The sequence below is a fragment of the Psychrobacter sp. FME13 genome, from assembly GCF_014861395.1.
Lineage (GTDB): Bacteria > Pseudomonadota > Gammaproteobacteria > Pseudomonadales > Moraxellaceae > Psychrobacter.
Window position 1 is genome coordinate 1 of sequence record NZ_RRYV01000001.1, and the last position, 57,671, is coordinate 57,671.

At 39.9% G+C, this 57,671-nt stretch carries 51 protein-coding genes; 16 read left to right on the forward strand and 35 right to left on the reverse strand.

Translation table 11 applies throughout. The annotated features are described in order from the left end of the window. Positions 1-635 precede the first annotated feature (635 nt). Positions 636-1,538 carry a CDP-diacylglycerol--serine O-phosphatidyltransferase gene (gene pssA / locus EI164_RS00005; protein WP_225739041.1) on the reverse strand — a complete coding sequence of 301 codons (903 nt, stop codon included), beginning with the start codon at positions 1,536-1,538 and terminating at the stop codon, positions 636-638. Between the two features lie 10 nt (positions 1,539-1,548). Beyond that, a complete protein-coding gene (locus tag EI164_RS00010) occupies positions 1,549-2,424 on the reverse strand; it encodes a 23S rRNA (adenine(2030)-N(6))-methyltransferase RlmJ (RefSeq protein WP_192517968.1) in 876 nt (291 codons plus the stop codon). 140 nt (positions 2,425-2,564) lie between these two features. Between EI164_RS00010 and EI164_RS00015 the strand changes: the two genes are divergently transcribed. Together EI164_RS00015 and dapE are read left to right on the forward strand one after the other, a co-directional pair. Further along, complete coding sequence (locus EI164_RS00015) at positions 2,565-3,320, forward strand: 2OG-Fe(II) oxygenase (protein ID WP_192517969.1); 756 nt, start codon at positions 2,565-2,567, stop codon at positions 3,318-3,320. 181 nt (positions 3,321-3,501) lie between these two features. After that, entirely contained in the window at positions 3,502-4,719 is a 1,218-nt protein-coding gene (gene dapE / locus EI164_RS00020) for a succinyl-diaminopimelate desuccinylase (RefSeq protein ID WP_192517970.1), read from the forward strand. An 88-nt stretch (positions 4,720-4,807) separates the two neighbouring features. Here the strand turns inward: dapE and EI164_RS00025 are convergent, their stop codons facing one another. From EI164_RS00025 to EI164_RS00050, 6 genes are all read right to left on the reverse strand, one after another. Beyond that, complete coding sequence (locus EI164_RS00025; RefSeq protein WP_192517971.1) at positions 4,808-5,311, reverse strand: GyrI-like domain-containing protein; 504 nt, start codon at positions 5,309-5,311, stop codon at positions 4,808-4,810. A gap of 76 nt (positions 5,312-5,387) precedes the next feature. Then, entirely contained in the window at positions 5,388-5,597 is a 210-nt protein-coding gene (gene iscX, locus EI164_RS00030; protein ID WP_010196865.1) for a Fe-S cluster assembly protein IscX, read from the reverse strand. Positions 5,598-5,729: 132 nt separating this feature from the next. Then, positions 5,730-6,266, reverse strand: coding sequence for an acyl-CoA thioesterase (locus EI164_RS00035; RefSeq protein WP_192517972.1), 537 nt, complete (start codon positions 6,264-6,266; stop codon positions 5,730-5,732). A gap of 144 nt (positions 6,267-6,410) precedes the next feature. Next, positions 6,411-7,811 carry an NAD(P)(+) transhydrogenase (Re/Si-specific) subunit beta gene (locus tag EI164_RS00040; protein WP_413038413.1) on the reverse strand — a complete coding sequence of 467 codons (1,401 nt, stop codon included), beginning with the start codon at positions 7,809-7,811 and terminating at the stop codon, positions 6,411-6,413. Further along, positions 7,808-8,155: a proton-translocating transhydrogenase family protein gene (locus EI164_RS00045; protein WP_225739043.1), complete on the reverse strand. Its 348-nt coding sequence runs from the start codon at positions 8,153-8,155 to the stop codon at positions 7,808-7,810. The genes EI164_RS00040 and EI164_RS00045 overlap by 4 nt, the downstream gene beginning before the upstream one ends. A 130-nt stretch (positions 8,156-8,285) precedes the next feature. Continuing rightward, a complete protein-coding gene (locus EI164_RS00050) occupies positions 8,286-9,452 on the reverse strand; it encodes a Re/Si-specific NAD(P)(+) transhydrogenase subunit alpha (RefSeq protein WP_192517974.1) in 1,167 nt (388 codons plus the stop codon). Between the two features lie 509 nt (positions 9,453-9,961). Here EI164_RS00050 and yaaA point away from each other — a divergent pair. Beyond that, a complete protein-coding gene (gene yaaA, locus EI164_RS00055; RefSeq protein WP_192517975.1) occupies positions 9,962-10,774 on the forward strand; it encodes a peroxide stress protein YaaA in 813 nt (270 codons plus the stop codon). Positions 10,775-10,908: 134 nt separating this feature from the next. Here the strand turns inward: yaaA and EI164_RS00060 are convergent, their stop codons facing one another. The 3 genes from EI164_RS00060 to EI164_RS00070 all read right to left on the reverse strand — a co-directional run bounded on the left by EI164_RS00060 (position 10,909) and on the right by EI164_RS00070 (position 13,872). Beyond that, positions 10,909-11,421, reverse strand: coding sequence for a hypothetical protein (locus tag EI164_RS00060; RefSeq protein ID WP_192517976.1), 513 nt, complete (start codon positions 11,419-11,421; stop codon positions 10,909-10,911). 385 nt (positions 11,422-11,806) lie between these two features. Then, entirely contained in the window at positions 11,807-13,462 is a 1,656-nt protein-coding gene (gene groL / locus EI164_RS00065) for a chaperonin GroEL (RefSeq protein WP_192517977.1), read from the reverse strand. A gap of 119 nt (positions 13,463-13,581) precedes the next feature. Continuing rightward, entirely contained in the window at positions 13,582-13,872 is a 291-nt protein-coding gene (locus EI164_RS00070) for a co-chaperone GroES (protein ID WP_192517978.1), read from the reverse strand. Between the two features lie 387 nt (positions 13,873-14,259). Here EI164_RS00070 and EI164_RS00075 point away from each other — a divergent pair, with 387 nt between their 5' ends. Beyond that, positions 14,260-15,048, forward strand: coding sequence for a DUF3108 domain-containing protein (locus EI164_RS00075; protein ID WP_192517979.1), 789 nt, complete (start codon positions 14,260-14,262; stop codon positions 15,046-15,048). Between the two features lie 326 nt (positions 15,049-15,374). Here EI164_RS00075 and EI164_RS00080 read toward each other — a convergent pair whose 3' ends face one another. Both EI164_RS00080 and wrbA read right to left on the reverse strand, forming a co-directional pair. Next, entirely contained in the window at positions 15,375-15,827 is a 453-nt protein-coding gene (locus tag EI164_RS00080; RefSeq protein ID WP_413038414.1) for a hypothetical protein, read from the reverse strand. A gap of 105 nt (positions 15,828-15,932) precedes the next feature. Continuing rightward, entirely contained in the window at positions 15,933-16,550 is a 618-nt protein-coding gene (wrbA, locus tag EI164_RS00085; RefSeq protein WP_192517981.1) for an NAD(P)H:quinone oxidoreductase, read from the reverse strand. A gap of 275 nt (positions 16,551-16,825) precedes the next feature. Between wrbA and EI164_RS00090 the strand changes: the two genes are divergently transcribed. Together EI164_RS00090 and EI164_RS00095 are read left to right on the forward strand one after the other, a co-directional pair. Then, on the forward strand, positions 16,826-18,367 hold the full coding sequence (locus EI164_RS00090; RefSeq protein ID WP_192517982.1) for a YihY/virulence factor BrkB family protein: 1,542 nt from the start codon (positions 16,826-16,828) through the stop codon (positions 18,365-18,367). A gap of 414 nt (positions 18,368-18,781) precedes the next feature. Next, complete coding sequence (locus EI164_RS00095) at positions 18,782-20,056, forward strand: cation:proton antiporter (RefSeq protein WP_192517983.1); 1,275 nt, start codon at positions 18,782-18,784, stop codon at positions 20,054-20,056. Between the two features lie 77 nt (positions 20,057-20,133). Here EI164_RS00095 and EI164_RS00100 read toward each other — a convergent pair whose 3' ends face one another. The 3 genes from EI164_RS00100 to EI164_RS00110 are packed head-to-tail and all read right to left on the reverse strand — an operon-like array spanning position 20,134 to position 23,020. Beyond that, positions 20,134-20,682, reverse strand: coding sequence for a DUF2127 domain-containing protein (locus EI164_RS00100; protein WP_225739042.1), 549 nt, complete (start codon positions 20,680-20,682; stop codon positions 20,134-20,136). After that, entirely contained in the window at positions 20,675-21,886 is a 1,212-nt protein-coding gene (locus EI164_RS00105; protein WP_192517985.1) for a dihydroorotase, read from the reverse strand. Before EI164_RS00105 ends, EI164_RS00100 begins: the two co-directional genes overlap by 8 nt. Before the next feature lie 60 nt (positions 21,887-21,946). Beyond that, positions 21,947-23,020, reverse strand: coding sequence for an aspartate carbamoyltransferase catalytic subunit (locus EI164_RS00110; RefSeq protein WP_192517986.1), 1,074 nt, complete (start codon positions 23,018-23,020; stop codon positions 21,947-21,949). 375 nt (positions 23,021-23,395) lie between these two features. Here EI164_RS00110 and EI164_RS00115 point away from each other — a divergent pair, with 375 nt between their 5' ends. Both EI164_RS00115 and EI164_RS00120 read left to right on the forward strand, forming a co-directional pair. Next, complete coding sequence (locus EI164_RS00115) at positions 23,396-24,379, forward strand: class 1 fructose-bisphosphatase (protein ID WP_192517987.1); 984 nt, start codon at positions 23,396-23,398, stop codon at positions 24,377-24,379. A gap of 102 nt (positions 24,380-24,481) precedes the next feature. Then, positions 24,482-25,276: a TrmH family RNA methyltransferase gene (locus EI164_RS00120; RefSeq protein ID WP_192517988.1), complete on the forward strand. Its 795-nt coding sequence runs from the start codon at positions 24,482-24,484 to the stop codon at positions 25,274-25,276. A gap of 210 nt (positions 25,277-25,486) precedes the next feature. Here EI164_RS00120 and EI164_RS00125 read toward each other — a convergent pair whose 3' ends face one another. The 8 genes from EI164_RS00125 to EI164_RS00160 all read right to left on the reverse strand — a co-directional run bounded on the left by EI164_RS00125 (position 25,487) and on the right by EI164_RS00160 (position 33,208). Beyond that, positions 25,487-26,419: an FAD-binding protein gene (locus tag EI164_RS00125; protein WP_192517989.1), complete on the reverse strand. Its 933-nt coding sequence runs from the start codon at positions 26,417-26,419 to the stop codon at positions 25,487-25,489. Positions 26,420-26,549: 130 nt separating this feature from the next. Further along, positions 26,550-27,299 (reverse strand): electron transfer flavoprotein subunit beta/FixA family protein, encoded by a 750-nt coding sequence (locus EI164_RS00130; RefSeq protein WP_192517990.1) that lies wholly within the window; start codon positions 27,297-27,299, stop codon positions 26,550-26,552. Positions 27,300-27,754: 455 nt separating this feature from the next. Next, complete coding sequence (locus EI164_RS00135) at positions 27,755-28,318, reverse strand: DUF421 domain-containing protein (protein ID WP_192517991.1); 564 nt, start codon at positions 28,316-28,318, stop codon at positions 27,755-27,757. Positions 28,319-28,570: 252 nt separating this feature from the next. Then, complete coding sequence (locus EI164_RS00140; protein ID WP_057758834.1) at positions 28,571-28,783, reverse strand: cold-shock protein; 213 nt, start codon at positions 28,781-28,783, stop codon at positions 28,571-28,573. 334 nt (positions 28,784-29,117) lie between these two features. Continuing rightward, entirely contained in the window at positions 29,118-29,543 is a 426-nt protein-coding gene (locus EI164_RS00145; RefSeq protein ID WP_192517992.1) for a hypothetical protein, read from the reverse strand. A gap of 271 nt (positions 29,544-29,814) precedes the next feature. Continuing rightward, positions 29,815-30,831 (reverse strand): ketol-acid reductoisomerase, encoded by a 1,017-nt coding sequence (gene ilvC, locus EI164_RS00150; RefSeq protein ID WP_192517993.1) that lies wholly within the window; start codon positions 30,829-30,831, stop codon positions 29,815-29,817. 167 nt (positions 30,832-30,998) lie between these two features. Then, on the reverse strand, positions 30,999-31,496 hold the full coding sequence (gene ilvN, locus EI164_RS00155; RefSeq protein ID WP_192517994.1) for an acetolactate synthase small subunit: 498 nt from the start codon (positions 31,494-31,496) through the stop codon (positions 30,999-31,001). Next, entirely contained in the window at positions 31,496-33,208 is a 1,713-nt protein-coding gene (locus EI164_RS00160; RefSeq protein ID WP_225739044.1) for an acetolactate synthase 3 large subunit, read from the reverse strand. Before EI164_RS00160 ends, ilvN begins: the two co-directional genes overlap by 1 nt. 1,024 nt (positions 33,209-34,232) lie before the next feature. Between EI164_RS00160 and EI164_RS00165 the strand changes: the two genes are divergently transcribed. Continuing rightward, a complete protein-coding gene (locus EI164_RS00165; protein ID WP_192517995.1) occupies positions 34,233-34,736 on the forward strand; it encodes a DUF4124 domain-containing protein in 504 nt (167 codons plus the stop codon). A gap of 24 nt (positions 34,737-34,760) precedes the next feature. On the opposite strand, the gene EI164_RS00170 is transcribed toward EI164_RS00165, so the two are convergent. Then, positions 34,761-36,533 (reverse strand): NAD(P)H-hydrate dehydratase, encoded by a 1,773-nt coding sequence (locus tag EI164_RS00170; protein ID WP_192517996.1) that lies wholly within the window; start codon positions 36,531-36,533, stop codon positions 34,761-34,763. 210 nt (positions 36,534-36,743) lie between these two features. On the opposite strand from EI164_RS00170, the gene queG reads away from it, so the two are divergent. Beyond that, entirely contained in the window at positions 36,744-37,973 is a 1,230-nt protein-coding gene (gene queG / locus EI164_RS00175) for a tRNA epoxyqueuosine(34) reductase QueG (RefSeq protein WP_192517997.1), read from the forward strand. A 100-nt stretch (positions 37,974-38,073) separates the two neighbouring features. On the opposite strand, the gene lysM is transcribed toward queG, so the two are convergent. The 6 genes from lysM to EI164_RS00205 all read right to left on the reverse strand — a co-directional run bounded on the left by lysM (position 38,074) and on the right by EI164_RS00205 (position 42,613). Continuing rightward, positions 38,074-38,583, reverse strand: coding sequence for a peptidoglycan-binding protein LysM (gene lysM / locus EI164_RS00180; protein WP_192517998.1), 510 nt, complete (start codon positions 38,581-38,583; stop codon positions 38,074-38,076). A 281-nt stretch (positions 38,584-38,864) separates the two neighbouring features. After that, positions 38,865-39,101, reverse strand: a complete 237-nt coding sequence (gene acpP, locus EI164_RS00185; RefSeq protein ID WP_025652201.1) for an acyl carrier protein — start codon at positions 39,099-39,101, stop codon at positions 38,865-38,867. 270 nt (positions 39,102-39,371) lie between these two features. After that, complete coding sequence (gene fabG, locus EI164_RS00190; protein ID WP_192517999.1) at positions 39,372-40,100, reverse strand: 3-oxoacyl-ACP reductase FabG; 729 nt, start codon at positions 40,098-40,100, stop codon at positions 39,372-39,374. After that, a complete protein-coding gene (fabD, locus tag EI164_RS00195) occupies positions 40,097-41,065 on the reverse strand; it encodes an ACP S-malonyltransferase (RefSeq protein ID WP_192518000.1) in 969 nt (322 codons plus the stop codon). Before fabD ends, fabG begins: the two co-directional genes overlap by 4 nt. Before the next feature lie 434 nt (positions 41,066-41,499). Continuing rightward, on the reverse strand, positions 41,500-41,682 hold the full coding sequence (gene rpmF / locus EI164_RS00200) for a 50S ribosomal protein L32 (protein WP_068408434.1): 183 nt from the start codon (positions 41,680-41,682) through the stop codon (positions 41,500-41,502). Between the two features lie 337 nt (positions 41,683-42,019). Beyond that, a complete protein-coding gene (locus EI164_RS00205; RefSeq protein ID WP_192518001.1) occupies positions 42,020-42,613 on the reverse strand; it encodes a YceD family protein in 594 nt (197 codons plus the stop codon). A 184-nt stretch (positions 42,614-42,797) separates the two neighbouring features. Between EI164_RS00205 and EI164_RS17450 the strand changes: the two genes are divergently transcribed. Further along, entirely contained in the window at positions 42,798-43,223 is a 426-nt protein-coding gene (locus tag EI164_RS17450) for an elongation factor P hydroxylase (RefSeq protein WP_413038415.1), read from the forward strand. A 328-nt stretch (positions 43,224-43,551) separates the two neighbouring features. Here the strand turns inward: EI164_RS17450 and EI164_RS00215 are convergent, their stop codons facing one another. Then, on the reverse strand, positions 43,552-44,490 hold the full coding sequence (locus EI164_RS00215) for an Arc family DNA-binding protein (RefSeq protein WP_192518002.1): 939 nt from the start codon (positions 44,488-44,490) through the stop codon (positions 43,552-43,554). Between the two features lie 501 nt (positions 44,491-44,991). Here EI164_RS00215 and EI164_RS00220 point away from each other — a divergent pair. The 5 genes from EI164_RS00220 (at position 44,992) to EI164_RS00240 (ending at position 51,215) form a co-directional block, all read left to right on the forward strand. Further along, entirely contained in the window at positions 44,992-46,176 is a 1,185-nt protein-coding gene (locus EI164_RS00220; protein ID WP_192518003.1) for a site-specific integrase, read from the forward strand. Further along, positions 46,169-48,130 (forward strand): hypothetical protein, encoded by a 1,962-nt coding sequence (locus EI164_RS00225; protein WP_192518004.1) that lies wholly within the window; start codon positions 46,169-46,171, stop codon positions 48,128-48,130. The genes EI164_RS00220 and EI164_RS00225 overlap by 8 nt, the downstream gene beginning before the upstream one ends. Further along, positions 48,127-50,172 carry a hypothetical protein gene (locus EI164_RS00230; RefSeq protein WP_192518005.1) on the forward strand — a complete coding sequence of 682 codons (2,046 nt, stop codon included), beginning with the start codon at positions 48,127-48,129 and terminating at the stop codon, positions 50,170-50,172. Before EI164_RS00225 ends, EI164_RS00230 begins: the two co-directional genes overlap by 4 nt. Positions 50,173-50,183: 11 nt before the next feature. Then, positions 50,184-50,603, forward strand: a complete 420-nt coding sequence (locus EI164_RS00235; RefSeq protein WP_192518006.1) for a hypothetical protein — start codon at positions 50,184-50,186, stop codon at positions 50,601-50,603. 102 nt (positions 50,604-50,705) lie between these two features. After that, positions 50,706-51,215: an elongation factor P hydroxylase gene (locus EI164_RS00240; protein ID WP_192518007.1), complete on the forward strand. Its 510-nt coding sequence runs from the start codon at positions 50,706-50,708 to the stop codon at positions 51,213-51,215. 369 nt (positions 51,216-51,584) lie between these two features. On the opposite strand, the gene EI164_RS00245 is transcribed toward EI164_RS00240, so the two are convergent. The 3 genes from EI164_RS00245 to EI164_RS00255 all read right to left on the reverse strand — a co-directional run bounded on the left by EI164_RS00245 (position 51,585) and on the right by EI164_RS00255 (position 57,640). Continuing rightward, complete coding sequence (locus EI164_RS00245; RefSeq protein ID WP_192518008.1) at positions 51,585-53,306, reverse strand: ATP-dependent nuclease; 1,722 nt, start codon at positions 53,304-53,306, stop codon at positions 51,585-51,587. 225 nt (positions 53,307-53,531) lie between these two features. Next, the gene (locus tag EI164_RS00250; protein ID WP_192518009.1) at positions 53,532-56,714 is read right to left on the reverse strand and encodes a type I restriction endonuclease subunit R; all 3,183 of its coding nucleotides are present in this window, start codon (positions 56,712-56,714) and stop codon (positions 53,532-53,534) included. A gap of 77 nt (positions 56,715-56,791) precedes the next feature. Beyond that, positions 56,792-57,640: a hypothetical protein gene (locus EI164_RS00255; protein ID WP_192518010.1), complete on the reverse strand. Its 849-nt coding sequence runs from the start codon at positions 57,638-57,640 to the stop codon at positions 56,792-56,794. Between the last annotated feature and the right edge of the window lie 31 nt (positions 57,641-57,671).

Below are 57,671 nucleotides of genomic sequence, written 5' to 3' on the forward strand. Positions count from 1 at the left end.
GTAATGAATTAACTTTGAGTTTTTCTGCTGTCTTAAATGATAATTTTTATAGTTAGTGTTCTACCGAAAAGATAGGCAACCAACTTTATTTTTTAACATTCTGAATCAGCAAAAATCCACACAAGTTGTTCTTTAGTTATGCTTTTAAATAATGCCTGACACTGTCGTCCAGTGCTAGTATTTTCAATCTAACTAGTCTTAGCCAATATGGCTTATCCTATTTAGCGAGCTGACTATCATATCATGATTTAATAGTCTGTCAACTTCTTTTTTAATCTCGTTTCATTGAGTTAACTGGGTTCTATTTAGGTAATTAATACCCCGCTTAACGCCAGTTCTCCCTAATGAGGTGCGTATTATAGACGCTTTATACTGTAAGTCAAGAAGTTATTTTATTTAGTTTGAAGTGTTCGTTTCACCACTTCTTTTAAATAGCCTTCCCTTTCGACTGGGTGGCTTTATACGGAGTTTGAGATATAAAACAAGGGGGAATACTAAATAACCTTAATCTATTTATTGAAGGTAGCAACAAACTCATAAAAAAAGAGCCTACCTAACGGTAAGCCCTTTGATATACGATAATTTGATATACGACAATATACGATTTTTCAATATAGGTGTTATAGAAAGCAGTATTAGCCTTTTACTTTCGTTTTAACCGTCGTTACGATTCCTGACAAGGCGTAGATAATACCAATGGCTAGTATACCGACAGGAATATCATATAACACGATACTCATGATCAGCACACCAATGATCAGCACTACGAAAGGTACTTTCTTTTTGTCAAACTCTTTAAAGCTATAATATTTGACGTTACTCACCATTAGTAAACCACAAATCACTACCCAGCTCGCGAATAATAGCATGACCGCTGTATCGTACTGACCAATCCATTCATTATGATCGACAGCAACCATGACAGCAGAAGTAACTAAGATAGCAGCAAGTGGACTGGCCAAACCAACAAAGTACTTTTTATCAACTTCGCCAATCTGTACATTAAACCGTGCAAGACGAAAAGCACCGCAAGCCGTGAATACAAAAGCACAGCCGATACCGATACGCCCTAATGGCTCTAAAGCAAAGCTATAAATCAAAATGGCTGGTGCCACGCCGAACGCTAACATATCTGCTAAAGAATCATACTGCTCACCAAAAGGGCTTTGGGCGTTAAGCATACGCGCGACACGACCATCAGCACCGTCCAGAATAGCAGATAAGAAGATAGCTAAAGATGCTTTATAAAACTCACCTTGGGTACTGGCCAAAATTGAATAAAATCCTGACAGTAGTGATAAGGTTGTAATCAAATTAGGTGCTAAATAGACACCACGACTCACTATACGCTGACCTTCAGCAACTTCTGCCTCAATCACCTCAAACGTCAAACCATCATAACTGTCATTATTCGCTAGGCGGATATTGAGATCTTGTTCATCAATAAAAGGCGGCTGAGCTGCTGCACGATCTTGTGATACCTCTTCATTTGGCGTCGAGTTATTTGATTGTTCTTTGGGTGATTGCAGGTTAGTCATTTGAATATCCTTATTCGCCTACTAACCAGCGCACATTGGTCGCACTATCAGGTGTTAATTCTGGCGCATCCGCTACTTTGAGTGCAGGTTGTAAGAAACGCTGTATCTCACGTGCATGGTTATCAAACTGCCAAGGCGGGTTGATTACCAATAGACCCGTACCGTTGAGACCAACGGCAACGTCATTCGGATAAACATTCAATTCGCAAACCAACTGACGGCGCATCTCAGTACGTTTCAGCTTTTTGTAAAACAACTCAACGGCTTCAATGTTTTTGATAGGGAACCAAAGCGCATAAGTGCCTTGTGGCCATTTATTATAAGCAGCAACCAACAAGTCAATGAGGCGGGTAAAGTCTTTATGCTCTTGCTCATACGGTGGATCCAGAAAAATCAGACCGCGTTTTTCTTTTGGTGGAATAACTGCAGTAATACCTTCAAAGGCGTCACGATGATGAATACCAATTGGCAGTTTATACAGCTGATAATTCAGCGCATCATATTCGCTAGCTTTGGCCTCAAAGGCTTCGCCACGAACGCCTGCATCTGGATTTTGTTCAACATGATGAGCAATCCACCAAGGAGATCCCGGATAAACTTTATTGTCATAAGTAAATCGAGCTTGCTTGATACCTTCCATATACTGCTTGACGGCAGCAGGCGCTTTTTCGGTATCCGCATTTAGTAAAGCTTGAATACCACCTTTGGCTTCACCTGTCTTACGCGACTCCTCACTGCTTAGTGAATACAGTCCACGACCGCCATAAGCGTCAAGCACATAAAAAGGTTTGTTTTTTTGCCCTAATTGATTAAGTAATTGCACCAATAAAATGTGTTTGACCACATCAGCAAAGTTACCAGCGTGGTAGGCGTGTTTATAGTTCATAATCTCAAAAGTTTAAATAAGAAAAATTGCATCTATGGTAGCATAGGCAGAATAAAATATAATGTGGTTTTGGTAAGTACTTTCAATAAAAAGTATTGATTGCTGGTTGATTAATCGCTAATCGACAATAATGAGACGACATGACTAAAATTATTAGTAACCTTAATGTGACAGGGTTGATGGTCAAGCATCCAATAGGTGCTGACAATCCACCTTTGCTTGCGCCCTGTGTTCATGAGACAAAAGATAAATCATCCACTCAGCACACCTTGCAAATATCTGACTTTGCTGTTCGTTGGGAGGATAAACTGACGGATGAACAGCTCGATAAGTTTGTTAATGATGGTTGGCTCATCATTGATGATGTGTTTAGTCGTACTGCGTTATTAGCCTTGCAAGCAGAAAGTGGGTTTATTGAGTATCGTGATGCTGAGCTGACCGCGGGTGTGCGTCTCAGCGATATTCGCGGTGATAGAATCCGCTGGATTACCGAAAACTTCTTTGCAGGCTATTACTATCTACAAAGCATCAACGCTTTGGCCTCGCTATTCAATCGTAGCTTGTTCGCTGGTATTCGTCATAGTGAAGCGCATTATGCCTGCTATCCGGCAGGATTTGGCTATCAATGGCACAGTGACAACCCTACTGGACGTGACGAGCGCGTTATTTCAGCCGTGTTTTATCTCAACGATCAATGGTCATCTGATAATGGTGGCGCATTAGAAGTCGTCGACAAACATGGCGTTCATCACAATGTTTTGCCAGTTGCTAACCGACTGGTAATATTTGATAGCGACTTGCAGCATCAAGTACAAATCGCCCATAGGCAACGCTATTCTATTGCAACTTGGATGCGCCGCGATAGCTTAGTGCCCTTTGTTGAAGAACATCCGTAGATTATTATCTAGCTTGTGTATAAGCAATATATTCTAGGATTTGTTGAACTTTCAAATGTGGTGGTGCTATTTTAGCGACCAGCAGTCCTAATATTTGAATATTTAACAGACCCTACTCGTCTATCGAATTGTCTATCGAAAAAAGTATTAAAAATTAACTTGATAACCAAAAGGTTCGTTTATGTCTGACATTAATCACCAAACATCTCCTTCTCAACAAACAACGCATCAACAAGAAACATTAGATTTGAGCATCGAACTGCTTGAACGTCCTTCAGTGACGCCAGATGATGATGGTTGCCAAGATATCTTGTCAGAAAGATTAAAACAAGCAGGTTTTGACTGTGAGTTTATGTACTATGGCGATAGACAAGCAAAAGGTGAGCACGCTGAAGTCAAGAACTTGTGGGCACGCCGTGGCAGCACCGATCCTGTCATTTGTTTTGCGGGTCATACTGATGTCGTGCCAACTGGCGATGAAAGTAATTGGACATATCCGCCATTTACACCAACCATCGCTGACGGCTACTTATGGGCGCGCGGTGCCGCTGATATGAAAACAGGTATTGCCGCTTTTACTATCGCATCTGAACGTTTTGTGGCCAATCACCCTGAGCACAAAGGATCAATCGCCTTTTTAATCACTTCTGATGAAGAAGGTCCTTCTATCAATGGTACGGTCAAAGTAATCGAAACCTTAGAAGCGCGCCAAGAAAAAATCACCTATTGCTTGGTTGGTGAACCATCGAGTACCGATACGCTGGGCGATATTATCAAAAACGGTCGCCGTGGCTCATTGGGTGCTGAGCTTACCGTTACGGGTAAACAAGGTCATGTGGCCTACCCGCATCTGGCTTGCAATCCAATTCATGCAGCGATGTCAGCACTGGCTGAACTGACCTCTACTGCATGGGACAGTGGTAACGATTACTTCCCTGCGACGTCGCTGCAAATCTCTAATATCAATGGCGGCACTGGCGCAACCAACGTGATTCCTGAAGCCTTAAACGTTGTCTTTAATTTTCGTTTTTCGACAGAAACCACTGAAGATGAGCTAAAGGCAAAAACGCATGCTATTTTTGATAAGCACTTTGCCAATAGCAAAGCGAGCTACGATATTCATTGGAAATTATCTGGTCAGCCATTTTTGACTCCTGAAGGTAAGCTGGTTTCTGCCTGTCAAAAGGCGATTAAACAAGTAACCGATACTGATACGACGCTATCAACTTCTGGTGGCACATCAGATGGCCGCTTTATCGCACCAACAGGTGCACAAGTCGTTGAACTGGGTGTGCGTAATGCGACGATTCATCAGGTCGATGAAAAAATAGAAGTGGATGATTTGGGCAAACTGGCGCAGATTTATGAAGGTATTTTAGAAAATTTATTGCTAGATTAACAGCTCCTTATTATCATTGAAAAAGCGCCAAATCTGAATTAGATTTGGCGCTTTTTTATTACTTTAACCAACTCAATAAATACCAGATTTACTCAATACCAATATAGACATCGACTTGACCGTATTCTAGATTACCATCGATATAATGTTCAAAATCCACCTTAAAAGTGCGGGTATGCTCACAATCTGGTGCATTGAAATACTCCCAAGCACTTTCCCATGCATTCATCACAGTATTTGGCATGTGCCCTTCTTGAGAAAATACCAAGTACTTGCCTGCAGGAATCTCAACTGTTACTAGCTTACTAGCATTGGCCACACTGTCGCTGCCTGACTGAGCGTCTTGCTCGCTAGCGGTTTTCCAACTGGCCACAACGTCAAACGCTCCTGCTAGATCATCGCTTTCGTAGTTGTGATAGACACCATAAATATCTTCACCTTCAGGGAGCTGACCGACATGGTTTTGATAAAACTTTTGCCATAACCGACCTAACTTAGCCGTTTCATGGCTTATTTCAGCATTATTAGTGGTACGAACGCTGATACCGCTACAAGCTATTGCTTCTGGTAGCTCTTTAATTTGTGATGTCATGATGCGGCCTTTTCTATCTGTTTATTTAGTCTTCTATTTCTATTAATGCTAATACTGGTACTGAAAAGCCTAACGATCAATCTGCTTCATCAATCCAGTTCATTTGAATGGCTTCTAGGATGCCTTCATTTGATTTTTGCGGATCATCATCGAAGCCTTCTAGTTCAGTAACCCAGCGATGCAAGTCCGTAAAACGAATGTATTGCGGATCTGTTTCTGGGAATTTTTCATAAAGCTCAATAGCGATATCTAAGCTATCTGTCCATTTTAATTTTTGCGGGATCATAGTGGCTCCTCATTTTTAACCATTTTAATAAGATAGTCTTGATAAGATAGTTTTAACAATTTGATGGATACTATTTTATCAAAATTCAGCAAATGATTATAGCCAAGTTATTTATATGTCAGCTTATGATATCTACACTGGTTTGGCAGACTTTAAAGCAGATTGGTGTGTGTTCCATGTGGTAATCGTATCAGTCATATGCTCCCCTACCATATCCAATATTTCTGGCGTACATTTGCCTTTTTTGTCTGCAAAAATAAACTTGGTCATACCAATACTCATCAGCTGGTTTTTTACAAAGAAACGATGCTCAAAATATACGTACTTCTGATCCCATCCTGCGACTGTACTACTAAGTGTCACTTTATCCAAAAACTTGATTGGTTTTAGATAGACCATCTCCTGCATAGACATGATCCAATTCAATTTTTTAATGCCTTTTTGGTGACAGCGCGCCATGACCCAGCGTGTGATGTTTAGCTCAATGAATGATAAATAACGATAATTAGGCAGGTGATCACGAAACCCCATATCATGCGGTAATACTCGATAGTGACGGACAGTCGGTTCGATCAAGGTTTCTATACTAATGCCCTCACCCGTTGACTGCTGCTTGAGTTGTTGCTTTAGTAAACTGACCATAATAAAAAAACGTATTAACATATTCATAAGCAGCTCTCTTACCTTTTATTTTTTATACATAATGATAAAATATGAATGCTTCATACTTTAACGCAAAAAAGCCACCTGAGTGACTTTCTTTATTTAAAAACTTATCTGTAAATAATAATAGCTAAAAACATAGCTTAGAGATTAATGACCGCCGCCATTGATAGTACGTACCATCTCTTCGACCATTTTCTTGGCATCACCAAATATCATCATGGTTTTGTCCATGTAGAACAAGCTGTTATCAAGACCTGCATAACCAGTACTCATTGAGCGCTTGATGACCATGACCGTCTGGGCTTTACTGACTTCTAGAATCGGCATACCAAAGATTGGTGAGGTAGGATCATCTTTCGCAGATGGATTCACAACATCATTTGCACCAATAACCAAGACCACGTCTGTACTCGCGAAATCTGAGTTAATCTCGTCCATTTCTAAAATATCATCGTAAGGTACATCCGCTTCAGCCAACAGGACGTTCATGTGCCCTGGCATACGACCCGCAACTGGGTGAATGGCAAAACGAACATTAACACCTTCTTCTTTTAATAACTCATACAACTCTTTTACTGCATTCTGTGCGCGGCCTTGCGCCATTCCATAACCTGGTACGATAACCACGTTACTGGCATTAGACATGAGAAACCCTGCATCTTCTGCTGATCCTGCTTTGTAGTTCTTTGGCGCACCATCATCTCCGCCTGCAGCCACGGCTGACGTACCCATACCACCAAACAAGACATTGAGTAGCGAGCGGTTCATGGCTTTACACATGATATAAGACAAAATCGCACCTGATGAACCGACTAGCGAACCTGCGATAATCAGCATCGAGTTACCAAGGGTGAAACCAATACCTGCTGCTGCCCAACCTGAGAACGAGTTCAATAGTGATACCACTACTGGCATATCACCGCCACCGATTGGCGCAATCCACATCCAACCAAAGATAACCGCAATCACTGCCATCGCATAAAATGCTGGTAATGAATCAGTGACGAAATACACGCCGCCAAAACCAATCATCGCAATGAATAATAGCGCTTGGACAGGTTTTACCCAGCCGCCGACCAGTGTTTTCGCCCAGCTTTTTGCTGCCAATTTACCAAAGGCAAAGACTGAAGCTGAAAAAGTAATCGCACCGATGAAGCAACCAATAAATAGCTCAACACGGGCAACGGCACCATGCTGCTGCTCAGTGTGCAACACTGTCGCAAGTGCAATCGCAACCGCTGCCAAACCGACAAACGAATGCATCAAGGCAACCGTTTCTGGCATTTGAGTCATTGCGACTGTTTTCGCTTTCCACATGCCAACGACAGCACCCAAAATCATCGCTCCGATAATCAACCAAAGCACAGGGCCTTCTGCTAAAAAAAATGTGGTCACGACAGCAATCGCCATCGCTGCCATACCAAAACGATTACCACGGATAGCCGTCTTTGGACTAGATAAACCACGTAGAGTTAAAACAAAAAGGATAGCGCCGACCAGATAAAACCAATCCGCATTTGCCGCAATCATTGCTGAAAAATCATTCATGCGTCGCCTCCAGTTTCAGTCGTATTCGCTTCAAGAACGGGTGCTTTTTTTGGTTTCGGTTTAAACATGGCAAGCATACGCTCAGTCACGGCAAAACCACCGAAAATATTGATACTGGCAAGAAATACTGCAAAGGCACCCAGCAGACTGGTCGGTGTGAACATCGAGCCCTCAATCGTGACCGTTTGTAGCATCGCACCGACGATAACGATACTTGACAAAGCATTGGTTACTGCCATCAATGGCGTGTGCAATGCAGGCGTAACGCCCCAAACCACGTAGTATCCAACAAAAATAGCGAGCACAAATACAGTGAAAATCGCTACAAATGGTGTGCTACTCATGGCAGCACCAGCTGGCGCTGCCGCTAAAATAGTGGCAATCATTTAATCCTCCTAAAATTTATTCATATCTGGCAAATGTGTGGTGACAAAATGTATGGCAATAAGCTATAAAAACTTAGCTCGTCAAGCCTTAGCGTTTAGCGAGGCGTACTTGACTGTCATGTGTCACTGCCAGAGCTCCTTGAATCTCGTCTTCCATGTTTAGCGTAAGCGTCAATGCGCTTGCTGAATCACTACCGTTATCGTCTGTAGTGTCAGGTGTGATTAGCGTGGTGATAAAATTGACCAGGTTATTGGCATACAAATCTGAAGACTGTGCGGCGAGCATCGAGGGAATATTAGCCGCACCAACGATACGTACGCCGTTATCTGTAGTGATGGTTTCGTTGGGTACGCTGCCTTCGACGTTACCACCAGTACCAGCCGCCATATCGATCAGTACTGAACCGGCCTTCATTTTGGCAAGGGTTGCGCCGTGTACCAGGCGAGGGGCGTTACGACCAGGAATCTGCGCGGTGGTAATGACGATGTCAGCATTGCTGAGTGCTTTGTCTACGACAGCGGATTGTTCTTTGATGTATTGTTCAGATGGCGTCCACGCATAGCCACCGGTAGACTTGGCTGTCTCAGCCTCTTCTGCGCTCATCGGTACATCAAGCCATTTACCACCAAGTGACTCCACTTGTTCGCGTGCAGTCGGACGTAGATCACTGGCTTCTACCACTGCACCCAAACGCTTTGCCGTCGCAATCGCCTGCAAACCGGCAACACCAACGCCCAAGATAACGACCTTGGCTGGTTTGACTGTACCTGCTGAGGTCATAAACATCGGGAATGGACGTGAATACTCATTGGCGGCCAGCAACACGGCTTTATAACCAGCAAGGTTGGCCTGAGATGACAGTACATCCATATTCTGTGCGCGTGACAGAGTACGAGGCAATAATTCCATCGCAAATACAGTCGCGCCTTTGGCGGCATAAGTGTCAAGCTGAGTGTTGCGATATGGATCGAGCATGCCAATGACGATCTGACCAGACGACAAGCTTTGGGTGGCTTCAGCTGGTAAGTCATTGACGGTGGTAATAATCTTAGACTGGGTAATCACCTCGGTGCGACTACTGGCAATGTCGGCACCCGCAGCCTGATACAACGCATCAGCATAATATGCTGCCTGACCTGCACCTGACTGAATGACGACTTCAAATCCGAGTTTACGCAATTTTTTGACTGCGTCTGGGGTTATGGCTACACGTCTCTCGCTCGTGATATCTGCACTGATTACACCGATTTTCATACCGTCTCCTTACTTATGTCAAATGACTATATTTACGTCCCACAACTACCGTTGATATTAATACCCTCAGCACCTAAAACAGCACAGTGGACATAAACCTCTAGTCGTGATTAATCCATTAGAGCGACCAAAGAACTATCAATTTAATAAATGATATATAGTTTTTCATCATGCCTTTTTATTATAGAGATATCGTTCGTCAAGTTTCATCGTCTAATGATGACGCACAAGTAAAAGAAAAATTCAGTGATTTGTGTCATCTCTCAATCTTTATTGTTATATTGAGAATTTTTATTTTTCAGAAATACACAATATTTTGTACCATCTAGCCTATCGATATTCTTCGTAACCCTTTAAATTTATACATATTCTAAGCCTAATATAAAAAACCTAAAACAGTGATGAGTCAGTCAATTTCCTCCTCTAACTACCGTATAATAGAAACAATAAACATTTTGATACCTCCATTGTTAATTTGGATTATTGACTCACTATAATAAGGAGTAACCATGTACTTTGTACTTTCACCTGCCAAATCTTTGAACGAAACAGATGCCATACCAATCAATATGGGCAACTACTATAGTCAGCCTGAGCTGATTGAACACTCGCAAGCATTGATGAAAATACTAAAATCAAAAGAGCCAATTGATTTGCAAGAATTGATGGGAATCTCTGATGATTTAGCACAGCTCAATGCTGAGCGTAATCATCAGTGGAACTGGAGTAAGGATCAGCCATTCACCGTTGACGCAACTGCTAATGTAGCCAAACCTGCAGGTTACCTATTCGATGGTGACGTCTATACTGGACTCGATATGTATCACATGGACAAAGACACAGCTATCTATGTGAATGAACATTTGGGGATTTTGTCAGGGCTGTATGGTGTGATCAAACCGCTGGATCTGATTCAGCCGTATCGCCTAGAGATGGGTACCAAGCTAGCAAATGAGCGCGGTGCTAATTTATATGAGTTCTGGGGCGAGGAAGTGACTGGCGTTATCAATACACGAATGAATGATAACGATGATAAAGTACTGGTGAATCTGGCCTCAAACGAGTACTTTAAAGCGGTAAAGAAAAAAGCATTGGATGCTGAAATTATCACCCCACGATTTGAAGACAAAAAAAACGGCCAATATAAAGTGATTAGCTTTTATGCCAAAAAAGCACGTGGTCTAATGGTCAAGTATGCCGCTGATAATAAATTGACTCGTGCTGAGCAATTAAAGCAGTTTAATTTGTCGGGATATTATTATTGTGAAGACGCTTCTGATGACAAGACGTGGACGTTTAGACGAGATGCGGTGAATCAGTAGATTAGTATAAAACTTTTCAGACCTCCATGAAAAACCCCAGCGCGCTCATCTCACTAGGGTTTTTCTATATGGGTTCGAACTAGAGGTTTATTTATATAGATAATTTGGGCTTATGAAATAAGCTCTTTATTTAGCTATTTTTTTGAGCAAGTAAATATTACGCCCTCAGTATCATCTTTTAAGGTCATATTTGATTGTGACAAAGATATAATTGAGGAAGATGCACTTATATTTTTTGGGAACATATCAGTCATATTGAATAACTGATCCATGTATGGATGACTTATATTAGTCAACTTAATATCTTCTAATATTTCAACTAATTTTTTATTATCTATCTCCCACGTGCCTGTACCGAAATAATCGTATTCAAGCGTAATGTTTTCTTTAGGATAGTCGATAATCATCGTACCAAATGTATTACTTCGTTTATTAGTGAAATAAGAAGTACCTCCTTCCATAGTAACAGTTGCATCTTCAACTTCCATTTTGACAGAATCGCAATTCCAAGTACCTACTAACTTAGAGCTATACATCTGATCAATACTTGAAAGGTCGTTTACCTTATTACTTTTAGCCATACTGGAACTATATGGAACAAACAGGGTACTAAGTGAAACAAAAGCTGTGAATAATAATTTCTTCATTAGTTTTCCAAAAAATTGAATAAGAATACTACTTTATGTATAGTTTTTACTAATACTTTGTTTCTATATTATGACTGTTAATTTTAGGATTTTCAAACTAATAATAAACATTTATCTCTTAATCTTAACCCCCGATAAGCTAAGCCTATCGGGGGTTTGTTTTGCGATGCCCACTATAATATTGTATTAAACACAAAAAAGCCCTGCTATCTTTCGATAGCAGAGCTTTTGGTAGTTCAAACACTTCCAAAGAATATTTACAACTTTAGTTAAAAGCGTCTTATGGGTTGACTAAAGAAGTACGACTAGGCAACCAAGTGAAGACTGTACTAATAGTACATCGAGCGAGGTTAACAACGTCGTACAAATTTAGTCGAGGCATAAGTTACATCATGCCGCCCATTCCACCCATACCGCCCATTCCACCAGCAGCACCGCCGCCCATAGCAGCCATGCCATCATCACTTTGTGGCAGATCAGTGATCATCACTTCGGTGGTTAGCATTAGACCTGCAACAGATGCAGCGTTTTCTAGTGCTGAACGTGATACTTTAGCAGGATCTAGGATACCCATTTCGAGCATATCAGCGTACTCACCAGTAGCAGCATTATAACCATAGTTGCCGCTGCCGTTTTTCACTTCGTTGACTACCACTGACGCTTCTTCGCCTGAGTTAGTCACGATTTGACGTAATGGTGCTTCCATCGCGCGACGTAAAATGTTGATACCTGCGTTTTGGTCGTCGTTGTCGCCTATCAACTCAGACAAAGCAGTCATGGCACGAACCAGAGCAACACCGCCGCCAGGTACAACGCCTTCTTCTACCGCTGCACGAGTTGCATGTAGCGCATCATCAACACGGTCTTTCTTCTCTTTCATTTCAGTTTCAGTCGCTGCGCCAACTTTGATAACAGCAACGCCGCCAGCCAATTTAGCCATGCGCTCTTGAAGCTTTTCTTTGTCATAGTCAGACGTTGATTCTTCAACTTGACGTTTGATAGAGTCAACACGGTTCTCGATATCAGCAGTGTTACCAGCGCCATCAACGATTACGGTGTTTTCTTTACCGACTGTCACTTTCTTAGCCGTACCTAGCTGCTCTAAAGTAGCAGTCTCTAGGCTTAGACCAATCTCTTCAGAGATGACCGTACCGCCAGTCAATGTTGCGATGTCTTCTAGCATTGCTTTACGACGATCGCCGAAACCTGGTGCTTTAACAGCACAAGTTTTTAAGCCGCCACGCATGTTGTTGACCACTAGCGTCGCCAATGCTTCGTTTTCTACATCTTCAGCGATGATTAGCAATGGTTTGCTCTGCTGCATTACTTGCTCGAGTAATGGCACGATTTCGCGGATGTTGCTGATTTTTTTGTCAACCAATAAGATATATGGGTTTTCAAACTCAGCAGTTAAGCTGTCTTGCTTGTTAGCGAAGTATGGGCTGATGTAACCACGGTCAAACTGCATACCTTCTACAACTTCTAGGGTATCTTCAAAGCTTGAACCTTCTTCAACAGTGATCACGCCTTGCTTACCGACTTTTTCCATCGCTTGAGCAATAAGCTCACCGATTTTGGTGTCTGAGTTAGCAGAGATAGAACCTACTTGAGCGATCGCTTTTGAGTCATCCGCTGGTGTAGATAGGTTATGAATCTCTTGAACCGCTGCACGTACCGCTTTATCGATACCACGCTTTAGATCCATTGGGTTCATGCCAGCAGCAACTGACTTCATGCCTTCTTGTAGAATTGACTGAGCCAATACAGTCGCAGTCGTCGTACCATCACCAGCGACATCATTTGTGCGGCTAGCCACTTCACGAACCAACTGTGCGCCCATGTTTTCGAATTTGTTTTCAAGTTCGATTTCTTTGGCAACTGATACACCATCTTTTGTGATCGTTGGCGCACCGAATGACTTGTCGATAACCACGTTGCGACCTTTAGGGCCTAGCGTTACTTTTACTGCGTTTGCTAAAACGTTTACGCCGTCCATCATTTGTTTACGGGCATCAATGCCGAATTTTACGTCTTTTGCCATGTTAAATTACTCCACTATTATAAGTATGAGAATATGATTGATTTGATATTTGCTAATCAAAAGTAGTTATTAGAAACTGTTATCAAAATGTGCTGAGTATAAAATGATACTCAAAAGGACTAACCTTCTAGCACACCCAATACATCAGACTCTTTCATAATCAATAGTTCTTCACCATCAGCTTTTACCGTTTGACCAGCATATTGACCGAACAAAACTTTGTCGCCAGCTTTTACATCTAACGCACGAATTTCACCGTTGTCACGAACCTGACCGTTACCCACTGCTAGCACTTCACCTTGTGATGGTTTTTCTTGTGCAGAACCAGGAAGTAAGATACCACCAGCAGTTTTTGTCTCTTCTTCTATACGGCGGACGACAATACGGTCATGTAAAGGACGAATGTTCATCGATATGACTCCAAAAGTTGGTTATTAAAATTAAGGGTTTATTTGAATTAATGGTCTCAATACCGATATCTGTAACAAGTGCCGCTAAAAGCAGCGTATTACAGATAAGCGTTGAGCTTGTATCAAAAAATGGGGGCAAGATGTATTCGCTTCAAGTGTAAATCCTAAAAATTTATAAGTATTTTCTAAGACATTTGAGTATGGCGGCATGAACTCAACGCGTTTTGATAGCAACATTAGATACAAGAGCAACACACCACTGGCAGCAACTACTCTTGAAAACGTAACAAGGTATGACCATTATAGTGTTTATAAAAATCTTAATATGATAAATAGAAATTGATATATCAACGATACTTGATCTAATATTTGACCTAAGGAACCTTTATGCGTTTTTCACTAACGAATAAAAACTCACGAATAGACAAATCTGACAATTTCAAAAACAGTAAGTCTAAAAAAAACGGCAAGTCTAAACTGTTAGCAGCGTTAACCTCAGGTGCTAGTATTGCTGCTATTAGCGCTGCCAGCATGGCGGCTCCCACTATTGCTAGCGCAAAAACCATCCAGCCTTCAAGTGCCAATTATAGCTTTACCGTAGAAGACAAATACAAAGGTACGGCGACTCGTACGCTAAGCAAATCAGGCAGCACATGGAAATACAATGTCAGTGCTCGCGTCGCTGGTGTGGCAAGTGCCTCACAAAACAGTACCTTTACCATTAACGGTAACAACGTCAGTCCAAGCAAAGCCAGTACTACTTATAAGCTATTAGGCATTGGTCGCACGCATAAGCTAGACTTTAACTCGAGCACTAAAAAGGTTGTGAGTAACTATAAAGGCAAATCAACGACTTTGAACATGTCGCAACAAGCCTTTGATGACTTGAGCCTTGAAGTACAGATTCGCCAAGATTTATTGAACGGTAAATTCTCTGGTAATTACTACATGGCGAAAAAAGACAAAATAGAAAAGACCCCATTCAAAAAATCTGGCAGCAGCAAAATCACCGTACCCGCTGGTACTTTTGATACAGTTCGTGTCGACCGTGTCCACGATGACAATAGCCGCTCTACCAGCTTTTGGTTAGCACCAAGCTTAGACTACTTACCAGTAAAAGTAAGTCAGGTAAATGATGGCAAGAAAATGGATTTAGAATTAACCAAGCTTAACTAAGCTAGTTGTTACTAGTCCATTCGTGGAACCCAAAGAAAGATCATAAAAAAGCGGCGCTCCGATATAGAGCGCCGCTTTTTTAGCTTTATACGATGGGTACTGGTATTTTTACTTTATACTGACAACTAATAAACTACACTTGGTAAGCGTTACTTGTTGAGCACTACTTATTGAATATAGTCGACCCACTATAAAATAAATACAGCGATATGGGTTACATTTTGCGCTGCCTCTGTCTGCGTAGGCACAGCAAGCAAGAAAAATGTAACCCATATCGCGTAGTTGCACCTCTTTTATTTAGGATTGACAATATTAGGAAAACTGACTCACTGACGAGGTTTTTTGACCACATTGTTCATCGAAGGCAGTCGTTTAAGTAAAATAAACAGCCAAAAATTGATAGACAGCAATAGCACAAAATCAATGATATAGACGGCTATCTCTGCCCAGCTACTACCGTAAGCTCTAGCAAACAATACCACTCCACTCCCACCTAGATAGACAAGTATAAACATACTGCTAATTAATAACGCATAAGGTGAGCGTCCACGTAATATCGATGGCGTCAAAATGAGTGCAGGGACTAGCCACAGCGCTTGCCATGCGACACCACCCACGATATCAGGGCTACTCGGGTTGAATACATTAATAAGTATAGGCAGCCCCAGCAATCGATAGGCGAGCCAAATCAGCCACGTCACCATCAAGCGCTGACGGATAGGTGCAATCGGTTTTTTTACTTTGACAGGCTTAGCAGTTTTTTTTGCTGGAGCAGTCATATTTGTCTCACTGTCGGAGCGGTTTGTAGCCATTAGATATATGTTTTTCCTAATTAATAGCGTTATATAGTCAGTGCTCTATGTGCTGCCTGCTATAAAAATCGCCTAGCGACGCCAGTTAGCTTGAGCCAATGCTTTGGCACTCACTGCCAGACGATGGCCTTGAGCAATTGCCAGCTCACTCTCATCGGCAGATACAGGTTGATCGTGTGCCGCACCACTGACGTGACTGGCTCCATAAGGCGACCCACCACGATGGGTACGGTTTAGCGCTGGCTCTGCATAAGGCAAGCCAACGATAATCATGCCATGATGCATCAATGGCAACATCATCGTGAGCAATGTCGTTTCTTGACCGCCATGCATCGAACCGGTCGCCGTAAATACTGAAGCTGGCTTGTTTTGTAAATCTCCTGCTAGCCAAATGGTCACAGTGTTGTCCCAAAAGTATTTCATGGGTGCTGCCATATTACCAAAGTGCGTTGGGCTACCAAGCGCCAGACCGCTACAGTTTTTTAGGTCATCCATGGTGCAATAAAGGTCACCGTCATCAGGTATGGCAGGCTTGCTAGATGTCGTCTCGGGCGCGACAGTTGGCACAGTACGAATACGTGCCGTCATACCAGCATCCTCAATACCTTGGGCGATAGCATATGCCAATGTCTTAGTCGTACCGTAGCTAGAATAATAAAGTACCAACACGTAAGGGGCAGTCTGACTCATTAGCAACACTTCCTCAGAAAATCATTAACGTTATGATTGATAGTAATAGCGTTTTTTGTGGTAGAGCCATTTATAGAGAATCATTCATAGCAAACCACTCATCACAAAAGCATCCACATTAATGCCACTATCAATATAGGTGCACATTATGCCCGAGTCATTCACTCACATGCAAACAACCTCACATTACATTGTAGCGGGTAACACTCTATATCAGTGGTAACCATAAATCTTTGTTACACTATTGTCACTACAATACCTGTTAGACGATAAATATGGAAAACTTAACAAAAAAAATCCCGTTTTTACAACAACGGTGGTTTCAGTTTTTGCGTTTTTTATTTGGGCATTTCTTTGAGGATAACTGCCAACAAAAAGCCGCCTCTCTAACCTATACCACCATGCTATCAATAGTGCCGATGTTGACGGTACTGTTGATGATTTTGTCTTCTGTACCCGCACTTGCTTCCGTCAGAGCACAGATATATAACGTGATTTATAGCAACTTGCTACCACAATCTAGCATGCAGGTTAGCGAATACATCAACAATTTTGCTGAAAAATCCTCTAACTTAACGGTCATTGGTGCGATGGTGTTGTTTTTTACGACAATCATGACGTTGACGACTATTGAACGTGCTTTCAACCAGATTTGGCGAGTAGAAAACCGCTCTGGTGGTTTAAAAAGCATGCTGCGCTACTGGACGATGGTGACACTAGGGCCGTTAGTATTAGGTACCGCTTTTATTGCCTCAAGTGCGGTTCAGAGCATGAGTTTCTTGAATCAACAGGTTGCAGGCTACGGTATTGACTGGTCCATTTGGGTTCGAGGTGTCACCATCGGTATCACCGTTGCAGGGTTCATCGGTATGTACTGGTTCATTCCGAAAGCACGCGTACCAGCGAAAAGCGCGGCAATAGCAGGTGTATTGGTAGCCATCATTTTTGAATTGATGAAATACCTATTTGGTACTGTTATGGCAAACTTTACCAGTTATGAAGCCATTTACGGAGCGTTTGCGGCACTGCCGATATTCTTACTTTGGATTTATCTATCATGGAATTTGATTTTATTGGGTGTTGAAATTAGTTATACCCTGACTATTTTTGAGACCGAAGAAATTTGTCCACGCCACCCGTTGCTAAGCTTGCTAGACATGCTTAATCTAGTATACACCTACCATTTAAAAGGAGAAGCTGTCAGTGAACGGGCACTGCGCAGCATACTGGGACGCAAAGAGCTGCCCAAATGGTATACCTATATTAACTACTTACAGAGCAGCAATCTCATCATTATGACCGAAGATAACGACTATGTTCTCAAAAAAGACTTGAGTACCATGACGTTGTGGGATTTTTATCGCACGCTACCCTACCCCCTACCCATCAAAGATGAATTTGAAGGGATGAGTCTAGAAGATCAAACACCTTGGTTTAGCTTACTAATAGATCGTTTTGAGCATACAGAGGCTTATGCTAAACAGCAACTAGACTTGCCGTTGAGCCTTATTTTTGCAAATGCTGAACCACGCAAAAAAACCTCTGCCAATAAAGAAAACTTTAAAGGTCATGACCCCCATTTATTTAGAAAAACTACCGCTACTACAACAGATCAATGGGCAAAGGAGTATTCAGGTAAGGAAAAAACTCCACACTTTGAGCCTATGCCCTATGACAAAAACAGTGACATAACAGTCGATGACCATCACAATGAAACTCTCACTCCTCAAGATATAAATGATGATGTTGTAGTGGATAACCAACACTCTAATCATAAGAGAGATATCATTACTGAAGCTGACAACCCTGTGAGCTAAACAACGCTGCGGGCCAAACACAGTCAAACGCTTATCCATCCGCTATAGTCAAAGCACTATAAAATAGGACAGTCAAAGAGCTCTAAAATGGGTACAAAGCTGCCAACTGCAAATTATATAAGTAGTACATCTTAAGGATAGCCAACGCGATAGTGGTTTAATTGTTCGCTGACTATACATCGTCATCCTTGTGCGGGGTACTACTTGTCCTGTTTATACTTTGACTATATTAGTGTGCTTGATAGATATGTCCATCAATCCCTGTCATCACCATTAAAAAACCTTGTCCCCACCCATAAATTTGATACCCATTACTGGTATTAAAGCGATAAAATAGTAATAAAATAATCAATCCGTCTTAATGCTCATAAGCATCAAGCGTAAGCCTTTTAATCCTCACTTGAGACCCTTTTCATGACTTCTACAAGCAACCTCACCGTACTGGAAATCAGTGCAATATTTTTGTCTATCACGGCTTTACTCACTTATATCAATCATCGTTTTATCGGTCTACCGACCACGATTGGCGTGATGGTTATCTCTATTGTTTTATCTATCGGTGCGATATTTTTGGGATTTTTAGGATTTGATCAGCTTATTGATTATGAAGTGAGCTTGTTAGAGCAGCTCGATTTTACCGAGGTATTATTAGATGGCATGCTTTCTATGCTGCTATTCGCAGGTGCGCTTCATGTCAATATTGGTGATTTGAAACGCTATAAACTACCGATTGGTATTCTTGCCTGTGTGGGTACTATTGTCTCGGCGATGCTTATTGCCTCTGCACTATACTTTATGTTGCCGCTACTTGGTTTCGGCTTACCGTTTCTTTGGTGCTTATTGTTTGGTGCACTCATATCACCGACTGACCCTATTGCTGTAATGGGTATTCTGTCGTCAGCAGGTGCGCCAAAAAGTATAGAAACGGTCATCGCTGGTGAGTCATTATTTAATGATGGTATCGGTGTGGTTATCTTTGTGCTATTACTTGGTATTTTATCTAGTGGTGACATCCCAACGGCCGACTACGTGGCACATACCTTAGCTGTGGAAGCAGGTGGCGGTATTGTCTTTGGCTTAGTACTTGGGGCGATTTTGTATTATATGCTCAAGAGTATCGACAGCTATCAAGAAGAAGTATTATTAACACTTGCAGGCGTGATAGGTGGTTATGCATTGGCCAGTCATTGGCATCTATCAGGACCACTCGCGATGGTGATGATGGGGTTAATGGTTGGTAATCGCGGGCGTGCCTTCGCTATGAGCGATAAGACCCGTCATTATATTGATTTGTTTTGGGAATTGATTGATGAGATTTTGAACGCTATTTTATTCGTACTGATCGGTCTAGAAGTGGTAATGATTGCCTATTCTGGTAATTTATTTATTGCAGCTGGTTTAACGATTGTCATTGCCTTGCTTGCTCGGTTTATCGTCGTGGGTATGACCACGAAAACCTTCCATCGTCAGCTTGATTTGCCGACGGGTGCATGGAAAGTACTGACATGGGGCGGATTACGTGGTGGTATCTCCGTTGCTTTAGTCTTGCAACTCCCCATTGGCAACGAGCGTGACATCTTATTGGCGCTCACTTATGCGGTGGTGATTTTCTCTATTTTGGTACAGGGTCTGAGCGTTGGCAAAGTCGCTAAGAGCATTCGTACTGACAAAAAGATTTTAGATGCATAGACAGTAAATACGCTTTATAAAAAATCCAGCATAAGAAATCTATCTTATGCTGGATTTTTTATAAATATTTTAAGACTTTATATCAAGCCTTTTCGTTTCATATTACGATAAACCACGATAACAATCAAAATATTAGATACCAATATGATTAGTTTAAACCAATCAAATGGTCGGACTATTAGATAGTACAGCTCAATCGGAATAAATATCCCATAACCCAATACACCAAACCAATATGCCCAAGTTTTATCTTGCCATAAACCATAAGCCTCAAGAAATCGTAAGCTGGCATAAGCAAAAATTATTAATAAAAATAATGACCAATTTTTACTTGCCTGCTGAGTAATGCGGACTGCGCTATCAATTTGCGGTGCAAATAGATGACCAAAGCTGTGCTGCCACGAGACTGCTAGCGTCTTAAACCAATGCACTATATCCCTATGCCATAACCACAACGCAACAGCACCCAACAAAGCACCCGCACCTTTGACTATCTCATAAATTGCTACCGCTCGGATAGACTCACTAGAAGTACTGTGTCGTTTGTCTGGTTGGTCAACTAAGTCGGTAACGCAATCCTTCGAGGATGGCGGCCGACTGTCATCCTGTTGCGGTAAATTAACCAAAGAAAGTCTCCACAACGCGTCCTTGCAGTTGCTGATTAAAAAACGGCGTGTTTTTACCATTCGATAACATCGATTGTGCAGTCACCTGCCATGTTAGATTTGGGTCAACCAATACTGCACCGCCAATGCTTTCATACTGCTCGCTAATACCTGCTATTTTTGCCGGATTGAGACAGATTTTATCTACCAATTGCTCTAACGTCAGCACCTCATCATGTACCAACTGACAGGCTAACGCCATGAATGTATCAAAATTTGAGATGCCTGGTGTGCTCTCAGCAAATGGTGCTTTTTTCGCTGTACTGTTCAGTGGCTCATGATGACTACAAATCGCATCAATCGTGCCATCTTTTAAGCCACGGCGGATGGCTTGTTGATCAGTATTACTACGCAGAGGTGGCAACACATATGCTTGAGCGTTGAAGCCTTCCAAATTATCATCGGTTAAATACAGTTGGTGCATCGCTACATCACAAGTCACTGGTAGCCCCTTGTCTTTCGCCCAGCGCATCAGCTCTATTGAAGACTTGCAAGACAGCTGACTGAAGTGAGCTGCTATCCCCGTTTCTTCAACCATCAATAACTGGGTAGACAAGGCAACTGTTTCCGCAATCCATGGAATACCTTGTAGTCCATGATATGAAGCGATATAACCTTCGTGCGCCACTCCATCTCCAGACAGGCTTGCCTCATCAGGATAAAAGAACACTTTCATGCCAAAAGTTGCAGCATACTCTAATGTACGTAATAGCACTAAGTCATTACGAAAAGGTCTGCGTGCGTTAGAGACTGCTATACAGCCACCTTTCTTTAATCCTGCAATATTAGATGGACGCTCACCCTCTAGCCCCGCAGTCAACGCACCTAATACATGCAAATGAATGCCACCATCTTCAAGCGCACGCTCACGCAACCCTTTGAGTAGCGAGCCATTTTCTAAAATAGGGTTTGTATCAGGTGGAACCACCACATGCAAAAAACCATTACCACGAGCAGCACTACCTTCTGATTTAAGCGTGCCGTGCTGCTGTTGCCCTGGCTCACGTAAGCGTGCGCATAGATCAACCAACGGTGGCAGCAACCACATCTCACGTTCAGCCTCAAGAGAGGCTAGCTTATCAGTCACTGCACTTGGTAATGCATTTTTAATGGTGTTAGGAAGGTGGTCAAGTACCGGTGCATCAGTGTTTATCATATTGGACATGAGCGTTATTACCGTATCAATAAAATGAAATAATGAAGAATAAAATAGCGTGAGAGAATATTATTTGCTAGCAGCTTGATGAGCACGTTGACCTGCCATCGCAAGTGACAATACCGCCATACGAATAGCAATGCCATTATTTACCTGCTTTAAAATCACAGACTGTGCGCCATCAGCCACGCTTGAAGCGATCTCAACACCGCGGTTCATTGGTCCTGGGTGCATAACCAATGCATCAGGTTTAGCAAGTGCCACGCGCTCTGGTGTAATACCATAATGCTTATAATATTCACTTGACGATGCTAGCAATGGTGAGCCAATACGCTCATTTTGAATCCTCAGTCCCATAATGACATCACAGTCAGTCACACACTCATTCATATCTTCATAAACCTTCACACCAAAACGTTCAATACCTTTAGGCAATAAAGTGCGCGGCGCACAGACACGAATGTCTTTAACCCCCAAAGTCTGTAGCGCACTGATATCAGAGCGTGCGACCCGAGAATGCTTTATATCACCGACGATAGCCACTGATAGCTCTTCAAAGGGGCGCGGTGCTTCACGGTGAATCGTCAGCATATCAAGCATGCCTTGCGTTGGATGGGCATGCCAGCCATCACCGCCATTAATAATGGCAATATTAGGAGTCACTTCAGTCGCCATAAAATGAGCAGCGCCTGATGCTGAATGCCGTACCACAAAAATATCCGCAGTCATGGCTTGCAAGTTCCACAAAGTATCACGTAGGCTCTCGCCTTTTTTGGTGCTAGAGCGTTCGATGTCGATATTCAGCACGTTGGCACCCAGACGTTTTTCCGCCACTTCAAAAGTCGTGCGTGTACGTGTTGACGGCTCAAAAAATAAATTCATCACCGTACAGCCTTCTAACTCAGGACGGTTGATCAGTTGCCCATTATCATCAAAAAACGTCTCTGCTTTTGCAATAATTGCTTGTAACTGTTCTTTATTAAGACCTTCCACACCCAAAAAATGACGGATACTACCATCAGTATTGAGCTGAGGACGACTCAGTGAGGTATTGAGCTTTTGGTGAATGGTATTGGGATCGAATTTTGCGTAGTCAGTTGGTGAGATCGTATGTATTGCGCTGCTATCGATAGAATTTGACATAAGGGCGAGTCTTTATTATGAGTTTATGTGAGTCTATATTAATCATTTATTCATTTTTGTTCGAGCATTTATCGTGGATATACATAGATACAAGGACATTCTGATGCTTATTTGCTACAATTTACCCCAATAGCACAAGTCCTATAAAACAAAATTATCAGCCTGCTAGACAATATTAATCGCGTTGTAGTGACTACTGCTGCAAACAAGCTTAGCAAAAACATCAATGAATAATACATATAGTGTAGCTGATTTTATGGTCAGGACAAAGACACGGTATCGCTATTTAAAATTTTATCAATTTAAAATACGCTGCACACTCTCTGCTCTTTTATGCTCAATACTCTTTATCAAACTCGTTTATTAGGAAGCTTTATGACGACCTTAGCAAATTATCTAGACAATCATGCCACCACGCCCGCACTCAATGATGTCATTACGACTGTTACTAATGTCGGTAAGACCATTTCACAACTGCTTAGAAAAGGAGCCTTAGCAGATATCTTAGGCGAAGCTGGTAATCAAAACATCCAAGGTGAAGATCAAAAAAAACTAGACGTACTGGCCAATGATTTATTATTAGATGCCCTAGCAAAAAACACACATTGTGCGGGTGTTGCATCAGAAGAGCTAGACAATGCCACCCCTGCCAATGCAGACGGTAGTTTATTAGTATTGTTTGATCCACTTGATGGTTCGTCAAATATTGACATCAATATGGCTGTTGGTACTATCTTTTCTGTCTTACCTTATCAGCGCCAAGGTCAAACTAGCGAAAACAGTGATTTCTTGCAAGCAGGCAATCAACAACTGGCCGCAGGTTATTTACTATATAGCACCTCTACCGTACTTGCGCTAACGATAACTGACCACGTCGTGATGTTTAGTTTGGATCCTGATACAGGGGATTATGTGCTCATAGAAGACAATGTGCAAATTGATGCCGATACCAGTGAATATGCTATCAATGCCTCAAACTACCGTTATTGGCGCGCACCGATGCAACAGTATATCGATGAGCTGATCGCTGGTGAAGCGGGCGTACGTGGTCGCGATTTCAATACGCGCTGGGTCGCTGCTATGGTAGGTGATGTACATCGCATCTTATGCCGCGGCGGTCTATTTACTTATCCATTTGATACCAAATACGCTCACAAAGCAGGAAAGTTACGGTTGATGTATGAAGCCAATCCAATGAGTCTATTGATTGAACGTGCTGGCGGCGGTGCTACCGATGCCGTTAATCGTATTTTAGATATTGATCCGACTGATATTCATCAACGTGTTCCTGTGGTGCTCGGTAGCAAAAACGAAGTCGATTACGTTAAAGATTTACATGTAAATTATACTGACAAATAAGTCAGCCTAACCAATCTAAAAACAATCAGTATAAAACTTACTATCGATGTCGTTATATACTGATTGTTTACACTCTCTATATTTTTTTCTAAGTGAACTACTATGGTAGCAAACCCCACCGAGCTGATTACCTCAGATAAAAATACAACGGTCAAGCTGGTTAAGGCGTTATTGACACAAGCACGCCAGCGTAAAAAAAACGGCCAGACAGTCATCGAAGGTGTCCATCTCATCGATGCTGCGCTGCGTAGCGACTATCCATTCGCTCAAATACTACTGGCTGAATCAGCATATAATCATTCTGAAGTGCAGCAGGTATTGTCTCGCCTACCGACCTATACACCTATTTTGACGCTTTCAGATTCGCTCTATAGCAGTATTCGAAGCTTAGGTACCGGCATCGATATTATGGCAGTCATCAAGGTACCTGAGCCTAGCTTGACCATGATTAATGAGGACTGCTTAATCCTAAATGACGTGCAAGACAGCGGCAATGTTGGCACGCTACTACGTACAGCAGCAGCTGTTGGTATTCGAAACATCCTATGTACCAGTGCTACCGCTCAAGCTTGGTCACCTAAAACATTGCGAGCAGGTATGGGGGCACAGTTTGCACTAACTATTTATGAAGGCTTGAGTACTCAGGATATTCTAGATCAAGTACAAGTACCACTTTTGGCGACTAGCTCGCATACAGACACTTTAATTTATGATCATAATCTATCTGCACCTGTGGCTTGGATTATGGGTCATGAAGGTCAAGGCGTCTGCGATGAATTAATGCAGTGCGCCACACCCATTGCGCTGCCGCAGCCCAATGGGCAAGAAAGTCTAAACGTAGCCATTGCAGGCTCCTTATGTCTGTATGAGACCTTGCGTCAAAGAAACTACTCTTAGCATTCATGTGCAACTAACATTAAAGCCTTATCATCTATTAAGCAACAAAAAACCCACTATCAACTGATAGTGGGTTTCTTATTATTCACCTACTACTGATAATAGTCAAAGAAGTCTAAAACAGATACAAGGCAGCCGACTGCAGATTGTACAAATAGTACATCTAAGAAGGGTAAAGCCGTAGCGGTTTAGTAGTTCTTTGAATATACATTAAACCTTACTAGTAAGCTCAGGCAATGCATCAAACAAATCAGCTTCTAAAAAGTAATCTGCAACGCTAGCGATAGGTGCTTCTGGGTCATTATTGATAGCAACGATGACTTTAGAGTCTTTCATACCCGCTAAATGCTGAATAGCACCTGAAATACCTGCTGCGATATATAGATCTGGCGCAACGATTTTACCTGTTTGACCAACTTGCATATCGTTTGGTACGTAGCCTGCATCAACTGCAGCACGTGATGCACCAACAGCAGCACCAAGTTTGTCAGCCAATGGCTCGATGTATTTAGTGAAGTTCTCACCATTTGCTAACGCACGACCACCAGAAACCACAATACTGGCTGATGTCAATTCTGGACGATCAGACTTAGCCATTTCTTCATTTACAAAACTTGATTTACCAAGCTCTTTAACCGTATCAAGCGCCTCAACAGTCGCCGTACCACCTTCGCTTGCAACTGGATCAAAGGCTGTAGTACGTACAGTCAATACTACTTTATCTTCTGTAGTCTTAACCGTTGCTGTCGCATTACCTGCATAGATAGGACGCTCAAACGTTTGCGCATCTACCACACCTGAAACTTCAGACAACATGCTTACATCAAGTAAAGCTGCAACGCGTGGCATGAAGTTTTTGCCAGTAGTGGTCGCAGCCGCTATGATATGGCTATAATCGCCAGCGACATCAGCAACCAATAATGCGATATTACCCGCCAACTGATGCTCATAAGCAGCGTTGTCAGCCAATAGTACTTTAGTCACGCCTTCCGCTTTAGCCGCTTCATCAGCCGCTGCTTGTGCAGCATTACCGGCAACCAATACATGGATGTCATCGCCTATTTGCTTAGCAGCAGCGATGGTGTTCAAAGTTGCCTTTTTTAGACTGGCATTGTCATGTTCTGCATATACCAAAATTGCCATGGTTCTAATCCTTTTTTATTCGTATCGTCTATTCACGTCATGATGTTGTCTGTGTACAAAGTTGCTGATGTAGAGAATACCAAATCAATCCAAACAGATAACTCTGCACATGATATGCCGTAGTGAAGTATTAAATTACTTTAGCTTCATTTTTTAGCTTCTCAACCAACTCATCCACTGAACCCACTGTAATACCAGCTTGACGTTCAGCAGGTGGCACAACTTTAACAATCTCTTGCTTAGAGGTCATATCAACACCAAAATCAGCTGGTGTTTTTTCATCGAGTGGTTTTTTCTTCGCTTTCATGATGTTAGGCAGCTTTGCATAACGTGGCTCATTTAAACGTAGATCAGTCGTGATAACTGCGGGCAAGTCAAGCGCAACTGTTTGCAGCCCGCCATCAATTTCACGAGTCACATTTACTTTGTCGCCTTCAACCTTCACTTCTGATGCAAACGTACCCTGACCGATACCCATTAATGCTGCTAGCATCTGACCAGTTTGGTTGTTGTCATCATCAATCGCTTGCTTACCCAATAGGATAATATCAGTAGCTTCAGATTCAGCGATATTTTTTAGAATTTTGGCAACTTGTAATGGATATGGTTTCTCGTCACTTACTACTAATACACCACGATCAGCACCTAGCGCTAGGGCTGCACGAATCTGCTCTTGTGATTCTTTTGGGCCAATTGAAGCAACAATAATTTCATCAATCACACCCGCTTCTTTTAGACGAACCGCTTCTTCTACTGCGATTTCATCAAAAGGGTTAATTGACATTTTAGTGTTTGACAAGTCAACGCCAGAGTTATCGGCTTTTACACGAACTTTTACGTTATAATCAATGACACGCTTGACCGCTACTAATGCTTTCATACGTTCCTCGTTTATTAATGTTATGAGTTAAGAATTATCAGTTAAGAACCAAAGGTTCGTTGTGGTTCAAATTGTCGTTCAAAATACTGCTCAAGGTTATTACTACATCAACAGAATATTGTTAACTAAGAAAGATGAGCCAATATCTAACCACATATTAGCATTGTATTCCTTACTAATGAAATCTGCTAAAGCTAGGCCAACCGTTATTATCAGACTTATGTATCTTGCGTCAGCAGGCAGATAAGGTCAAGACAACGCCGTGAATAATGCGTCATAAATTTGTCAACATTCTATAACAAACACTCTATAAGCACTTTATTCTACGAATTTTATAGATGAACACCCTTAAATGCTCGTACCTTTATAGCATTCTCAGCCTTGAGATTACTTAATATTTTGTTATTATTTACCTCTTTGAGGTTAATGGATAAAAATAATTAGTAGGTTTAGATCTATGATTCATCCCTTTTATTAGAATCGATCAATAATTCACTGTCTCGTATATCGTCAAATAAAGACCAGTCAGGTTCGACATCATTATTCTTAATGACGCTCATATCACCTGTGGTTTCCATGATAACGGCAAACACTTCTGTTTTTGCTTTAATACCATTTTTACGTAGAACTTCCTGAACATCACTAGTGCTAAGACTTGCCTCTTTTAGGTTATCGTCTAAATACTCGCCATGAGCCATCAGAATAATAGCTTGATTATCGATCAAGGACTTCAACGGCTTTACGTTTCGTCTAATAACTGAGATGAAACCCTGTATCAAAAATAGCACTGCAACCGCAAACAGCCCTTGCAATAGAGACGGCTTGTCCGCCAATACAGTCGATGCCAATATACTACCAATACCAACTGTCATTGCAAAATCATGGCTTGATAACTTAGAAAAACTGCGCAGGCCCATCAATCGAGTAAATAACATTAACCCCACGTAAAAGCCTACTGCAGATAAAGAGATTCCGAGTACTTGTTGCCAGTCAATTGAAAGCCAATTCTCCCACTTCATAATACAACCTTATCTATTGTATCTATATTAAATCAATTCTTATTATTACCTGACGATGCTCATCGTCAAAATCAATAGCACTTTATTACTACCAAAAAAATTATATAAAAAAAGCAACCTGATAAGAGGTTGCTTTTTTTTAAAATTGAGACAGTATTTTTATTGTTTTAATCAACAAAGTAATCAATGCATATTGATAATCTTGTAGTAATCAAACTGACTGAAACCCAGTTAGTTCAATAACTGATGCGATTAGATAGCTTCGATTTGCTCAGCCTGTGGACCTTTTTTGCCATCACCTAAGATGAACGACACTTTTTGGCCTTCGGCTAGAGTTTTGAAGCCATTACCTTGGATAGCGCTGTAGTGAGCGAATACGTCTTGTCCGCCATTGTCTTGAGCGATAAAACCAAAACCTTTAGCTTCATTAAACCACTTTACAGTGCCTTCAACTTTATCTGACATAAATTTTCCTAACTCTTTAACTGTTGGCGAGACGTGTGTCATCACCGATTAATTGATATATATCCAAATATTTTTTTGCCCAATGCAACAGTCAAAACCACTAAATTACCCTTAGATAACTTAATATTTTTACCTAAAATATTTCAGATACATCTTGATTATAGCAGCTTTTAGTAATCACAACAGGTTAAATTGATGATTTTTGTAAAAAATTTAAGCTCATTGTTGACACTCATGTAATTCATATTATGTTATATAAGATACTGATATAAAATAAAAAAATATCAACCTGTACTTATAGTAAAAAAATGATAGCAATAATTTAAGGTGTTTTCTACTGAGTAATAGGTAACCAAGGCGAGCTCAACACTAACAGACATAACGCAAAAAATATGAGCGAAAAAGACTGACTATAGGCAATATACTTATCTGGTATCACTAAGTCTTTGGGAGAATCAGGGATACCTTTACGTTTTAATAAGCGTGTTCCATATACCCAGCCAAAGGTTGTATAGATGCCATAAGCAGCCGGTACGGTGATAGCTAAGGGTGTCAAATCAATCACGTATAGAACGACCACAGAAACAAAGAACCATGTAGTATCTAGAAATGAGCCAATTTGAAAAAACTTAGACTTAGGCAATTTTCCACCTGTCTTTTTAAGCATCTCTCCTTCTATCCAAATTAAAACTGCTACCACAGCGCTAAGAGTAATATACACGAATTGCGGCGTTAGCCAGTCAGGATAAGATATTTGCACAACACACAACCTGTAATCTATAGAAAAGTAAAAATGAACGAATCATTTGATTGATGTAATAGCTCAAAACAAGATCAGTTTTTTACTGAATAAACGGCAAACAACTAACCTTAAGCTTGTTTATATTGGGTAATATAAGTAATTTTCAACCCACACTAACGGCTTACGATAAAAACATTGAGTAAATACAGCCCATAAAAAAGCCCACGCTATCAAAAGATAACGTGGGCTTTTTTTAAACTAAATAGATTTGTTATAACTGACTATCAGTTTAGTTTTTGTCTTTATCGATAATTTTATTACCGCCAATCCATGGCATCATACCACGTAGCTTGGCACCTGTGGTTTCGATTGGATGCTCTGCATTGTTACGACGGCGAGCTGTCATAGATGGGTAGTTAGTTGCGCCTTCAGAGATGAACATCTTCGCATATTCACCAGACTGGATGCGTTTCAGTGCATTACGCATTGCTTCACGTGATTGCTCGTTGATAACTTCTGTACCAGTCACGTACTCACCGTATTCAGCATTATTACTGATTGAGTAGTTCATGTCAGCGATACCGCCTTCATACATCAAATCAACGATAAGCTTGAGTTCATGTAGACACTCAAAATAAGCCATTTCTGGTGCATAGCCAGCTTCTGTTAGTGTTTCAAAGCCCATTTTCACAAGCTCTACTGCACCGCCACAAAGTACGGCTTGCTCACCAAATAGATCGGTCTCAGTTTCGTCTTTAAACGTTGTTTCGATGATACCTGAACGACCACCACCAACACCAGCAGCATATGATAGTGCTAACTGTTTGGCTTGACCTGAAGCATCTTGGTAGACAGCGATAAGGTCAGGAATACCACCGCCTTTAGTGAATTCTGAACGTACAGTATGACCTGGTGCTTTTGGTGCAACCATGATTACGTCAAGATCATCACGTGGAACGACTTGGTTGTAGTGAATGGCAAAACCATGAGCAAATGCTAATGTAGCACCTTGTTTGATGTTTGGTTCGATAACATCGTTATAAAGCTCTTTTTGGAACTCATCAGGCGTCAAAATCATAACGACATCAGCTGCTTGTACTGCTGCTTCTACTTCAGAAACTTTAAGACCAGCATTTTCAGCTTTTTTCCATGAACCAGAGTTGGCACGTAAACCAACAGTCACATCAACATCTGAATCTTGTAGGTTAAGCGCGTGCGCATGACCTTGTGAACCGTAACCAATAATAGCGACTTTTTTGCCTTGGATAATCGATAGATCACAATCTTTGTCATAATAAACGTTCATAAATACAGTCCTTTTTCTCAATCATGGATAACCATGGATAGTAAACGCAGATACTGTCGCTAATGTTATAAAACACCAGCTAAGATAAGCGTTATGTTAATTTAAAAAACACATTTTAACCAAATAAAATTTCTATTAAATGCTAAGTTGGTCGGGCACTACGTTGATCAGATACTTAACGTTTTTTCGCCACGAGCAATACCGATCACACCCGAGCGTACCACTTCCATAATACGTTCACGACCAATCACGTCGATAAAACCATCAAGCTTGGCTTTATCACCAACGATTTGAATCGTATATAGGTTGGCATTTACATCGACAATTTGTGCACGGAAAATATCTGCGTTGCGCTTAATTTCTTCACGCACGCTACCAGTCGCTCGAACTTTTATCAGCATCAATTCACGCTCAATGTGTACATTTTCTGATAGATTCAGCACTTTAACCACTTCAATCAATTTATGCAATTGCTTTGTGATTTGCTCAATTCTTTCAGGTGATGTAATGGTGGTCACGGTCAAACGGGAAATACTTGGATCATCGGTAGGCGCGACGTTTAACGTCTCAATATTATAACCACGTTGTGAGAACAAGCCGACTAAACGCGACAACGAACCCGCTTCGTTTTCCATCAATACCGAAATCAGATGTTGTTGTTGCATTAGGTACGCTCCCCTTTTGTTAACCACATATCACGCATTGTCTGTCCAGCAATTTGCATCGGATACACATGCTCATTACGATCGACATAAACGTCGATAAATACCAGTTTGTCTTTCATAGCCATGGCTTCAGCTAGTTGTGCTTCCATCGTTGCAGGATCAGTAATCTTGATACCTACATGACCATAGCTTTCGGCTAATTTAACGAAGTCTGGCAATGAATTCATATATGACTGTGCGTGACGACCTTCATATAGCATGTCCTGCCATTGCTTAACCATACCAAGCTGGGCATTATTCAGGTTCAAAATTTTAACAGGCAAATTATATTGTAAGCAGGTTGACAGCTCTTGGATATTCATCTGAATAGAGCCTTCACCAGTAATACAAACCACATCACGCTCAGGATTGGCAAGCTTTGCTGCCATCGCATACGGAAGACCAACACCCATGGTACCAAGACCACCAGAGTTCAACCATTGACGCGGCTCATTATAGGTATAGTAGAGCGCTGCAAACATTTGATGCTGACCGACATCACTGGTGATAATAGCATTACTGTTAGTCACTTTATCTAGGGCTTGTACAACACTTTGTGGCTTAATACCATTATCTGTACTGGTGTCATAACGTAAACCATGACGCTTACGCCATTCATTAATCTGTGACCACCAGTCTAGCAATGCATGCTGCTCAAGCTGTTTGTCATCACCGACGATATCTAACATATCAGTCAATACTGACTTTACATCGCCAACGATTGGAATATGCGCCAAAATAGTTTTTGAAATCGACGCAGGATCGATATCAATGTGGATAATTGTCGCATTAGGGCAGAATTTTTTGACATTATTGGTCACGCGATCATCAAAGCGTGCACCTACTGCCAAAATTACGTCAGCATGATGCATGCTCATATTGGCTTCGTACGTACCATGCATGCCCAACATTCCTAAGAACTGACGATCAGAACCAGGGAATGTACCAAGACCCATCAAAGTATTGGTCACTGGCAAATTTAGGCGATGTGCAAGATCTGTCAACTCTTCGTGAGCTTTGCTCCAAATCACACCACCACCAGCGTAAACAACAGGGCGCTGGGCTGCTAATAGCGTTTCTACTGCTTTTTTGATTTGACCACTGTGACCTTTTAATGACGGCTGATATGAGCGTATAAATACTTCTTCTGGATATTTATACGCGAATTTTTCACTAGGTGCAGTCATGTCTTTTGGCACATCAATAACAACAGGACCTGGACGTCCAGATTGGGCAATATAAAAGGCTTTTTTGACAATCATTGGGATTTCGCTAGCATGGCGCACTTGAAAGCTATGCTTAACGATAGGACGTGAGACACCAACCATATCTGTTTCTTGGAAGGCGTCTTCACCGATGAGGCTACTTGGTACCTGACCTGCGATAACCACCATCGGTACCGAATCCATAAAAGCAGTAGCAATAGCAGTCACTGTATTGGTTGCACCAGGACCTGATGTTGCCAATACAACACCTGTATGACCAGTTACTCGTGAATAAGCATCCGCCATGTGACCCGCTGCTTGCTCATGACGCACTAAAACATGCTCAATATTCTCTTGTTGGAATAAAGCATCATAGATATGAAGAACAGCACCGCCTGGATAACCAAAGATGTATTTGACACCTTCATCCGTTAGCGCCTGCACTAGCATCTCAGCACCAGACAGCATCACAGGCTGCTGACTACCTTCAGCAAGGCGTTGTTGTTTTTCTTCAAAATTTTTGGCGGCATTACCCGTTTGGGTATGTCCAGTCATATTCGGACTTTGCGTGGTTTGCGTCACTGTCATCACCTTTATTTTTGGCAAGAAGTAGCATTACTTTATCAAAGAAGACAACAATGTTTACACATGGTTATTCATCTCATAAAAATGACTGCTAATACTTATCCATATCAAGAATGTGTACACGCTATATTTCAGTAAGCTTGCCTTTAAGACAACATGCTACTCAAACACGGCAATATAGTAAGGTCAGTTATATGACAAGGCTTTATCGATGTACAGTGACAAGATGCGAGTGCATCTATAAAAGACGCTTATTATTAATATCAGCAAGCATTTATGGATGTATACATATGGATGTATACAGAGGTATTAAAATCGATAGACAAATTAACCCTCATGACCAATAGTACGATGCAATATCGTTAAATATTACAATAGGTCCGTTCAGAGTATCTTGTCACGCAATCTTGTCACGCAATCTTGTCACGCAATCTTGTCACGCAATCTTGTACCATGCTTAATACAATTGCTAACGCTATTACTTAGCGTAATTTAAATAATAAGTTTATCTTAGTCATTGTAGACAGATAAGTCCGGAGACAATGTCTATAGTATTGAATAGCTACCATTATATGCATGCTATTTTTTCTATATCATTATCACAAAGAAAACGAAGCTGCGTAAGCTACCGATAAGTAACCCGTAGTTTTCACTTTCAAGTGCCACGGCAATATTATAAAAGCCGCTCACTGACCAATCAACGGCTATTATATTCGACGCTTTGCGCGCTATTGTCAAGCAAAACTTCTAAAGCCTATGCCTAACTATTAGTTATTAAATAATATGCATTCATAATGATTATTTGCTAGAATCAAATGCTGGTACATTTTTAGTACCATTCACACACTAAAATGTTATATTGACACATATATACACAACTATTTTTTAAATTAAGAGGATTGCTACAATGGCATATGCATCTAAGAAAAATACTGCTGCCAAACTACTTGTCAGTATGAGTGCAGCGTGTATGCTAATGCTGTCAATGAATGCCAGTCAGGCTGTTCAGGTTTATAAGTCTATCGGTACCCATGGCGAAGTAAAATATAGCCAACATGAACCGCAAAATGGTAAAAATGTTGAGCTAATCGAATTCCGTAGTGACGGCAGACGAAGCAACGCTGGAGAAATGGCAGGTAAAACAGATCCTAATCAAAACAATAATACCCAAAGCGCAGAAGAACAGCGAATCGCAGAACTTGAAACACGCCTTAAAGAACAAGATGCACAGGAAAATGCTCAGCGCTGCCAATCACTACGTAACAACTTGACAAACCTAAACGTTGGCGGACGTATCTATGAAATGGATGACAATGGCCAACGTCAATATCTAGACGGTCGTGAGATTGAACTCAAACGTGAGCGTGTACAGCAAGCAATTGACCAATACTGTGCCAACACATCTACCTAGTTTTTAACTCTTAGTACTGTTTAATTAGTACTTTTCAATCATCAACTCCATAGTATGACGAATGGCTACAGGCATATCTTGAGCTTGTAGCCCTCGTTGTCCTATCAAAAATCTGTTGTTCTGCTCAGTATTAAAGTGATGAGATTGGCTAATCAATATATCTCCTGCTAGACCATGTATAAGCACTGCTTGATGCAAACTGCGCATCTCTTTTGCCAGATCTTGTTGTGCAGATAATCCCGCAACGATGCCAGACAACACATCACCCATACCGGCCGTTGCCATACCAGCATTACCTACACTGCAGACATAAACCTGTATAGAATCTAAGCATTGCTCTAATATGAGCGAGCCTGCCCCTTTTAACACCCAGTTTCCACCATACATCTCCGCACACTGCTTTATAGCATGTAATCTATCTGACTCTATCTCCGTTATTGTTTTATTCAGCAATCTAGCCATTTCACCACTATGCGGTGTCAGTCTAACCTCATTATCAACGCTATAATCTCGTAGATCAGTGACCAATTTATGGCTTTGCATCTGTAGTGTTGCTAAATGATAGAGTCCATCTGCATCGATAACGATTGGTTTTTTCGATACTATTGCGGCTTGAATATAATTTATAAATAAGGATTGTGCTTTTTCGTCACGACCCAACCCCATGCCAATCGCTACCACACTGACATCACTAATTAAACGCTGCACACCTACAGTATCATGTAAATTAATAGTCATTGCATCTGGTAACGAGGTCAATAGCGCACCATGAAAATCTTCATGACAAGCAACGGTAATCTTACCCGATCCTGTCGCCATCGCACTCGAAGCAGATAGTATCGCGGCTCCGCCCATACCTTGTGATCCATCCACACGATTGCCACCGATGATCAATACATGACCATAGCTGCCCTTATAGCTATTTTGACGCCGTGAACTAAGACCATGTCCAGTAGCCATCAGCTTGGCTACAGGTATAAATTCTTTATGACTCACTTTATATGGTATCAACGGTATATCAATAACCTGTCCGCTATAATCCATACCGTCTTTGGTATGCAACCCAAACTTGCGTGCAATCAAGCACAAAGTCACGTCAGCTTCTACCGCTACTCGGTCAAACACCTCACCAGTAGAAGCGACCAAGCCACTTGGAATATCCACAGCGATAGCCAGTACATTATTTCTTTGAGATAGTTGATTAAAAACACTAATTGCCTGCTTATAAATACCACGAGGTGCACGATCTAAGCCTATACCAAATAGTGCATCAATATAAACATCAGACTCAAGAGCGGTTGTATTTATACTACTTTGACTGTCACTATGATCTTCAAATCGTAGATAAGGGCAGCCTTCAGATAATGCTATTTTCATAGCCTTACCTGCTTCAGTTATTGGACTTGCAGCATTGGACACTTTCGCCTGACGACTTATATCAAAATCATAATTATCGAAACCAACGGTTATTACTTGTACCTGCCAGCCAGCTTGCTGTAGATAATAAGCAATTAACCAACCGTCACCACCATTATTGCCTTTCCCGACCCAAACATTCACTCGATACTGAGCAGTATGATGATAAGAAGAGTTAGTAGAGGGCGAAGGAGAACCTAGAGATTTTTGCTCATAAAGCCGTTCAATATGTCGGGTCATTTGCCAAGCCGCTTGTTGCATTAACCCAAAGCTATCATGACCTTCACCAAACCATGCTTGCTCTATAGCGTAAAGCTGTTTACTGCTATAGAGCGATATAACTCTCTTTTGACTTGTTAAAAAATGATTTATTACCTGCATGATTAACCCTCAACTATTGCCATTCGTCTGTTTCAAGACTACTTTAAAAGCCCATTACTCAAACCTACTTACCTTTCTCTATTATTAGCTTAGCAAAAGCTCACTTCAATTTATGTATCAATCTCAGTGAAAGTTTATTTTCTTTTATGCTTGCGCTATAAGCTCACTGCCTTATCATAGCGGTATTCACATCAATACCTGCTATCACACATGAATAATTCATCTAAAACAAACGCATCCACTTCTACAACCAAGAAAGCGACTACTACGCCAGTATCCAATGACCTGCCTGACAATCAAATCATGGTTAATAATACCTTAGCGTTTACCAGCACAGTGGATGTCAAACAATGGATTAAAGCCCAAGCACAAAACTTAGGGTTTGCTGACTGCGGTTTCCTATCCGTGCATCATCCTTTATTTGCAAAACAAATTATAAAATTGCAACAATGGCTAGATAAAGGTTATGAAGGGCAATTGCAGTTTATGCATAATAATCATCATTTACGTGCAAACCCTGAACAGCTTGTAGATGGTGCAAAGACCATTATTAGCGTACGTATGGATTACCTGAGCCAAGCCCCGAAACCTCGTACGGTTACTGACAACGACCACCCCAATCAAGGTATCATTGCGCGCTATGCTAGAGGGCGTGATTATCATAAGACGATGCGTAGTCGTTTGAAACAATTGGCACTCAAAATAGAAGCCATGCTTCCTGAATGGCAGCATCTTGATATCGGATCAGAACAAGATTTTATTTTTAGGCCTTTTAGTGATTCTGCTCCTATTTTTGAGCGGCCTATTGCCGACGCAGCGGGGCTTGGCTGGACAGGAAAGCATACACTTCTCATCAACAAAAACGCAGGCTCATTTTTTGTTTTGGGTGAGCTATTTATCAGTCTTAAGTTGCCTGATGACAAACCTATTAAAGAGCATTGTGGTAGTTGTAGCGCTTGTATTGATATCTGCCCTACCCAAGCGATTGTTGCACCCTATCAGCTCAATGCCTCAGCCTGTATCTCTTACCTCACGATTGAACACGATGGTATTATTGACACAAAATACCGCCGTGCTATTGGTAACAGAGTCTTCGGTTGTGATGACTGCCAACTTATCTGTCCTTGGAATCGCTATGCCAACCTCACACCTGTAGAAGACTTTGCACCACGGCATAATCTTGATAGCAGTAGCTTATTGGAGCTGTGGCAGTGGCAAGAAGCTGAATTCATGAAAAAGACCGAAGGTAGTCCACTGAGACGCACCGGTTATGTGAATTTTTTACGTAATATTGCTATTGCCCTTGGAAACGCAAATGCTAATACAGAAACCATTACTCAATTACAGTCGAAACTGGGTCTGCATAATGAGATGCTTGATGAGCATATACTTTGGGCCATAGCTGAGCAGCAAGAAAAATTAAAGACGATTACGTCTTAGAACTATTTTATCTAAATAAATTTCTATCTAAACAAAAAATGCCTCTTATTCATAAGAGGCATTTTTTTGACACATGTTTTTGTGCTATTTAGTATGAATGTTATGGCTTAGGAATACGCAACACTTGACCTGGATAAATCTTATCTGGGTCAGACAGCATGGGTTTATTGGCTTCAAATATTTTCAGATAATCACTGGCTGAACCATAAACTTCTTTAGCAATTTTAGATAAATTATCGCCAGACTTTACTGTGTACATCGTTGACTCAGGGGCGTCTTCTTCGATATCAATATTATCAATTACTTTCGCAACATTCTGTACATTACCAATAGCAATGATTGCTTTTTCGCGGTCTGCTTGTGTCTTCGCCTTACCACTAATTTCAGCAGTATCCGTTGAGCCATTGTATTTGATCTTTAGCTCACTAATATTTAGATCCTGCTGCTGAACACGACGCAGCAAAATATTTGCTACCGACTGCGCTGAGGGCTCACTGCTTTTGACTGGTGTATTAGCCTCTGCTTTGGTTTCTGATTTTGCATCATGTTTGTCTTCATCTCGATTAAAAATCTTATCACCGATGTCTTTTGCAAAACTGAACATACCCATAAACTTACTCCTTAAAGTATCGTTAATTATTTTAATAGTCTTTATTTTTCTAATAATGAATGCCACTTAGCATCACCATTTTCACTTACTATTATGATTATAAGTAAAATCCAGCATGGTAGATAGTAATCGTATGTTGAATAATGTTTATGTGACGTAGCTTATGTTAACATCGCCACTAATCAAATAAACACATCCTTTTTATAAGAAATAATAGACATAAAAAAACCGCCTATCTACTAAGATAAGCGGCGATACAAAACTGACTCAGCTATATTAAATTATAGCTGTGCTTGTACATAATCAATTGCTTTTTGAACAGTCGTTAATTCTGCTGAATCTTCATCAGGAATAGTAATGCCAAAATCGCTTTCAAATGACATAACCAACTCAACTAGGTCTAGTGAATCTGCTCCTAAGTCTTCCATAAATGAAGCATCGTTGTTGATATCTTCAACATTCATACCTAATTGCTCAGCTACTGCTGCCTTTACTCTTAGCTCGGTATCGTTACTCATGTAGATTTCTCCTTTTTGATCTATTATTTTGACAAATCACTATAGTTCTGCGGTTAGAGTCTATAGTATTGTATATAAAATGAGGTTTTCAGATTAGCCTGGCTGTCTGAATGCTTTATAACAGCTTATACGTTTTGACTCATGTTTAGCCAAGCCTTGCTATAATACAGGGCTTTGACCTAAAAGTGTCCGTCATTATAACACCCTTTATTATAGTTTACACTCGTTCACACAGTTTTTTATTGTCACTATGTAACACTTGTGCGTCACTTACATATACATACCACCATTGACAGGAATAACCGCGCCTGTGATGTAGCTAGCCTCATCGCTGGCTAAGAAATATACTGCGGCTGCGATGTCTTCTGGCTGCCCCAAACGGCTGATAGGTACAGCATCTAACATCGAGTTTAATAGGCGTTCGTCAAGCTCATCAGTCATATCAGTTTCGATCAAACCTGGAGCGACGCAATTGATCGTAACTTGTCGAGACCCGATTTCGCGTGCTAGGGTACGGCTAAAGCCTTCCACCCCTGCTTTGGTAGCAGCATAGTTAGATTGACCCGCATTGCCCATCTGAGCAACAACAGAGGTAATATTGATAATACGACCACGGCGTGCTTTCATCATTCCGCGTACTGCACGTTTACTCATTCTATAAATCGAAGTTAGATTGGTATCGATGACGTTTTCCCAATCCTCATCTTTCATACGCATGAGTAGTCCATCTTGCGTGATACCCGCATTATTAACCAATACTTGTACCGCACCATAGACGCTTTCAATCTCTTCAAACAGCTTATCAATTTGCGCAGTATCACGTACATCTAAAACGCGGCCAATACCACCACTATCATGAAGATAACTATTGATAAGCTCCGCACCTTTCTCAGTGGTGGCTGTGCCAATAACGAAATGACCTTCTTTAGCAAAGCGTTTGGCAACAGCCTTTCCAATACCACGGCTCGCGCCTGTTACTAATGTAATCGTACGGCTCATGATAATAACTCCATTAACTTCTCAAGGCGGGCAGATTTATCGGTAGGATAACTAGTAATTGGTTGTGCTTGACGCTTGGCCAAATTACTTAATACGTTGCCACTGCCACATTCTATTAAGGTATTAACTTGCTTGTCAGCAAGCTCTTGCATCGTTTTTGACCATAATACTGGTTGGCTCAATTGCTCAGTCAAGGCCTGTTTGATACCCAATGCACTAGTCTCGACACGTGCATGACGGTTTTGAATAACAGGAATCTCTGCTGATTCAAACTTAATGTCCGCCAATATTTCAGCCAAAGCACTACTTGCAGGCTCCATAAGTGCACAATGAGATGGGACACTGACCTTTAGAGATATAGATTTCTTGCCAGTATTTTGCACTTTATCTATGACTGCATTAACACCGATAGTATTACCTGATATCACTACTTGGCCTGGACTATTGAAGTTAGCTGCGCCAACAATGGCATCATCAACATGCTCAGTTGCTTGTTCACACAGGTTTTCAACCCGATTGTCTTCAAGCCCTAATACAGCCGCCATAGCCGTATCAATACCCACAACAGCCTCTTGCATTAGTTGACCACGCTTATGTACCAACTTTACTGCATCAGCAAGTGATATGACATTAGCAGCACAAAGCGCACTATACTCACCTAAAGAGTGACCAGCTAAATAACAAGGTTTTGTGGTTATTTTTTGTTGTAAGACACGCCAAATTGCTATGCTAGCCACCAGTAATGCTGGCTGAGTATATTGAGTTTGATTGAGCTTTTCTTCATCTTGACAGATTGCCCATAAATCCTCACCCAGTGCCTCGCTCGCTTCGGTGAAAGTATCACGAATTTCTGGATAGGTCTCAGCAAGCTCGCTAGTCATACCAACGACTTGTGATCCTTGTCCAGGGAAAATTATTGCAATCCGCATGGGCTGCTTGTTTGCCATATCGGGTACAGAGGCCATAACCAATATTCCTTATTTAATTGGAAATACTCCTAAAAATAACGAGACTTGTTATATTATTAGGTACGACTCACAGCCGTTACTTCCGTTATTTATTTGGAAAAATGAACTATCAGTAAACTATACACTGACACAGTCTATTATTATAGCGGACAACACCTAAACAAGTGCAGCAAAGAATACCGCTAAAATTATAATCATAGATTGTATCAGGTCGTTTTCATATTTACCAAAAACTAGAGCTAAAAAAATTTGCGTTTTTACTCTGAAAAATAATAGCAAAAAGCCAAGTTATCTAGCTACATAATATATGATAGCGAAATAACTTGGCTTTCTTTAGCTCAAAATCCATTGCTGAATAACAGCTAAACAAAAGTAATAATAGTCACCAGTACTATCATTACTTTTGCACTAGCTATTGACCAGCAAACAAATTAAGCATCTTGACTTACTTTAAACAATTGACGACCACGGTAAAAACCATCTTTTGTCATGTGATGACGACGATGTTTTTCACCAGTAGTAGCATCTATGCTCAGCTCAGCCACTTCCATGCGATGGTGTGAACGGCGCATGTCACGACGAGAACGGCTTTTACGACTTTTTTGAACAGCCATGATATAGCTCCTATACTTAAAAGGGATAAGCTTAAAATTCAGCTTTAATCGATACTGACAGAGGCTATATAATCACAACAACCTAAGTCTTACGCATCATTAGTTAAATAGATTGCCACCTACATAAAGTGCTGACTACGTCTAAAAGCTATAGCAAATTTGTCTAGTCAGCTTTTATCCGCAAGCAACTCGTTGCTAGAATGCAATAAACCGGACATTATACGCATGTTTAATGGATTAATAAAGCCCTGCCTCTCACTCTTCTGTAGAAAGTTGATAAAAAGTATCACAAATCTAGTAAGTAGTACATTTATATATGAGTTGTTTTCTGGTGAAGCTATAACTTACCTTTTAATGAGGCTAAAGCAGCGAAAGGATTCTCACTTTCTTCTTCCTCTGGAATTTCACCAAACTGCTCTACCATCATCTCACAATCATCATGCTTGGGTGCCATTGGTGTTTTCAGCAGAATTTCATCTTCAACTAATTTCTTGAATGGCAATAAACTCTCTGGTGATTGCTCTGTAATGACTTCTTCAAGCAATAAATAATCTTGCTCTTCATCAACCAAGCGCACTTGGCTTTCTTTTTCGAGTAGAGCAATATTATAATCATCAGATAATTCGATAGCCACTGGCTGCAAACAACGCTGACAAGTCAACCAAACATTACCCGTCAACGTAAATGCCAAGTGTAAGACATTGTTATGGCGGTATAAATCAGCACTAATCGATATTTTCTTCTGTTCATGCTCAGTGCTCAGAATAGCCTCAAGACGTTTGAAAATGCTCGGCTCTACGTCTCCTGACCATTCGTAACCAGTGTCTGCCCATTTGTCTAAAGAGATGTACTCAGGCATACCAGTAGATACAGGCACTTTTTTGTTGTCAGTGTGAGATTCTGAAAGCTTAGTTTCGGGAGTGCTTGACATGCGCGGCCTCATTCGTCAAAACGGTGTATAATATTGCCTGCCATACTAACGGAAAGCACTAAATGACGCTAGCGCTAGTATGTTAATATTTTTGATATTGATACTATTTTATATGACCTATTTTTTATTTTTATAAAAAAGTCATAATTTCCATTTTATCACTTATTTGACTAGCCTCTTATTTATGAACTCGTTTAATAATAAAACTGATTTTTCTAATTTGCTCTGTCCTTTAGAAGCAAAAATACTACTGCAGCGCCTCACAGAACTGATGCTTAATATTAAACCTACCTCTATTAACTCATTAGAGTTTGCTAGGTATAAACACTTAGAAATATTAAAAAATGAATACCACCACCTATCCAGCTCCGAAGCTGTTGATAACACCTTACAATTAACCGGACACAGCGAGCAACTAGCTACCGAGTGTCTTATCCAATTATTCAATACTTTATTTTCTGATCAGAATGTAATATTGGTTCGTAGCAAAGGAGAGCCTGAATACTTTCCTGCACAAAATAATGAACCTGCTAGAATTGAGTTTGCTCATGGCTTTTTTGCCAGTGCATTGCACGAATTGCACACACCTCTTTATAGGTTGACATGCTAGAAACCTCTTATTCTAATGGTGTACATATTGCATACCTTCATACCCATACCTCTAACTATTACTAACATATGTTATAGGCAGTCTATCCATTTTTTTAGCTAGAACATTCGGACGGTTCCACTTTATATGGACTATCAATAAAAACCGGCTCGATTCTCTGAGAATATTTATAGTCTCAAGAGACTATGTTTTGTTTGACCAATTTTATTCATAATAAATAAAAAAAAGGCAATGCAATAAGTGATTTAGACTTATTGCGCTGCCTTTTCATAACTTTAACCTTTGTCATCTGCTACTAGTTAAGAAGTTAGAATCGTCCAAGTCAACGCTACTTCATATTAAACAACCTTTCATGTTCGTCAATATAAGTAGCATTAGACATACACATCTCATACCAGCCCTTCCAGTAGCTATTATTTTTCTTTGAATACTTTGAGCTGTCCCAGATATCTTCAATCCAATGACTGTGTCTATATTTTTCAATAATCTTAATCGGATTCTCTCTTGCCCAAATAAGCTCGTTGTAATCTAGTTCTGATATTATTGCACCCTGAATTTTCAGAAGATGGTATCGGCATAAATATTTTAGAGTTAAAGATAATAATGCTCGATCCTCAGAGCCTCCAATACCTACCTTTTCACTTATATGTACGCGAGTATCTAAAACCGAACCTCGCCAACTATCGTAGTGTTTGATGATTAATAATTCGCCATTTTCTGTATTATTACGAGCAAACCACAGTGCTTTAACTTCATCTTGATTATTGCCTTGTAATAACCGTTTTGCATTGTCTTCGATATTAGATCCGAACTCAAAACTTTCTTTTTTATAGGGCTTGTCTTCATCATGAATTAGCCAGTCTGTTTGGCAGCCAAAGTATACTGCTAATTTTTCTAATTCATCAAACGATGGCTCTTTGCGCCCTTCAAACCAATCCTCAGTGATGCCTACATTATTGTATCCGAGCGCTTTAGCAACCCTAGATATACTTGGGGTATGAAAGCTATCAGCTGCCTTAGCTTCACTCAAGATAAAATTCAGCTTACAAGATAATAGCTTTAAACGATCACTGCGTAAATGAGCATCAAAAAAACCTCTTAAATCTTTGATAGCTTCAATATAACTCCCTTCTTTACCTTCAAAAGATTTTTCTAATCGATACTGTGCTTCGGCATTAATTGAGCGGCCGCTAACTTTTGAGGCATCAGAGATAAGAGCTTTCAATTCAGTAGGAATTCTTAGATTAAACTGCACATTTTTTGACATCTTTAAAGCCTAAATAAAATAATATTACCACATAGAACTTGTGGCGATGTTAGCATTATGCTAACATCGATTGTAATAAAATCAGTGGGGATGAATACATGTCAAATCAGAAAGTTCAGATGAATGTTCGAGTATCTAAGGAACTTAAGAGGTTTGCCCCGTCAGTGATGCAAAGAATCAGTTTCATTCATTGTCTCAATATATAGAAAAGCTTATTTTTAAAGCCAAGAACTCAACGAACTAGAAAAAAATGAAATGAGACCTTCTCTTAAAGACCTATTCGACTCTAGCGCAAAAGTAACTTACTTAAGTCGCTTTCAACTACAGAAAGTAGAATGGTCAAAAACTACTCAAGTTAATACGTATGTCTATCATTTTAACGCTCTAAATAGCTCGAATTACTTCTTTAAGATGCCTGTTATCATTCAGTCAGATGGCCTTCCTTGGAAAGTAGGTAATCTATATCTATTGGGTCAACTGGACACCCCCACTCTTTCAAACATGAAGACATTATCTGCAAGAGCTATTCATTTAAAATACTTTCTTCAGTATTTAGAACATACTAACCAACATTTTTTAGACTTACCTACCCAGTATCAGCAAAGAGTTCCACGCAAGTTTAGAGCTTTTCTACAGATTGTAATAGAGCAGCATGGCTTTAATGCTGAGTACATTAATAACATTCTGTCGTCTATTGCTAATTTCTATAATTATATACAGTATCAAGCTCTTGTATCTCCATCTGATATAGAAAATAAGCCTTTCAGAGAAAGGAAGGTTTCCATACCTATTTATAATAATGTAGGACTATCTAGAAATATTAGTGTTATTACGAACGATCTTAAGTTAAAAAGCAGTAGGAAACCAATCCCATCACTAGGAAAACTAAGGGACGGCGGTAGTCTGCGTCCCTTAAGCTTTGAAGAGCAAATTATAGTTTCTAATGCATTTGATGAAAGCTATGCCTCAATAGAACTAGAGCTAATGATGCTAGTTGCTCTTAAAACAGGGGCTAGGCAACAAAGTGTCTGCACTCTGTCAATAGGCTGTATCAAAAGTGCTTTGAGTTTTTTGGAAAGCAACTCTAATTTGGAACAAGCTGTAATAAATACAGGATATAAATATAAATCTGACTCAAAAGGCGGAAGGATAAATCGTTTGATATTTCCGAAAAATTTGATTCATCGCTTATTAACATATATTGAGTGCGAGCGAGCCGAATATAGGAGGAGAAAGTTAAATAGTTTTTATGGTGATACTGAAGATAATTATGTGTTCTTAACTAGAGACGGTAACCCTTATCTGACTGCTGAAAGAGAACTTGCAGATCGCAATAACTCTAAGTCAATTTGGAATACCAAAGCGCCAGTTATGGCCCCAAAGAATGGACAATCCTTAAGAAATGAACTTACAAGATTCATTGAAAAGATACAAAAAACTGAACCGGATTTTCAAAAATTCTCTTTTCACGACTTGCGTGCAACATATGGAATGAATATTGTCAGAAACCTTAGAGATAAAGACTACCCTGATTCTAAAATATTTGATCATGTGAGACAAAGACTAAATCATAGACAATTAAGCACTACGGAATCTTACCTTAAATTTGACTCTGAAATTAACGAATTTATGGATATTCAAGAAACCTTTGGAATAACTTTTGATAAGGATACAGGACATGTCTAATAAATTCTGTAGTAGACCACTTATTGAACTAAATAATGAAGTAATGTCGAAAATCCCTTATCCTCAATATTCAGTTGTTGTGGGCTTAATTGCTGATGGAACAACGTTTAAAATAGATATCGGTAGAATATGCTATACCAGTAGAAAAAAAGATTCTGGCAGTTCACTGCATAATTCTAAGCGTTATACGTCTAGTTTAGTTGATAAATCAACATTATCTATGGAACGTATCAAATGGCTAAGAAAATATTTGTTAAATCTTTTTGAGAAGGGTTTGAGAAGTGAAACAGTACGCGGCATACTCTACACGCTGAGGTATTTTATAAATTTTTGTGATTTCAAAGGGTCTAAACCTCTTACCCTTAATGACTTAATATCAAACTATAAATATTATCAAGTACATTTGTATCAGAAGAGTCGCTTAAGTGGTAAAAAAGGTGCAAGCTCTAGTACTCTCTACCATAAATTAAGTACTGCCAGAGATTTTATACAAATCGCTTTCAATTTATCAAATTCAGATATAACGAGACTAATTCCAAAACACCGTTATACAGGTTCTGTCAAAAAGGAAAGACAGTCCTCCCAAAAAGATTTTAAAAAATACATACAGACGTGTATCACGTATTTTAATGAATTTTCTGATGCTCTACTAAATAAGAGATATCCTATACCCATTACCACTCCAAATTCAACCAATAAGAATCTATACTGGGACTCAGGAAACTCTCAGGGAATCAAGTACTTACCCAACTGTTTTGACCATAATGGAGTACCTTTACCTTTCGATCAAGTTAAATATGATTTATCACGTTATTTCATTAATGAAGAATCTCAAAAATCATACTATAAAAAAACCTTCATAGATCATAGAAATGAGTGGATAAATGAAGAATTAAGTTCTAAAAAAGTTTACGCCTACAATCTATGCACAGCTTGCTTTTATCACATATATCTTGCTTTTACAGCTGCTAATATTCAACCTACACTTGATTTAAAAATATCTGATTTAGATATAGACAGTCTAGGTCTAAAGACTTTTGCTAAAAAACATAAATATCGATCTGGTAGAGATGTTGAATTTTCTGCTCCTACTCAGCTTAAACGTTACCTTATTAAATATTTAAGACTTAGAGATTGGGTGGATAACCTTGGTCTTGAAACAGAACATAATGAATACTTATTTCTAAGGATAGGAGAGAATTATCAACCAAAGCGTTTTGCACGTGATTGCACGAAATCAATTACTGGGAAATCTATTCTTTTTAAAGATGTAAACATAGTATCTTCTAAGGATATTAGGAATTTGTGCGCTGAATATTTTGTTAAACACTCTAGAGGAAATTTATCACTAGTAGCGAGAAAACTAAATAACTCTTTAGCCACAGTAGCCATAGCATATACTGCAATCGACATAGTGTCTCAATCGATTGAAATGAACCAGTATCATGAGAAAATAAGTTCCAAAATACTTACATCTAATCGAATTAATAAGCAATCTATACCCGTGAAACTTTCGACTCACTACGATAGTGAGAGGATACCCGCTGGATCTTGTTCTAACATATCAAACAAAGAACCTTTAAAAGCGGAAGGATTCAATAGCAAAGCTCCTAATCCTTCATGTGCAACTTTTGAGAGCTGTCTATTCTGTGAGTTTTTTTCAGTGCATCTGGATTTTGAAGACATACATAAATTGTTAAGTCTTAAAGAAGCTTTACTTAAATCGTCTTTAATTCGTAATGATCCTGAACATCATGTTATCGTTATAAAACCATCATTAGACAGAATTGATGAAATCATTAATTATCTAAAAAACGAAAATGATAATATAACTGACCTAATCGATGAGGCAAATCATCAAATAAATATGAATATCTACAATAAGTATTGGAGCAAACATATAAATTTTCTGATAAAAGCTTTAAAGTCTAACCAAATGTCGATAAAGCTATGAATAAAATACACATGCGTGAATCAGTTGTTAAAGAAATCCAACCTATAGCCAAAGCACTCATCAGCAATCCTTCAAAAGATTTAGTTGTAACTCTTTCAAAAGAAGGAAGGCCTTTATCTGTATTTTCTGATGACACTTGGGATTGCAGCGCTACTAGCAATACTCTGAAAACATTAAATTTTCGATCTAAAATTCAAAAACTCTCTCCAGTTAGCAAGGTTAAAGATGATGACTTTAATTTAGCAGTTAGGTTTCTAAAAGTATTTTCCTTGAATTGGATTTGTGAAGTCAATGGATGCTCCATGTCAAAACTTAATAGTGACTTGGATGCTTTATCGTTTTTGGTTAGTTACTGTTTAAATAGTAACATTGCTCTGAATAAAATATTTACCGACCCTAAAGCTATTGATTTTGTTATTGAAAACAACTCATCAGAAAAGCAAATAGGTTTGAGATTAGGAAAAATTCAAAGGGTTGTTGACACAATGCTTTCCTTAATTAACAACGGGTTTTGGTCAGAACTAAGCCCTTCTGCTAGTTTTATGAAAAAACTAATAAAGACTAGAAAAACATTTCCTGAAACTACACCAAGTATTCAAACTTTAATTATTCCTTCTAGTATTTATCAAGCCCTTCTAAAAGATGCCATTGAAGATTTGAGCCTATTCGTTGAATATATACATGAAATAGAATATGTTTTTTCTGCCCGCAGTAAAGTAAGAGACGAGGTACTAAATAATACACTTAATATAGATGAAACTACTTCTTCAAGAAAGCTCACTCAATCGGAAAAGCTATCAATAACCTATAAGTGGAATCAATTTGTAAAATCAGACGTAGACACAACTCTTATACTAGGAGCCCTAGCAAGTTTAGGGCTCATTCAGGAGGCTAATTGGGGTGGTTTAGTAAAGTCTTTAGCTTATATACAGATAAAGAGCGCTATTATTATAGCTGCATTCACAGGTATGCGTAAAAATGAAATTTTAGCCATACCTTTTAACGGGTTAAGCTATATACATACTAATGAAGGTAACTTACCTGTTATCTGGTCAACCACAACTAAGCTTGAAAGTAATGGAGTTCCAAGATTTACTAAATGGGCTACAGGTTCAATAGTAGAAAATGCTTTCAAAGCCAGTAAATTTATTACTAAAGGAGTTTTATGTTGGTCAGATAGTCGAAGTAAAACAGAACTAGATGAAAGCAAATTACCGTTATTTATTTCAATTGAGCAGGGTAAATCTGGAAAACAACATCCTTATTTTGAATATACCACGCCAACATTCGGTGGCCATTTATTCAAAGAAATTTTGATTAAACAAGAGCTTCTAGTTTCAGAACAAGATATAGCAGAACTTAGTTGGTTTTTATATGGTGACCAAATATCTGATAAAGTTAAATTAGGTCAACCTTGGCCATTAGCTTTTCATCAATTTAGACGTTCTCTAGCTGTTTACGCAGCTTCAAGCGGTTATGTTTCATATCCAACTCTGAAGTCACAACTGAAGCATATCAGCATGGTAATGACAGTCTACTATTCGAACTCGAACTCCAGAGCTATAAATATTCTAGGCGATGGAGCAGAAGTAAAAGCCATGAAAAAAGAATGGCAGGACGCCCAATCAAGAACAGAGTCAGACGACTTATATAAAGTATTAAAAAGGGAAGTAATACTTACAGGAGCTGCTGGAAAAGGCTTACAGTCTAAAAAATCAGATAATAAACTCCCTAAATTTTTAGGAAGTAGAAAAGAAACTAAGAAAGCTATAAAAAATGGCAAAATACGTTACCGCTCAACTCTGGTAGGAGGATGTATGTCCATTACGCCTTGCGATAAAGGTGCTGGCATCTTAGCATCGGCTTGTATAAGCTGTGAAAATGCAGTATTTTTGCCAGAGTCCCAAAGTAGCTTATTGCAAACTAAGGAATTCTATGAGTCTCAGATTAGCTTAGAGATTCCAAAACGTGTGCGTCATGAGTACGAAACGAGTATAAAAAAGATTGACAGTTTTCTTTCAGTACTAATATCAAATACTTAGGAATGAACGATATGCAAATTAGCAAAGCTGAACAAGCTTATTGGAAAGCCTTAGAGCGTTTGAAAAATAATACAGCCAAGGTTGTTGATACTAAGTCTTCACGATTCAAATTCACTAAGGATTCTGTAGGTAGAGAGGCTGGTAAAGGAAAAGGATATGTTCGTAATGAAAGATATCCAGAACTATGCCAAGCAATAAAAGATGCAGAAGAAAATCGTGGAAAACTTGCTCAAAAAACACCTAACGATACTGCTAAGCTAAAATACGAAAAAGAGCTTAAATTAAAAGCGAGGTTGAAGTATGACACACTTAAAAAAGAATACGATCTTCTGATGCAGGATTATCTTAATATTTTAAGACAAAATTTTGAGCTTCAATCAGAACTAGCAGACTCTTCTAATACTATATTAGTTAAAGGATCTGACAATTAGTTTAACCTTACCCTCACTCAACTGAGATATATTTTAGCGATATAGCTTACTATAACGTTATTTGGCATAATACAGTAATTGAGATATTTTATAAGAATTTTTATGAATGACAATGATTTATGCACCAACCTAATCAATATATTCGAAAATTTACTACCCATGTTGAGTATAACTGGCGGTGCGGATGAGCCTTATTATCAAGCTCCCAAAGAGAATGAAAAAGCAAAAATATTCTTTAAAGAGAACTATCCAAGAAGTCTATTACATGAGATGGCGCATTATTGCTTGGCTGGACAAAGGCGTCGAGAACTAGATGATTACGATTATTGGTATTCTCCATGTGGTAGAAATGCTGATGAACAATCACTTTTCGAGAAAGTTGAAGCTAGACCACAAGGCTTAGAAAAAGCTATGTGCGAAGCTATAGGTATTAAATTCTCACCGAGTTTAGATGATTTTTCTGGAAACCCTCCATCCGATGAGTTTTTATACAACTTAAATTGTGCCTACAAGGAAATGCTAACAAACCCTCCGCCTATAGCTAGAAAAGTTTTGTTAGCCTTACAAAATATTAATGCTATAGATTCTGCTTATAAAAGTGAAACAATATAGAATAACTTTGATTAGAGCGTATTGAACATTCGACCATGGCACTGACAGAGGCTGATTTATAGGCGATTCGACGTTAAAAATAGCAAGTTTAGTCATTCTAAGCATCTTTTTTTAACAATGAGGTGTCAAAAAGGAGTCCTGTCTCTGCGAGCTGATACTAAAATTGTCCCATACTACGTTATAGACCTAGTTAAGGCATTAGCATTACCGTCGGTTTATGCCTTGTTTGGAACGATTTTAGTAATCAGCAGTACCTACTTGTGAATGTTCGAGAGTTTCCTAAAAACTGTGTAACTGCTTATAATCCACTAACCGGAGAATAAGCAATGACTAACCAATCTGACATCAAGAAACTGGCCGAGCAAATGGCTAGCAGCGTTTTGATATTTCTAGAATTTCTTTTTTTATTTTCTGAAACGAATGTGGAAGATTGCGATTACTCATAAGATTCAACACATGCATAATATTAGCAATCTTTTTAACCGCTGTTTTTCTTTGCGTTAGAAGAAAATTTCTATTGCTATCTTCTGGTCTAAGATTTAACTTGATTGACATTTCTTTAACTGCTTTGTTTGAACTCAGTAAATCCATTTCTAAACAATACTTCATACAAATTATATTGTGCTCAAGTAACAAGTCCATAGCCCGACTATGATTCGTTTTAAGACTATTTAAAATCAACCCTCTACGTCCCTCATCCTTAATAAAAGTAGTTAATAGGGTATCTGTTTTATATTGGTACTTATATTTAGGAAGTCCATCTCCATTTCTACTTAAATTTAACTCATCATTTAAATACGGAAGGAAATAATCTTTATCTAATATTATTAAGTAAGGTATACCTAAGTCCTTAACAATATGATATGGATAAGGTAAGTTTCCAACTCCGCCTATATCTACAACACTAATTCCATACAAATCTAAATCTAAACCCTCCCTTTCAGCTAGATGCTTAATAACCTCAGCATCATTTTTACTTTCTACAAATATTACATAGTTCGCGAAAAAAAAGTCACTATTACGATAATCGTGAAATTGATAGTATCCAAACTCCTCTAAATTATGGTCAGAGAAAAAGGAATCCTTAGTTTTAGTAATAATGGATTTAAAGCCTCGACTTCTATCAGGCTCTTTCCTAACTAAAGATATGTTTTTATGCTCTATATTATCAATGATGACGGTAGAATGAGTTGTGACTATAACCTGAGAAATATCATCGTTTTCAGAAGATGACTTTATAGATTTTATTAACTCTTTCTGTGCTTGAGGGTGTAGGTTAATCTCAGGTTCTTCAAGACCTAGCACTATATTTTGATTTCTAATTTTTGCCAAAACCCTATGAAAAGCTATTATTGTCAAGCTCTGTAAGCCAGTCCCACAATCATTAAGGTTATGCTCAATCCCTTCCTCTTTAATGTGCATTTGAATTTCACTTAAAAATGATAAAAAATTTGCTTGCTTATCAAAACTAAGAGAAAAATTAAATTTATGTCTCAATGAATAACAGCTCTCAATGTCTTTAGATATTCTCGCTAGAGCACTATCCTCTAAGAATTGAGCTGCTTTTCTAAATTTAGGTGTTAGCGTATCTCTTCGACTTGTTTCTTGATTAAGATACTCTTCTATCAACTCCTTTATTAGAGATTTTTCTTGCCACTTTAGCTGATCAGGGCTTCTATTTGGAGGGATATAAACAAATGATACGTATTTGTTTATAATATTTATTAGTTCTTGAGGAGTACTTACAAACCTACCATTTGATTTATACTTGAAGGAAACATTCCTTTTTGAATGTTTATAAATTAGTTGAGCTTCAATAATGTCATTAGTTGCGAATTGTTGTATATCTGCGTTTACTGGTATATTAGTAAACCTAACTGTTATTTTTGCTTGTGAGTTTATTGTATAGTTATGCTTACCCTCAAAAAAACTCTGTTTTTCATCTTCTGGATTAAAAAAAGCATTCAATGCTCTAATTAGAGCAGACTTTCCGCTATTATTTTGTCCTACTATTGCATTAACCGTATCCAGTGTTATTTGACACTTCTCAATTGATCTAAATTTATTTATCTCTATATATTCTATTCTCAAAATCACCTCCTAAATTTACTATGGTTTACATCAAAAAAGCTATAGGGAGCTGTTGAAATATGGACCATATTTTTAGAGACATTAACTATCCTGAACTTCCAAACATTAAATTCTAGATCTGTAACACTATTGGATCTCAACTAAATAACCTCAATCCATTAAGAGCACTTTTTTGTGGGTAGTTAGCCATAGCAATCTATCACTTAATTATTAACAGCCTACCTCTCAAACCACCCTATGCTTCTTAAAATTCTCAGCCTGCTCGAATATCTCTTTATAGACCTCTTTAGAGTCAACTGGCGGATAACCCCATTCATCGAGCAATATCATCAAGTCGAACTGTAGCTCCGCTTTGATATCATCGCGCTTGTTCCAGTCGGTGTATTGAGCTTTATCATCGATAAGCTTTTTCACCTCTTTGGACAGCTCAATCAGCTTGTCTTCCGGATAAGTAAAATCATACTTATGTGCCAGTGAAAGCAGAATGTCGTAAAACGCTTTTTCTTCAAAGTCGATACCCATCTCACCAAACGAGGCCATCTCATCGCGTAGCTCGTGATACAGCTTGATGATCTCATCAGAGAAGTCGCCAATGACTTCGGCCCGCAGCACATCTTGCTCATCACGGTCGTTATACTTCTCAACGAGCGCATTCATTTTCTTACTGAAATCTACGCCTTTGACCTTGTTGGTCTTTTTAAGCTCACCAATTGCTTTTGCAAGTAGCTGTTGTAGCAGCTCTAACTTGGTATTGGGCTGTTTAATCACCTCAAGCTTGGCTAGATAGTCTTCATCAAAGATATCAATCTCACCGTCGGTGTTATCACCGAGCTTAAAGATCTCTTCTACCCCATCACTCCGTAGCGCGTCTTTCACCAGATCACGTACCTTTTGGTTCATCTGCTCAACGTCAGGCGCGCCGCCAGTGGTGATTTTAAAGATGATGGTACGAATGGCTAAGTAGTAATGAATCTTGTCCTTGTGCGCCTTTGTGAGCTCATTGCTACCCACGCAAATATCATAAGCAGACTTCAAACGCTTGGCTAAATCCATAAAGCGTTTTTCTAGCTTTTTAGATTGCAGTGCAAAGTCAGCCGCCGCATTTAAGCAGTTGAGCTGTTCTAGTGGCGTGCCGCTGAAATACAGGCTAGAGTCAAATTTATGATAGAACGAATCCAGCAGGTTTAAGTGGTCTTTGACTACCACGACAGACTGCTGAATGTCTTCCAAGTTTTGAATCTGACCGCCGGTGTAATGCGAGAGTGCCAGGTTCATCTGTTTTTTGATGCCGATGTAGTCAACCACCAAGCCACTTTCTTTGCCTTCAAACTTACGGTTGACTCGTGAGATGGTTTGAATCAGGCTATGCTTTTGCAAGGGTTTGTCAATATACATAGTATCTAAGAATGGTACGTCAAAGCCAGTGAGCCACATATCGACGACGATGGCGATCTTGAAGTTAGATTTGCCATTTTTAAATTGTTTATCTAGATCCTGACGGTGTGCTTTATTACCGAGATTGTCCCACATGCCTTTCTCATCGTCTTTGTTACGAGTCATGATCATTTTGACTCGCTCTATAGGCATCACCTCTTTCTGCTCTTTCTCCGATAAGGTTGAGCCTTCCTCGCACGCTCTTATCTCATCCCATTCAGGACGCAGGTCTATGATGTCTTTATATAACTGATAGGCAGCTTCACGGCTGCTACAGACAAACATAGCCTTGCCTTTTTGTGTAGTGCCCTCAGCGACTCGTGCTTCATAATGCTGAACAAAGTCTTCTGCTATAGCTCTAATGCGGTCAGGGTCACCAAGAATGGTGGACATACTGGCCATGGCTTTTTTACTTTTCTCGATCTGATATTCATTGGTGCCAGCGTCGGCGCTTTCTTGATAGTATTTTTCGACTTCATCAAGCTGTTTGCTATCGAGTAGCACTTTAGCGGCGCGACCTTCATAGACAATACGCACGGTGATCTCATCAAATACCGACTCAACCATGGTGTAGCTATCAACGACTGGACCAAATACATCGAGAGTGGCATCAATCGGTGTACCCGTGAAGCCGACGTAAGTGGCATTAGGCAGAGAATCATGCAAGTATTTAGCGAAGCCGTAGGTCTTTTTAACCCCATCTTCGGTAACGGTGATTTTTTGCTGGAGATTGATTTGGCTACGATGCGCTTCATCAGAGATACAGATGACGTTGGTACGCTCTGTCAGTAGAGCTAAGTCTTCGGTGAACTTATGAATGGTTGTTAGGAACACACCGCCACTCTTACGCCCTTTTAGCTCTTCTCTTAGCTCAGCACGACTCTCGACACTGATGATGTTCTCATCGCCGATATAGGTCTTGGCATTGGTAAAGGTTTTGGATAACTGATCATCCAAATCGGTGCGGTCAGTGATTAAGATAATGGTTGGACTACCAAGCGCCGCGTCTTTCATTAGCAGACGGGCTAAGAACAGCATGGTAAAGCTTTTACCACAGCCAGTCGCGCCAAAGTACGTACCACCTTTACCGTCACGTAAGCCATTATCGTCAATCAAGTTGCCATGACTGTCGATCAACTTCATGTGCTGCTTAATATTGTCGTATAGCTTGGTGGCAGCATAATACTGTGGATAGCGACAAACGATTTTTGCATCAAAGCTTGATTTGTCAGGTACGTAAATAAAATTACGGATAACATCGAGCAAACGCGTTTTATCAAATAAACCGCCCATCATGGTCAATAAGGAGTGGATACCGTCTTTCTCTAACTTCTCATCGCCCGTGACTTTGCGCCAAGAGTAGTAGAATTCATAAGGCGCAAAAAATGAGCCCATTTTTGAGTTGACCCCATCGCTAATCACACATAGGGCGTTGTATTTAAACAGCTCTGGAATATCGCGCTTATAACGGGTGGTCAGTTGGGTGTAGGCATCGAACATGGTGGCATCTTCACGAATGCTGCTCTTAAATTCAAACACCACCAGTGGTAAACCGTTGATATAGAGAATGCCATCAGGTATACGCAGCTCAAAGCCTTGTATCTCCATCTGATTGACGATGCGAAAGCGATTGTTATCGAGTGCTTCATAATCAATCAGCTGGATGTATAAATCTTTTTGAGTATAGTCTTCACGCTTGAGGGTGAAGCCATCAGCGATAAATTTCATGATGGCTTTGTTGGTGTCGTAAAGGTCAGAGGCAGGAAGGTATTCAAGCTTATGAATGATGGACTCAATCTCATACTCTGTAATCAAGTCATCTCTATAGCGGGTGGCTAGAAACTGTCGAAGATCAGACTTAATCAGCACATCATCAGGATTACGATCAAGTGCTTCACCAACCGTATGTGGATAGCCCTCAGCTGCTAGTAGTTCGATAATGGCCTGTTCAAGTCGGTCTTCAGTAAATTTCAATGGTAAGTCCTTTTTATTATTCTGTATTATCTTTCTCGATAACTAATACGCCAGTCCACGGCTAAACCAAAGCTAAATTATTCATAAGCCTTTTTCACCGGATTGAACTTCACAATCTTGCTGTAATTGACACTATTGATACGCTCATAGTCGTCAGTAGGTTTATCGCCTTTATAAGTCAATTTAATAGGATAATAAGTAGTGTTTTCAGGTATGACTTTAAAAGCAACATCATAGCTGTAGTACAGAGGTGAGTCTTCCTCGTAATTTCCGGCATTGTTTGAGCCAGCATCACCTAACGTATATATATTGATAAAGTCATTTTCAGGTAAGAACAATACATCCCACCAGCTATCCGTTGTCCCAGTAGAGGTATAACCATTCATAAATATACTGCCCATTAGGTTTTTCCCCAACGGCTGTAGGCCGTTCTGAATATCTTCGGCATAAAGTCCAACTCGCCCCCAGCTAGTAGAAAACTCCACATCGTTTGGTGTTTTACTTACCAATTGAAACTGGCCATTATTTAGCTTTTGAAAACTGTATAAATCAGCTGTTGCACCACAAACATGGCAAGAAACCAATGAACCATTATTGACTTGAACTTTTTCGATGATGGTCAAATAACGTGGCTCACCTACTACGTTTTTATAAGGCAATACTGGATGCATTAAAGCAACTGTTCTCTCTCCATCGCTATCAATACTGTCTAAACCAATATTTGGCATCGACTCAATATATTCATCATCAATAAACTCATAACCCATACGCCCACTATAAAACTCACGCATAACCTCTTTAAAGCTCAAGTCTTTGATTTTGACCTGAGCCATTTGACTGGCAGAGAAAGCAGGAGCGGCAGCCATTACAGGAGCCGCAGATAAAGCACCTAAACTAAACGCCAAACTAAGTAAAAGCTTCTTCATCTTAAACTCCATTAATGATTATATTTTTGGG

Excerpts from the sequence above, each read along its gene's own strand:
- pssA (WP_225739041.1), bottom strand. The coding sequence starts at position 1,538 with ATGACTAACCTGCAATCACCCAAAGAACAATCAAATAACTCGACGCCA.
- EI164_RS00010 (WP_192517968.1), bottom strand. The coding sequence starts at position 2,424 with ATGAACTATAAACACGCCTACCACGCTGGTAACTTTGCTGATGTGGTC.
- EI164_RS00015 (WP_192517969.1), top strand. The coding sequence starts at position 2,565 with ATGACTAAAATTATTAGTAACCTTAATGTGACAGGGTTGATGGTCAAG.
- dapE (WP_192517970.1), top strand. The coding sequence starts at position 3,502 with ATGTCTGACATTAATCACCAAACATCTCCTTCTCAACAAACAACGCAT.
- EI164_RS00025 (WP_192517971.1), bottom strand. The coding sequence starts at position 5,311 with ATGACATCACAAATTAAAGAGCTACCAGAAGCAATAGCTTGTAGCGGT.
- iscX (WP_010196865.1), bottom strand. The coding sequence starts at position 5,597 with ATGATCCCGCAAAAATTAAAATGGACAGATAGCTTAGATATCGCTATT.
- EI164_RS00035 (WP_192517972.1), bottom strand. The coding sequence starts at position 6,266 with ATGAATATGTTAATACGTTTTTTTATTATGGTCAGTTTACTAAAGCAA.
- EI164_RS00040 (WP_413038413.1), bottom strand. The coding sequence starts at position 7,811 with ATGAATGATTTTTCAGCAATGATTGCGGCAAATGCGGATTGGTTTTAT.
- EI164_RS00045 (WP_225739043.1), bottom strand. The coding sequence starts at position 8,155 with ATGAGTAGCACACCATTTGTAGCGATTTTCACTGTATTTGTGCTCGCT.
- EI164_RS00050 (WP_192517974.1), bottom strand. The coding sequence starts at position 9,452 with ATGAAAATCGGTGTAATCAGTGCAGATATCACGAGCGAGAGACGTGTA.
- yaaA (WP_192517975.1), top strand. The coding sequence starts at position 9,962 with ATGTACTTTGTACTTTCACCTGCCAAATCTTTGAACGAAACAGATGCC.
- EI164_RS00060 (WP_192517976.1), bottom strand. The coding sequence starts at position 11,421 with ATGAAGAAATTATTATTCACAGCTTTTGTTTCACTTAGTACCCTGTTT.
- groL (WP_192517977.1), bottom strand. The coding sequence starts at position 13,462 with ATGGCAAAAGACGTAAAATTCGGCATTGATGCCCGTAAACAAATGATG.
- EI164_RS00070 (WP_192517978.1), bottom strand. The coding sequence starts at position 13,872 with ATGAACATTCGTCCTTTACATGACCGTATTGTCGTCCGCCGTATAGAA.
- EI164_RS00075 (WP_192517979.1), top strand. The coding sequence starts at position 14,260 with ATGCGTTTTTCACTAACGAATAAAAACTCACGAATAGACAAATCTGAC.
- EI164_RS00080 (WP_413038414.1), bottom strand. The coding sequence starts at position 15,827 with ATGACTGCTCCAGCAAAAAAAACTGCTAAGCCTGTCAAAGTAAAAAAA.
- wrbA (WP_192517981.1), bottom strand. The coding sequence starts at position 16,550 with ATGAGTCAGACTGCCCCTTACGTGTTGGTACTTTATTATTCTAGCTAC.
- EI164_RS00090 (WP_192517982.1), top strand. The coding sequence starts at position 16,826 with ATGGAAAACTTAACAAAAAAAATCCCGTTTTTACAACAACGGTGGTTT.
- EI164_RS00095 (WP_192517983.1), top strand. The coding sequence starts at position 18,782 with ATGACTTCTACAAGCAACCTCACCGTACTGGAAATCAGTGCAATATTT.
- EI164_RS00105 (WP_192517985.1), bottom strand. The coding sequence starts at position 21,886 with ATGTCCAATATGATAAACACTGATGCACCGGTACTTGACCACCTTCCT.
- EI164_RS00110 (WP_192517986.1), bottom strand. The coding sequence starts at position 23,020 with ATGTCAAATTCTATCGATAGCAGCGCAATACATACGATCTCACCAACT.
- EI164_RS00115 (WP_192517987.1), top strand. The coding sequence starts at position 23,396 with ATGACGACCTTAGCAAATTATCTAGACAATCATGCCACCACGCCCGCA.
- EI164_RS00120 (WP_192517988.1), top strand. The coding sequence starts at position 24,482 with ATGGTAGCAAACCCCACCGAGCTGATTACCTCAGATAAAAATACAACG.
- EI164_RS00125 (WP_192517989.1), bottom strand. The coding sequence starts at position 26,419 with ATGGCAATTTTGGTATATGCAGAACATGACAATGCCAGTCTAAAAAAG.
- EI164_RS00130 (WP_192517990.1), bottom strand. The coding sequence starts at position 27,299 with ATGAAAGCATTAGTAGCGGTCAAGCGTGTCATTGATTATAACGTAAAA.
- EI164_RS00135 (WP_192517991.1), bottom strand. The coding sequence starts at position 28,318 with ATGAAGTGGGAGAATTGGCTTTCAATTGACTGGCAACAAGTACTCGGA.
- EI164_RS00140 (WP_057758834.1), bottom strand. The coding sequence starts at position 28,783 with ATGTCAGATAAAGTTGAAGGCACTGTAAAGTGGTTTAATGAAGCTAAA.
- ilvC (WP_192517993.1), bottom strand. The coding sequence starts at position 30,831 with ATGAACGTTTATTATGACAAAGATTGTGATCTATCGATTATCCAAGGC.
- ilvN (WP_192517994.1), bottom strand. The coding sequence starts at position 31,496 with ATGCAACAACAACATCTGATTTCGGTATTGATGGAAAACGAAGCGGGT.
- EI164_RS00160 (WP_225739044.1), bottom strand. The coding sequence starts at position 33,208 with ATGCTGTCTGGTGCTGAGATGCTAGTGCAGGCGCTAACGGATGAAGGT.
- EI164_RS00165 (WP_192517995.1), top strand. The coding sequence starts at position 34,233 with ATGGCATATGCATCTAAGAAAAATACTGCTGCCAAACTACTTGTCAGT.
- EI164_RS00170 (WP_192517996.1), bottom strand. The coding sequence starts at position 36,533 with ATGCAGGTAATAAATCATTTTTTAACAAGTCAAAAGAGAGTTATATCG.
- queG (WP_192517997.1), top strand. The coding sequence starts at position 36,744 with ATGAATAATTCATCTAAAACAAACGCATCCACTTCTACAACCAAGAAA.
- lysM (WP_192517998.1), bottom strand. The coding sequence starts at position 38,583 with ATGGGTATGTTCAGTTTTGCAAAAGACATCGGTGATAAGATTTTTAAT.
- acpP (WP_025652201.1), bottom strand. The coding sequence starts at position 39,101 with ATGAGTAACGATACCGAGCTAAGAGTAAAGGCAGCAGTAGCTGAGCAA.
- fabG (WP_192517999.1), bottom strand. The coding sequence starts at position 40,100 with ATGAGCCGTACGATTACATTAGTAACAGGCGCGAGCCGTGGTATTGGA.
- fabD (WP_192518000.1), bottom strand. The coding sequence starts at position 41,065 with ATGGCCTCTGTACCCGATATGGCAAACAAGCAGCCCATGCGGATTGCA.
- rpmF (WP_068408434.1), bottom strand. The coding sequence starts at position 41,682 with ATGGCTGTTCAAAAAAGTCGTAAAAGCCGTTCTCGTCGTGACATGCGC.
- EI164_RS00205 (WP_192518001.1), bottom strand. The coding sequence starts at position 42,613 with ATGTCAAGCACTCCCGAAACTAAGCTTTCAGAATCTCACACTGACAAC.
- EI164_RS17450 (WP_413038415.1), top strand. The coding sequence starts at position 42,798 with ATGAACTCGTTTAATAATAAAACTGATTTTTCTAATTTGCTCTGTCCT.
- EI164_RS00215 (WP_192518002.1), bottom strand. The coding sequence starts at position 44,490 with ATGTCAAAAAATGTGCAGTTTAATCTAAGAATTCCTACTGAATTGAAA.
- EI164_RS00220 (WP_192518003.1), top strand. The coding sequence starts at position 44,992 with ATGAAGACATTATCTGCAAGAGCTATTCATTTAAAATACTTTCTTCAG.
- EI164_RS00225 (WP_192518004.1), top strand. The coding sequence starts at position 46,169 with ATGTCTAATAAATTCTGTAGTAGACCACTTATTGAACTAAATAATGAA.
- EI164_RS00230 (WP_192518005.1), top strand. The coding sequence starts at position 48,127 with ATGAATAAAATACACATGCGTGAATCAGTTGTTAAAGAAATCCAACCT.
- EI164_RS00235 (WP_192518006.1), top strand. The coding sequence starts at position 50,184 with ATGCAAATTAGCAAAGCTGAACAAGCTTATTGGAAAGCCTTAGAGCGT.
- EI164_RS00240 (WP_192518007.1), top strand. The coding sequence starts at position 50,706 with ATGAATGACAATGATTTATGCACCAACCTAATCAATATATTCGAAAAT.
- EI164_RS00255 (WP_192518010.1), bottom strand. The coding sequence starts at position 57,640 with ATGAAGAAGCTTTTACTTAGTTTGGCGTTTAGTTTAGGTGCTTTATCT.